This window comes from Streptomyces sp. NPDC012835 (assembly GCF_042900885.1).
Lineage (GTDB): Bacteria > Actinomycetota > Actinomycetes > Streptomycetales > Streptomycetaceae > Streptomyces.
On record NZ_JBIBBW010000002.1, the window covers coordinates 71765 to 127280 of the forward strand.

55 protein-coding genes and 1 riboswitch (2 of these 56 cut by a window edge) are annotated in these 55516 nt (G+C 72.0%); of the genes, 25 read left to right on the top strand and 30 right to left on the bottom strand.

The window, feature by feature from the left end; all coding sequences use genetic code 11:
* A protein-coding gene (locus ACFY6S_RS07835; protein ID WP_388820058.1) for an aminotransferase class I/II-fold pyridoxal phosphate-dependent enzyme crosses the window boundary here: on the bottom strand, window positions 1–889 show its 5' portion. Its footprint begins 503 nt before the window's first position; only the first 889 of its 1392 coding nucleotides appear in the window; its start codon is at window positions 887–889; the stop codon falls past the left edge of the window.
* A gap of 223 nt (window positions 890–1112) precedes the next feature.
* Between ACFY6S_RS07835 and ACFY6S_RS07840 the strand changes: the two genes are divergently transcribed.
* From ACFY6S_RS07840 to ACFY6S_RS07860, 5 genes are read left to right on the top strand one after another with little or no spacing between them, the layout of a single operon-like run.
* The gene (locus ACFY6S_RS07840; RefSeq protein ID WP_388820061.1) at window positions 1113–2186 is read left to right on the top strand and encodes a hypothetical protein; all 1074 of its coding nucleotides are present in this window, start codon (window positions 1113–1115) and stop codon (window positions 2184–2186) included.
* Between the two features lie 20 nt (window positions 2187–2206).
* A complete protein-coding gene (locus tag ACFY6S_RS07845; protein WP_388820064.1) occupies window positions 2207–3013 on the top strand; it encodes a deaminated glutathione amidase in 807 nt (268 codons plus the stop codon).
* Entirely contained in the window at window positions 3013–3969 is a 957-nt protein-coding gene (locus ACFY6S_RS07850; RefSeq protein ID WP_388820067.1) for an ABC transporter substrate-binding protein, read from the top strand. Before ACFY6S_RS07845 ends, ACFY6S_RS07850 begins: the two co-directional genes overlap by 1 nt.
* 48 nt (window positions 3970–4017) lie before the next feature.
* Complete coding sequence (locus tag ACFY6S_RS07855) at window positions 4018–5061, top strand: amino acid ABC transporter permease (RefSeq protein ID WP_388820070.1); 1044 nt, start codon at window positions 4018–4020, stop codon at window positions 5059–5061.
* Complete coding sequence (locus ACFY6S_RS07860) at window positions 5058–5891, top strand: amino acid ABC transporter ATP-binding protein (RefSeq protein WP_388820073.1); 834 nt, start codon at window positions 5058–5060, stop codon at window positions 5889–5891. The genes ACFY6S_RS07855 and ACFY6S_RS07860 overlap by 4 nt, the downstream gene beginning before the upstream one ends.
* Window positions 5892–6003: 112 nt before the next feature.
* Here the strand turns inward: ACFY6S_RS07860 and ACFY6S_RS07865 are convergent, their stop codons facing one another.
* The 7 genes from ACFY6S_RS07865 to ACFY6S_RS07895 form a co-directional block, all read right to left on the bottom strand.
* Window positions 6004–7059, bottom strand: coding sequence for an aminotransferase class V-fold PLP-dependent enzyme (locus ACFY6S_RS07865; RefSeq protein ID WP_388820076.1), 1056 nt, complete (start codon window positions 7057–7059; stop codon window positions 6004–6006).
* A 237-nt stretch (window positions 7060–7296) separates the two neighbouring features.
* A complete protein-coding gene (locus ACFY6S_RS07870) occupies window positions 7297–7521 on the bottom strand; it encodes a hypothetical protein (RefSeq protein ID WP_388820079.1) in 225 nt (74 codons plus the stop codon).
* Between the two features lie 109 nt (window positions 7522–7630).
* Entirely contained in the window at window positions 7631–7990 is a 360-nt protein-coding gene (locus ACFY6S_RS07875) for a hypothetical protein (protein ID WP_388820082.1), read from the bottom strand.
* A 142-nt stretch (window positions 7991–8132) separates the two neighbouring features.
* Window positions 8133–9287 (bottom strand): FecCD family ABC transporter permease, encoded by a 1155-nt coding sequence (locus ACFY6S_RS07880; RefSeq protein ID WP_388820085.1) that lies wholly within the window; start codon window positions 9285–9287, stop codon window positions 8133–8135.
* A complete protein-coding gene (locus ACFY6S_RS07885; RefSeq protein ID WP_388820088.1) occupies window positions 9284–10321 on the bottom strand; it encodes a FecCD family ABC transporter permease in 1038 nt (345 codons plus the stop codon). Before ACFY6S_RS07885 ends, ACFY6S_RS07880 begins: the two co-directional genes overlap by 4 nt.
* Before the next feature lie 49 nt (window positions 10322–10370).
* Window positions 10371–11429: an iron-siderophore ABC transporter substrate-binding protein gene (locus tag ACFY6S_RS07890; protein WP_388820091.1), complete on the bottom strand. Its 1059-nt coding sequence runs from the start codon at window positions 11427–11429 to the stop codon at window positions 10371–10373.
* Between the two features lie 251 nt (window positions 11430–11680).
* Window positions 11681–13213, bottom strand: coding sequence for an aldehyde dehydrogenase (NADP(+)) (locus ACFY6S_RS07895; RefSeq protein WP_388820094.1), 1533 nt, complete (start codon window positions 13211–13213; stop codon window positions 11681–11683).
* Window positions 13214–13430: 217 nt separating this feature from the next.
* Between ACFY6S_RS07895 and ACFY6S_RS07900 the strand changes: the two genes are divergently transcribed.
* The 9 genes from ACFY6S_RS07900 (at window position 13431) to ACFY6S_RS07940 (ending at window position 24840) form a co-directional block, all read left to right on the top strand.
* Window positions 13431–14201: an IclR family transcriptional regulator gene (locus tag ACFY6S_RS07900; protein WP_329069518.1), complete on the top strand. Its 771-nt coding sequence runs from the start codon at window positions 13431–13433 to the stop codon at window positions 14199–14201.
* A 92-nt stretch (window positions 14202–14293) separates the two neighbouring features.
* Window positions 14294–15742, top strand: coding sequence for a penicillin-binding transpeptidase domain-containing protein (locus tag ACFY6S_RS07905; RefSeq protein WP_388820096.1), 1449 nt, complete (start codon window positions 14294–14296; stop codon window positions 15740–15742).
* Between the two features lie 112 nt (window positions 15743–15854).
* Window positions 15855–15976: riboswitch (SAM riboswitch) on the top strand.
* Between the two features lie 157 nt (window positions 15977–16133).
* Complete coding sequence (locus tag ACFY6S_RS07910; protein ID WP_388820099.1) at window positions 16134–17276, top strand: PotD/PotF family extracellular solute-binding protein; 1143 nt, start codon at window positions 16134–16136, stop codon at window positions 17274–17276.
* 14 nt (window positions 17277–17290) lie between these two features.
* Window positions 17291–18499 carry an ABC transporter ATP-binding protein gene (locus ACFY6S_RS07915; protein WP_388820102.1) on the top strand — a complete coding sequence of 403 codons (1209 nt, stop codon included), beginning with the start codon at window positions 17291–17293 and terminating at the stop codon, window positions 18497–18499.
* Window positions 18496–19443, top strand: a complete 948-nt coding sequence (locus ACFY6S_RS07920) for an ABC transporter permease (protein WP_388820104.1) — start codon at window positions 18496–18498, stop codon at window positions 19441–19443. The genes ACFY6S_RS07915 and ACFY6S_RS07920 overlap by 4 nt, the downstream gene beginning before the upstream one ends.
* Entirely contained in the window at window positions 19436–20251 is an 816-nt protein-coding gene (locus ACFY6S_RS07925) for an ABC transporter permease (RefSeq protein WP_388820107.1), read from the top strand. Before ACFY6S_RS07920 ends, ACFY6S_RS07925 begins: the two co-directional genes overlap by 8 nt.
* Window positions 20252–20253: 2 nt before the next feature.
* Window positions 20254–22350, top strand: coding sequence for a hydantoinase/oxoprolinase family protein (locus ACFY6S_RS07930; protein ID WP_388820110.1), 2097 nt, complete (start codon window positions 20254–20256; stop codon window positions 22348–22350).
* Window positions 22351–22405: 55 nt separating this feature from the next.
* Window positions 22406–24442: a hydantoinase B/oxoprolinase family protein gene (locus tag ACFY6S_RS07935; protein WP_388820113.1), complete on the top strand. Its 2037-nt coding sequence runs from the start codon at window positions 22406–22408 to the stop codon at window positions 24440–24442.
* A complete protein-coding gene (locus tag ACFY6S_RS07940; protein ID WP_388820117.1) occupies window positions 24439–24840 on the top strand; it encodes a (2Fe-2S) ferredoxin domain-containing protein in 402 nt (133 codons plus the stop codon). The genes ACFY6S_RS07935 and ACFY6S_RS07940 overlap by 4 nt, the downstream gene beginning before the upstream one ends.
* Before the next feature lie 95 nt (window positions 24841–24935).
* Here ACFY6S_RS07940 and ACFY6S_RS07945 read toward each other — a convergent pair whose 3' ends face one another.
* Window positions 24936–26114 carry a hypothetical protein gene (locus ACFY6S_RS07945; protein ID WP_388820120.1) on the bottom strand — a complete coding sequence of 393 codons (1179 nt, stop codon included), beginning with the start codon at window positions 26112–26114 and terminating at the stop codon, window positions 24936–24938.
* Between the two features lie 79 nt (window positions 26115–26193).
* Window positions 26194–27174 carry a 5-dehydro-4-deoxyglucarate dehydratase gene (locus ACFY6S_RS07950; protein WP_388820123.1) on the bottom strand — a complete coding sequence of 327 codons (981 nt, stop codon included), beginning with the start codon at window positions 27172–27174 and terminating at the stop codon, window positions 26194–26196.
* Between the two features lie 271 nt (window positions 27175–27445).
* Between ACFY6S_RS07950 and ACFY6S_RS07955 the strand changes: the two genes are divergently transcribed.
* Both ACFY6S_RS07955 and ACFY6S_RS07960 read left to right on the top strand, forming a co-directional pair.
* Complete coding sequence (locus tag ACFY6S_RS07955; protein ID WP_388820126.1) at window positions 27446–28258, top strand: NAD-dependent epimerase/dehydratase family protein; 813 nt, start codon at window positions 27446–27448, stop codon at window positions 28256–28258.
* A 109-nt stretch (window positions 28259–28367) separates the two neighbouring features.
* Window positions 28368–29540: a TerD family protein gene (locus tag ACFY6S_RS07960; RefSeq protein ID WP_388820130.1), complete on the top strand. Its 1173-nt coding sequence runs from the start codon at window positions 28368–28370 to the stop codon at window positions 29538–29540.
* A gap of 211 nt (window positions 29541–29751) precedes the next feature.
* Here the strand turns inward: ACFY6S_RS07960 and ACFY6S_RS07965 are convergent, their stop codons facing one another.
* From ACFY6S_RS07965 to ACFY6S_RS08000, 8 genes are all read right to left on the bottom strand, one after another.
* Complete coding sequence (locus ACFY6S_RS07965) at window positions 29752–29979, bottom strand: hypothetical protein (protein WP_388820133.1); 228 nt, start codon at window positions 29977–29979, stop codon at window positions 29752–29754.
* 263 nt (window positions 29980–30242) lie between these two features.
* Window positions 30243–31763: a hypothetical protein gene (locus tag ACFY6S_RS07970; RefSeq protein WP_388820136.1), complete on the bottom strand. Its 1521-nt coding sequence runs from the start codon at window positions 31761–31763 to the stop codon at window positions 30243–30245.
* A gap of 206 nt (window positions 31764–31969) precedes the next feature.
* Complete coding sequence (locus tag ACFY6S_RS07975; protein ID WP_388820138.1) at window positions 31970–32674, bottom strand: antibiotic biosynthesis monooxygenase; 705 nt, start codon at window positions 32672–32674, stop codon at window positions 31970–31972.
* Between the two features lie 114 nt (window positions 32675–32788).
* Window positions 32789–33370: an SMI1/KNR4 family protein gene (locus ACFY6S_RS07980; RefSeq protein ID WP_388820140.1), complete on the bottom strand. Its 582-nt coding sequence runs from the start codon at window positions 33368–33370 to the stop codon at window positions 32789–32791.
* 580 nt (window positions 33371–33950) lie between these two features.
* Window positions 33951–34940, bottom strand: coding sequence for a 2,3,4,5-tetrahydropyridine-2,6-dicarboxylate N-succinyltransferase (dapD, locus tag ACFY6S_RS07985; protein ID WP_388820143.1), 990 nt, complete (start codon window positions 34938–34940; stop codon window positions 33951–33953).
* Window positions 34941–35108: 168 nt separating this feature from the next.
* Window positions 35109–35384: a hypothetical protein gene (locus ACFY6S_RS07990; protein ID WP_388820146.1), complete on the bottom strand. Its 276-nt coding sequence runs from the start codon at window positions 35382–35384 to the stop codon at window positions 35109–35111.
* Window positions 35381–36007 carry a TetR/AcrR family transcriptional regulator gene (locus tag ACFY6S_RS07995; protein ID WP_388820149.1) on the bottom strand — a complete coding sequence of 209 codons (627 nt, stop codon included), beginning with the start codon at window positions 36005–36007 and terminating at the stop codon, window positions 35381–35383. The genes ACFY6S_RS07990 and ACFY6S_RS07995 overlap by 4 nt, the downstream gene beginning before the upstream one ends.
* Window positions 36007–36327, bottom strand: coding sequence for a DMT family transporter (locus ACFY6S_RS08000; protein WP_388820152.1), 321 nt, complete (start codon window positions 36325–36327; stop codon window positions 36007–36009). Before ACFY6S_RS08000 ends, ACFY6S_RS07995 begins: the two co-directional genes overlap by 1 nt.
* A 105-nt stretch (window positions 36328–36432) precedes the next feature.
* On the opposite strand from ACFY6S_RS08000, the gene ACFY6S_RS08005 reads away from it, so the two are divergent.
* Window positions 36433–37569, top strand: a complete 1137-nt coding sequence (locus tag ACFY6S_RS08005; protein WP_388820155.1) for a hypothetical protein — start codon at window positions 36433–36435, stop codon at window positions 37567–37569.
* Window positions 37570–37704: 135 nt separating this feature from the next.
* Window positions 37705–38508, top strand: a complete 804-nt coding sequence (locus tag ACFY6S_RS08010; protein WP_388820158.1) for an ATP-binding cassette domain-containing protein — start codon at window positions 37705–37707, stop codon at window positions 38506–38508.
* 199 nt (window positions 38509–38707) lie between these two features.
* On the opposite strand, the gene ACFY6S_RS08015 is transcribed toward ACFY6S_RS08010, so the two are convergent.
* Entirely contained in the window at window positions 38708–38956 is a 249-nt protein-coding gene (locus tag ACFY6S_RS08015) for a hypothetical protein (RefSeq protein WP_388820161.1), read from the bottom strand.
* A 23-nt stretch (window positions 38957–38979) separates the two neighbouring features.
* On the opposite strand from ACFY6S_RS08015, the gene ACFY6S_RS08020 reads away from it, so the two are divergent.
* Both ACFY6S_RS08020 and ACFY6S_RS08025 read left to right on the top strand, forming a co-directional pair.
* The gene (locus ACFY6S_RS08020; protein WP_388820164.1) at window positions 38980–39801 is read left to right on the top strand and encodes a hypothetical protein; all 822 of its coding nucleotides are present in this window, start codon (window positions 38980–38982) and stop codon (window positions 39799–39801) included.
* Window positions 39798–40439 (top strand): hypothetical protein, encoded by a 642-nt coding sequence (locus ACFY6S_RS08025; protein WP_388820167.1) that lies wholly within the window; start codon window positions 39798–39800, stop codon window positions 40437–40439. The genes ACFY6S_RS08020 and ACFY6S_RS08025 overlap by 4 nt, the downstream gene beginning before the upstream one ends.
* A 201-nt stretch (window positions 40440–40640) precedes the next feature.
* Here ACFY6S_RS08025 and ACFY6S_RS08030 read toward each other — a convergent pair whose 3' ends face one another.
* The 8 genes from ACFY6S_RS08030 to ACFY6S_RS08065 form a co-directional block, all read right to left on the bottom strand.
* A complete protein-coding gene (locus ACFY6S_RS08030) occupies window positions 40641–40979 on the bottom strand; it encodes a metal-sulfur cluster assembly factor (protein ID WP_114626004.1) in 339 nt (112 codons plus the stop codon).
* On the bottom strand, window positions 40976–41452 hold the full coding sequence (sufU, locus tag ACFY6S_RS08035; protein WP_388820171.1) for a Fe-S cluster assembly sulfur transfer protein SufU: 477 nt from the start codon (window positions 41450–41452) through the stop codon (window positions 40976–40978). Before sufU ends, ACFY6S_RS08030 begins: the two co-directional genes overlap by 4 nt.
* 17 nt (window positions 41453–41469) lie before the next feature.
* The gene (locus tag ACFY6S_RS08040; RefSeq protein ID WP_388820174.1) at window positions 41470–42726 is read right to left on the bottom strand and encodes a cysteine desulfurase; all 1257 of its coding nucleotides are present in this window, start codon (window positions 42724–42726) and stop codon (window positions 41470–41472) included.
* Entirely contained in the window at window positions 42723–43487 is a 765-nt protein-coding gene (gene sufC, locus ACFY6S_RS08045; protein ID WP_388820177.1) for a Fe-S cluster assembly ATPase SufC, read from the bottom strand. Before sufC ends, ACFY6S_RS08040 begins: the two co-directional genes overlap by 4 nt.
* Window positions 43488–43494: 7 nt before the next feature.
* Entirely contained in the window at window positions 43495–43812 is a 318-nt protein-coding gene (locus ACFY6S_RS08050; RefSeq protein ID WP_114626000.1) for a bifunctional 3-phenylpropionate/cinnamic acid dioxygenase ferredoxin subunit, read from the bottom strand.
* Window positions 43812–44990, bottom strand: coding sequence for a Fe-S cluster assembly protein SufD (gene sufD, locus ACFY6S_RS08055; RefSeq protein ID WP_388820181.1), 1179 nt, complete (start codon window positions 44988–44990; stop codon window positions 43812–43814). Before sufD ends, ACFY6S_RS08050 begins: the two co-directional genes overlap by 1 nt.
* Before the next feature lie 101 nt (window positions 44991–45091).
* The gene (gene sufB, locus ACFY6S_RS08060; RefSeq protein WP_388820185.1) at window positions 45092–46513 is read right to left on the bottom strand and encodes a Fe-S cluster assembly protein SufB; all 1422 of its coding nucleotides are present in this window, start codon (window positions 46511–46513) and stop codon (window positions 45092–45094) included.
* Window positions 46510–47280 carry a helix-turn-helix transcriptional regulator gene (locus ACFY6S_RS08065; RefSeq protein ID WP_388820188.1) on the bottom strand — a complete coding sequence of 257 codons (771 nt, stop codon included), beginning with the start codon at window positions 47278–47280 and terminating at the stop codon, window positions 46510–46512. The genes sufB and ACFY6S_RS08065 overlap by 4 nt, the downstream gene beginning before the upstream one ends.
* A gap of 164 nt (window positions 47281–47444) precedes the next feature.
* Here ACFY6S_RS08065 and ACFY6S_RS08070 point away from each other — a divergent pair, with 164 nt between their 5' ends.
* The 3 genes from ACFY6S_RS08070 (at window position 47445) to ACFY6S_RS08080 (ending at window position 50269) form a co-directional block, all read left to right on the top strand.
* The gene (locus ACFY6S_RS08070; RefSeq protein ID WP_388820191.1) at window positions 47445–48395 is read left to right on the top strand and encodes an ABC transporter ATP-binding protein; all 951 of its coding nucleotides are present in this window, start codon (window positions 47445–47447) and stop codon (window positions 48393–48395) included.
* Window positions 48392–49192, top strand: coding sequence for an ABC transporter permease (locus tag ACFY6S_RS08075; protein WP_388820194.1), 801 nt, complete (start codon window positions 48392–48394; stop codon window positions 49190–49192). The genes ACFY6S_RS08070 and ACFY6S_RS08075 overlap by 4 nt, the downstream gene beginning before the upstream one ends.
* 108 nt (window positions 49193–49300) lie before the next feature.
* Window positions 49301–50269 (top strand): heme A synthase, encoded by a 969-nt coding sequence (locus ACFY6S_RS08080; RefSeq protein WP_388820197.1) that lies wholly within the window; start codon window positions 49301–49303, stop codon window positions 50267–50269.
* 41 nt (window positions 50270–50310) lie between these two features.
* On the opposite strand, the gene ACFY6S_RS08085 is transcribed toward ACFY6S_RS08080, so the two are convergent.
* The 3 genes from ACFY6S_RS08085 to ACFY6S_RS08095 form a co-directional block, all read right to left on the bottom strand.
* Complete coding sequence (locus ACFY6S_RS08085) at window positions 50311–51435, bottom strand: amidohydrolase (RefSeq protein ID WP_388820199.1); 1125 nt, start codon at window positions 51433–51435, stop codon at window positions 50311–50313.
* Window positions 51436–51562: 127 nt separating this feature from the next.
* Window positions 51563–51949 carry a hypothetical protein gene (locus ACFY6S_RS08090; protein ID WP_388820202.1) on the bottom strand — a complete coding sequence of 129 codons (387 nt, stop codon included), beginning with the start codon at window positions 51947–51949 and terminating at the stop codon, window positions 51563–51565.
* A gap of 110 nt (window positions 51950–52059) precedes the next feature.
* Window positions 52060–53013 (bottom strand): heme o synthase, encoded by a 954-nt coding sequence (locus tag ACFY6S_RS08095; RefSeq protein WP_388820205.1) that lies wholly within the window; start codon window positions 53011–53013, stop codon window positions 52060–52062.
* 309 nt (window positions 53014–53322) lie between these two features.
* Here ACFY6S_RS08095 and tkt point away from each other — a divergent pair, with 309 nt between their 5' ends.
* Entirely contained in the window at window positions 53323–55398 is a 2076-nt protein-coding gene (tkt, locus tag ACFY6S_RS08100) for a transketolase (RefSeq protein ID WP_388820207.1), read from the top strand.
* A gap of 34 nt (window positions 55399–55432) precedes the next feature.
* Window positions 55433–55516: the 5' end (the start) of a transaldolase gene (gene tal, locus ACFY6S_RS08105; RefSeq protein WP_388820211.1), read on the top strand. 1035 nt of this gene lie beyond the right edge of the window; the window shows 84 of its 1119 coding nt (coding positions 1–84); the start codon lies at window positions 55433–55435; the stop codon falls past the right edge of the window.

Below are 55516 nucleotides of genomic sequence, written 5' to 3' on the forward strand. Positions count from 1 at the left end.
GCAGGTGCCCGCCGATGCTCGCGACCGGGTCCTGGGCGAGCGGGCCGATACCGTCGTCCTCCAGGACCACCACGTTCGGGGCGGTCTCCAGGACCGCCGCCAGCGCGGCGGCGCGGCCCTCGCCGACCGTCCAGCCGCACGGCGCCTGTGCCCGTGACTGGTGCAGGAAGAGCGCGGGCCGCTGCTCCAGCGCGCGGGCGAGGGAGTCGGGGAGCGGGCCTTCGGCGTCACAGGCGACCGGCACGATCTGCGCGTCGAGCGCCTCCAGGATGTCCAGCAGCCGGGCGGCGGTCGGGTCCTCCACGGCGACCCGGTCCCCCGGCACGATCAGCGCCTGGCAGAGCAGCTGGACGCCCTCGTACCCGCCGCCCACCGCCGTCCACGCCTCGGCAGGGAACGGCCAGGTGTCCCGTACGGCGTCCAGCAGGGCGTCGGTGATGGCCGTACGCGAGTAGTCGTTGAGCCGTGGTGTACGGGCGCCGGCCAGCAGCGCGTCCGCCAGCGGCGGCAGCAGCGCGGGGTCAGGGGCGGCGACCGCGAGGTCCAGGGTGAGATGGGAGCCGAGGTCGCCGACGCGTTCGAAGCGGGCCGGGTGCGGGACGCTCGGCGGGCCGCTGACGACGCTGCCGCGCCGCCCGAGGGTGGTGATCATGCGGTGTCTGCGCAGCACCGACCAGGCGTCCGCCACCGTGCCGGGGCTGACCCCCAGTTCGACGGCGAGTCCGCGCACGGTCGGCAGGCCGCTGCCGGGCGCCAGCTCCCCGGAGCGGATGAGGTCGGTCATGGCGGCGGCGACCCCGCGCGCGCTGGGGTCGGGGATGCGTCCGGCCAGCCGCGCCGCGCCCTGCGGTCCGGCCGCCCAGTCCTTGCCCGTCGCGTTCTCCTGCATCGCCCCGCCCCTCGCCCGGCTGCCCGCCGGGTCCCCTTCCGGCCCTCGCGCGGGCCGGATCCGGACCCGCGTTCCGTAGGTTACGGCATGGAAAATTTATGTTCGGAAACAAACCAACTCTTGTTTGGCCTATCGCTGAACAATAGTGTTCCAGCCATCGCACGGCCGAATGCGGTTTATATACGAAGTGCGATGACTGTACGGAATGCTAGGAGTGTCTGCTGTGTCAACTCCCGTGATCCATCTGGGCCTTCGCGATTGGGACCATCTCGTACCGCTGGCCTCCGGCCTGGTGGACGTGGAGGGCTTCACGGTCCGCGTCGACTCGCGGGGCGTGACTCCCGACGTACTCGCGGAACCGGGACTGGACGGCGGCGAGACCTCTTTCAGCCGCTACGTCCAGGCCCGCGCGGCCGGTGACGACCGGCTGGTCGGCCTGCCCGCGTTCATCATGCGCGGCTTCCGGCACCGGTGTGTCCTGGTCCGCGCCGACAGCCCGCTGCGCTCCTTCGACCAGCTCGCCGGGGCCCGGATCGGGCTCTCCGGCTGGCCGGACTCGGGGAACACCTGGACCCGCGCCCTGCTGCGCGCCGAGGGCGTGGACCTCACCGGGATCGAGTGGCGGGTGGGGCCGCTGACGGCCGGGGAGTCGGGCAAGGACCGGCTGGGCAGCAGGCCGCTCCCGCCGAACGTCTCGGCCATGGCCGAGGGCGAATCGCTGGAGGAGGAGCTGGCCGCGCAGCGGCTGGACGCGATCCTCACCCCGTTCATGCCCCAGGAGCTGTTCAGCCGCAACAGCCGTTTCCGCCACCTCCTCGACGACCACCGGGCCGCCGAGCGCGCCTACTGGGAGTCCACCGGGTTCGTCCCGGGAATCCATCTCGTCACCCTGAAGCGGGAGACCGTCGAGGCGCACCCCGCTCTGCCCGCCGCGCTGCTCACGGCGCTGGAGCGGTCCAAGCGCCGCTGGGTCGCCCGCCGCCGGCTGCTCGCCGACACCACCCCGTGGGTGCTGCACGAACTGACCGACGCGGCACGGACCTTCGACGGCGACTGGATGCCGTACGGGTCCGAGCCCAACGCCGCGATGGTCCGGGCCTTCTGCGCCGAGCTGTCCGCGCAGGGCATCTGGCCCGAGCCGATCGACCCGGGGGTGGTCTTCCCGGACCCCGGCCTCGCGACGGTACGGATACCGGACACCGCGCCGGGCCGCGACGCCGCGTCCTCGGACCCGGCCGCCGCGACCGGACCCGTCGCCACCGTCCCGGCCGGCCCCGCCGCCGTACCCGCCAACTGATCGCACCCGGAGCCCACACCATGCGCATTGCCGTCGGACAGTTCGCCGCCACCCCCGACTGGAAGGACAACCTCGCCGCCTGCCTGGACCTCACCGCCGAGGCGGAGCGGGGCGGGGCGGATCTGCTCGTCCTCCCCGAAGGCGTCCTGGCCCGCTTCACCGAGGACCGCCACCGCATCAGGGAGGTCGCCCAGCCGCTGAACGGGCCGTTCGTCACCGCGCTGCGGGCCGCCACCGAGGGGCTGCGCACCACCGTCGTCGTCGGCATCCACGAACCGTCCGACGACGGGCGGGTGTTCAACACCCTGGTGGCGCTGCGGGACGGGAAGCTGGTCACCCGCTATCGCAAGCTCCATCTCTACGACGCCTTCGGCGACCAGGAGTCGGCGAACGTCCGCCCGGCGGACGAGCCGCCCGTGATCGTCGAAGTGGCGGGCACCAAGGTCGGCCTGATGACCTGCTACGACATCCGCTTCCCCGAGCTGGCGCGGCTGCTCGTGGACGCCGGCGCCGAGGTGCTCGCGCTGCCCGCCGCCTGGGTGCGCGGCCCGGCCAAGGAGCGGCACTGGGAGATCATGATCGCGGCGCGCGCGCTGGAGAACACCTGCTGGGTCGCGGCGAGCGGTGAGTGCGGCCCGCGCAACATCGGCAACAGCCTCATCGTGGACCCGCTGGGTACCGTCCGCGTCCGCCTCGCCGCCGCGCCCGGTCTGACCTGGACGGACGCCGATCCCGGCGTGACCGAGGCGGCCCGCAGGACCCTGCCCGTCCTCGCCAACCGGCGGTTCTCCGTCGACCCCACCGTCATCCCACTCGGAGCCCACTGATGCGACAGATGAGATTCTCCAAGAGCGCGGCCCTGGCGGTCGCCACGGCGCTGTCCTGTTCCCTCGCCCTGGCCGGCTGCGGGTCGAACCCGCCCCAGGCCGAGGGCGCCACCGGCGACAGCTCGGCGGGCGCGGCGGCGGCCGGGACGAAGCTGACCGAGGACAAGGCGCTGCACGCCCTGCTGCCGGAGAAGAACCGCACGTCGGGCAAGCTGATCTCGGTCAACGGCGGTTCCTTCCCGCCCTACGAGATCGCCGGTTCGGACGGGCACAGCCTCACCGGCGCCTCCGCCGACCTCTCCGTCGCGCTGGGACAGCTCCTCGGCGTCACGATCGAGCACGTCACGGCGGACGGTCTGCCCAGCGAGCTGACCGGGATCAAGGCGGGCCGCTACGACATGGCGATCGGCCCGGTCGGCGACTTCAAGGACCGGCAGGGTTCCAACGACTTCGTGGACTGGGTGAAGGAGTTCGTCGTCTTCGCCGTGCCCAAGGGCAATCCGCACGCCATCGAGGACCTGGACAGCACCTGCGGGCAGCGGATCGCCGTCATGGGCGGCGGTTCGGCGGAGGGCGTGATCAAGGCGCAGTCCACGAAGTGCGTCAAGGACGGCGAGGCCGCCGTCAAGATCCAGTCCTACAAGGACCAGCCCGGCTCCATCCTGGCCGTGCGCTCCGGCCGCGCCGACGCGTTCTTCTCCTCGCAGGCGCCGCTCACCTACTTCGTCTCGCAGTCCAAGGGCGACCTGGAGCTGACCGGCACCGGCCGGTCGAACGGCTTCGACGACCTGTACCAGGGCGCCGTCGTCGCCAAGGACTCGCCGCTGCGCGAGGTGCTGCTCAAGGGCATCCGGAAGCTGGTGGACAACGGCACGTACGGCCGCGTCATGCAGAAGTGGGGCCTGTCCGATAACGAGCTGGACAAGCCGGGGGTCAACCTCGGCGGCGCCGCCTGACCCTCCCGTCCCCCATCCGTCTCGCATCCGTGAGGAGGTGAGCCACCCGTGGCCACCGCACACTCCCCCACCCCCGTCACCGCGGAGAAGGACGCCCGGAAGGGCGGTCCGGCGGCCGGCGAACGGTCCGCTACGGTCCCGGCCGTGGACGTGGCCGGCGCCGCCCGGGTCCGCCACCCGCTGCGCTGGCTCTCGGTCGCTGTCCTCGCCGTGCTGGCCGCCCAGCTCGTCCACTTCCTGGTGACCAACCCCAACTTCGAATGGGACACGGTCGGTTCGTACTTCGGCGCCCAGGTCATCGGCCAGGGCATCGCCACGACCATCGAACTGACCATCGTGGCCATGCTCATCGGCATCGTCGGCGGCGTGCTGGTCGCGGTCGGCCGGATGTCGGACAACCGGGTGCTCAGTGGGGTCTGCGGGGCGTACGTCTGGTTCTTCCGCGGTATCCCGGTGCTGGTGCAGCTCGTCTTCTGGTACAACCTGTCGGCGCTGCTGCCCCGGATCTCCCTGGGGATTCCGTTCGGCCCCGAGTTCGTCAGCGGGCAGACCAACTCCCTGATCACCCCGCTGTTCGCGGCCATCCTCGGCCTGGGGCTGAACGAGGCCGCGTACATGGCGGAGATCGTGCGCGGCGGGCTGCTCGGCGTGGACCAGGGCCAGTCGGAGGCGGCCGCCGCGCTCGGCATGGGCCGGGCGCGGGTGCTGCGGCGGGTGATCCTGCCGCAGGCCATGCGGTTCATCGTGCCGCCGACCGGCAGCCAGGTCATCAACATGATGAAGGCCACCTCGCTGGTGAGCGTCATCGCCCTGGCCGATCTGCTCTACACCGTGCAGTCGATCTACAACCGCACCTTCGAGACCATCCCGCTGCTGCTGGTGGCCTGCCTCTGGTACCTGGTCATGACGTCCGTGCTCTACGTCGGCCAGTCGTTCATCGAGCGGTACTACGCCCGTGGCTCGACCCGGAACACCCCGCAGAGCTTCTGGGACTTCGCGTTCTTCCGGCGGCACGGCCGGCCGGCGCGCCCGGTGCCGGCGGCGTCGACCGTAGCGGGGGCACAGCCGCAGGAGCAGGAGGAGACCCGATGACCGAGCGCACTACGGCGACAGCCCCCTCGGCCGGTCCCACGACCGCCCCCGAGGGGACCCCGGCCGGTGGCCCGCCCCTCGTCGTGGCCCGGAACGTCCACAAGAGCTTCGGGCAGCTGGAGGTCCTGCGCGGGATCGACCTCGACGTGCGCGCGGGCGAGGTGGTGGTGCTGCTGGGCCCGTCCGGCTCGGGCAAGTCCACCTTCCTGCGCTGCGTCAACCACCTCGAACAGATCGACGCGGGCTCCATCCACGTCGGCGGCAAGCTCATCGGCCACCGCCGCTCGGGCAACCGCGTGCACCATCTGCGCCCCCGCGAGGTGACGCGGCAGCGCCGTGACATCGGCATGGTGTTCCAGCACTTCAACCTGTTCCCGCATCTGACGGTCCTCGGCAACATCATGGAGGCGCCGGTCGGTGTGCTGCGCACACCGAAGGCCGAGGCACGTGCGACGGCGCTGGAACTGCTGGAGCGGGTCGGCCTCTCCGACAAGGCGGGCGACTATCCCCGCCGGCTCTCCGGCGGCCAGCAGCAGCGCGTCGCCATCGCGCGGGCCCTGGCGATGCGCCCCGAGCTGATGCTCTTCGACGAGCCGACCAGCGCGCTCGACCCGGAGCTGGTCGGGGAGGTCCTGGCCACGATGCGGGACCTCGCGCGGGACGGGCTCACCATGCTCGTGGTGACGCACGAGGTCGGCTTCGCGCGGGAGGTCGCGGACCGGGTGGTCTTCATGGACGGCGGCCGGATCCTGGAGAACGGCACCCCCGATGAGGTCCTGGACCACCCGTCGAACCCGCGCACCCGGGCGTTCCTGAGCAGGTTCCTCTGACGGACCGGCGGACACGGACCGGCGGACACGGACAGGCGGGAGCGGGCAGCCGGGAGCGGGCGGGGACAGCGGCGGCGGGAGCGGGCCGGTGGAGGTCCGCTCCCCCGTCGCCTCACCCCGCCAGCACGTCCAGCGCCCGGTCCACGTCCGCGACGGTGTTGTAGAGGTGGAACGAGGCGCGCACGTAGCCCGCGCGCAGCGAGACGTACACCTCGGCCCGCCGGAGATCCGGATGGCGGTGCTCCAGCCCCGGTACGGAGACGATCGCGGACCCGCCGGAGACCGGGACGGGCTCCTGCCCCAGGGAGCGGAGCCCGGCCCGGAAGCGCTCGGCGAGGGCCGTGACATGGGTGTGGACCGGCTCGACACCGATCTCCTCCAGGAGCGCCAGGGACTGTTCGGCCCCGTGGTACGAGAGGAACGAGGTCGCCTCGTCGTAGCGGCTCGCGGTCGGGCTCAGCGGGGAGACCGGCCCGTAGTTGCTGCCCCAGAGCGCCTCGCCGTTGAGCCACCCCGCGTGGATCGGGGTCAGCGACTCCTGGGCCTCCTCGGAGACGGTGAGGAAGGACGTGCCGCGCGGGCAGAGCAGATATTTGAACGCGCCGGTGACCGTGTAGTCGTACGCCCCCGCGTCCAGCGGCAGCCAGCCCGCCGACTGGCTGGCGTCCAGCAGCGTACGGGCCCCGTGCGCTGCGGCGGCCTCCCGCAGCGCCGGCAGGTCCGCCAGCCTGCCGTCCGCCGACTGGACGGCGGAGAAGGCGACCAGCGCGGTCCCCGGCCGCACCTCGTCGGCCAGCCGCTCCAGGGGCACGTACCGGGGCCTGAGATCGCCCCGTACCGCGAACGGGGCGACGACGGAGCTGAACTCCCCCTCGGGCAGCAGCACTTCGGCTCCCGGCTTCAGCGAGGCGGCGATCAGCCCGACATGGACGGCGACGGCGCTGCCCAGGGCGACCCGCTCCGCCTCCACCCCCGCCAGCCGGGCGAACGAGGCCCGCGCGGCGGCCAGCGACTCGAAGCTCCCGGCGCCGTCGCCGCGCCGCCCGGTCGCGTTCGCCTCGGCGAGGGCCTGAACGGCGGCGACGGCCCGGCGCGGCAGCAGACCGCAGCTGGAGGTGTTCAGATACGTCGAATCGGGCGCGAACTCGGCGCCTCCCAGGGGTTCCATGGCTCCACCCTGGAACCCCCGGTCCACCCGGTCAATCACGCATCGCTGAAGGGAGCCCCCAAGAGATGCTTACACATGGCCCCCGGCCTGCGCGTATTCCCCGCGCTCCACTCCGGCACGGCCGGTGGCGGGCCGCCGGCCTCCCCCGGACCGGGCGGGGACGGCGGTCCTGGGCGGGACTCTCGCGACACGCCGGGCCGGTTCCGACCGTGTCCTGTTCCGCTTCCGCGGGGCCCTTCAGCGCACCTGGTGGATGTAGAGCGCGCCGCACGCGTGGCAGAGCGGGCGGCCCGCCTCCGTGCCCCACGCGTCGGCCGGCTGTGTGACCGCGTCCGGGTCCAGGTCCCGCCCGCACAGACCGGTCACCCCGTCGGCCCGGACCATGTGCCACACCTCGAACCGGGGCTCGGCGTCGCGGGGCTGGTGGCCGTCCGCGTATTCCGCGCGCATTTCGTAGTCCATGGTCCGTCTCCTGATCGGCGTCGTACGGTGCGGTCGCCGGGCCTTCCTCGCGGCCCGGCGACGCATGATTTCCGTGGGGGACGGCGCTTGAAACAGCGGCCGGGCGGTCCTACGGCCGTTCGAAGGCCGGGGTGAACAGGACGGAGCGCAGCTTGAGCCGGCTGGTCGCGGAGCCACCGGGCGCCAGGGTGTAGCGCTCGCCGTCGCAGTCCGGACCGGTGAAGAGGGTGGCCCGGGAGTCGGTGCGGTTGCGGGGCGAGTGGGCGGGCGGGAGATATTCGCCGGCCGCGCCGGGGATGGTGAGGCAGATCCAGCTCGCGGCGTCCACCAGCGCCGCGTCGTGCGGCCGGCCGTCGGGGCCCGTGTAGACGTAACCGAATTCCCCCTCGGCGGCGGAGGCGGGCCCGGCGGCGGAGGCGAGCAGGGTGAGGGCGCCGAGAGCGGCGACCAGAGCGGTGCGCGTGCGCATGTGCGATGACTCCTGGGGTCGGAAGGAGGATCAGGCTGCACGACGCGGAGCGTCACCGGCGTCCGTCCCGGCCTCCTGTCACCTGAAAGGAGTCATCCACTACCCCCGCTTCATGTGCTGATACGACCGGTGCCTCTGGGGGTCACAGGACTCCCTTGCGCCACTCGCGGAGCAGCAGATAGCCGAGATAGACCCCGCCGATGGCCATGGTGTAGATGCCGACGGGCAGGTTCTCGAACAGGGGGAGCTGCTGCGCGCAGAGATCGGCGAGGACCAGCAGCAACGCGCCGATCAGGGCGGAGAGCAGCAGATGCGGGCCCGAGCCCCGGGTGAGGCGCTTGGCGATCTGCGGCGCGGTCAGGGCGACGAAGGAGATGGGGCCCGCGACGCTGACGGCGCCCGCCGAGAGCACGATGGAGAGCAGTACGGCGAGGGTCTTCGTGGTGCGCGGTTCGGCTCCGAGGCCGCCCGCGATCTCGTCGCCCATCTCGCCGATGGAGAGCCGGCGCGCGATGAGGGCGGTGAGCGGGGCCGCCACCAGCAGGACGAGCCAGATGGTGGTGGCGTGGTCCCAGGAGCGGGCCGCCAGGCTGCCGTTGACGTAGGCGGTGAGGACGGCGGCCTTGTCGCGCTCCACGGCGTAGACGACGTACTGGATGACCGCCGTGGCGATGGCGGCGACGCCGATACCGGCGACCACCAGCCGGCCGGGGTTGCGGAAGCCGCTGCCCGTCGAGACGTACACCAGCGCCATGGCGAGCGCGGCTCCGGCGAGCGCGCCCGTCCACACCGGGACGGTGCCGGGCAGCAGCAGCGCGACGATGGCGGCGCCCGCCCCGGCGCCGGCCCCGAGACCGATCACGTCGGGGCTGCCGAGCGGGTTGCGGGTGACCGACTGGAACAGCGCGCCGGAGAGCCCGAACGCGGCGCCGGTGCCGATGCCGACGACCAGGCGGGGGCCGCGCAGGCGTTCCAGCACGAAGGCGTCCTTGCCGCGCGCGCCGCCCGTCAGGGCGCCGGGGAGGTCGGCGAGGGAGACGCCGAGCCGGCCGAGGGTGAGCGTGGCGGTCGCGGCCGCGAGGAGCAGCACCACGGTGACGAGCGCGATCACGACGGAGATCCGCCGCACGGGCAGCGCGACCGCGCCCCCGAGGGTGAGGAAGCCGCGCGGGGCGGCCGTTCGGGTCCCGCCGGGGCCGGTGCTCCCCCCGGCGCCCTTGCCGCCCCGGGCCCCGGCGGCCGGTCCGGTGCCGCCCGGTCGTTCCGTCGTCGTGCCGGACGGTGTGCGCGGCGTCATGCGTTCCCCCTCATCCTGCGTACGGCGAAGAGCAGCGCGGGTGCCCCGATGAACGCCGTCACCACCCCGACCATCAGTTCCTGCGGGCGCAGCACGACCCGGCCCACCACGTCGGCGAGCAGCAGCAGCGCCGGTCCCACGACGGCGGAGAACACGATCTGGACCCGGAAGTCGACGCCGACCAGGGCCCTCACGATGTGCGGCACCGCCAGGCCGACGAAGGCGATGGGCCCGACGGCCGCCGTGGCCGCCGCGCTCAGCAGCGTCGCCGCGATCAGGCCGCCACCGCGCAGCAGGGCCGGGTTGGCGCCGAGGGAGGTGGCGGATTCGTCGCCGAGCGCGAGCGTGTTGAGCCCGGGCCCGAGCAGCAGCGCGAGCAGCAGGCCGGCGGCGGCGAACGGCAGGACGGCGGTGAACACGTCGAAGTCCCGGCCGCCGAGGGCGCCGACGACCCAGTACCGGTAGCTGTCGAAGACATTCGGCCTGCTCAGGGTCACCGCCTGGATGAACGCCATCAGCACGGCGGAGAGCACGGCACCCGCGAGGACGAGCCGTACCAGACTCGTGCTCGCGCCCGCCGAGCCGATGGCGTGCACGAGCAGCCCGGCGAGCAACGCCCCGGGCAGCGCCCACCACATGGTGTCCGTCGTCCCGGAGGCGCCGAGGAAGGCGGTGGCGGCGACGACGCCGGCCGCCGCGCCCGCGTTGATCCCGAGCAGCCCGGGGTCGGCCAGCGGGTTGCGGGTGACGCCCTGCATGAGCGTCCCCGCGACGGCGAGACAGACCCCGGCGAGCAGCCCGAGCGCGGTCCTCGGGTAGCGGCTCTCGATGACGGTGGTCACATACGGGTCCGCCGTGCCGGACAGCGCGTCCACCACGTCGCCGAACGAGGTGGTCCTGCTGCCGAACATGACGCTCGCGAGCATCGCGAGCACGAGCACGACGAGCCCGGCGATCAGGCTGTACACCAGCCGAGCGGTCCCCGCGCGCGAGACGCGGGCACCGCTCGGCCGATCGTGTGTGGTGGTGGTCATCCGGTTACGACACGCCTTACTAGTCGAGTCAATCGCCGTGTGCGACCCGTCACTTGTCGAGGGTGGTGAGGGCCTTGTCGATCAGCGGCAGGTAGCGGTCGATGACCCACGGTACGGTCAGCGGGTTGATGATCGACGACGCGGTGACGAAGGAGTTGTCGTTGCTGGCGACCACGGATCCGCGCTTGACGGCGGGGATCGCTCCGTACAGCTTCTGCGCCTCGATCTCCTTCTTCGTCTTGGCGTCGCTGTAGAAGGTGAAGACCAGGTCGCTGTCCTTGAGCTTCTCGGCGTTTTCGAGGCCGATGAGCGCGGAGGCGGTCCCCTCGGTCTCCTTGAACGTCTTCACCACCGGGTCGGGGGTGAGGCCGAGCGACGAGACCATCTTCACGCGCTGCTCCTCCGGCAGGAACACCCCGAGGGTGCCGGGGCCGGAGGTGTAGATGTACGAGAACGAGACGTCCTTGTACTTCGGCCGGGTCGCGGCGGCGTCGGCGAGCTGCTTCTCGATCTTCGTGGTGAGCGTCTTCGCCTCGGCCGGCTCACCGAGCGCCTTGGCTATGATCTCGATCTGCTCGTCCCAGTCCGTGCTCCACGCCAGCTTGGGGTAGGCGACGGTCGGCGCGATGTCCGACAGGATGTCGTACTGCTCCTGGGTGATGCCGGACCAGGGCGCGAGGATCACATCGGGTTCCAGCTCGGTGATGGCCTCGAAGTCGATGTCCTCGCCGCCCGCGAACTGGGTGGGCAGCTTGTCACCGTTCTTCTGCACGGCCTCGTGGATCCACGGCAGGTAGCCGGTCTTGTCGCTGCCCCACTCGTAGCTCTCGATACCGACCGGGGTGTGGCCGAGCGCGATGGCGGTCTCGGCTGAGCCCTGGCCCAGGGTGACGACGCGCTCGGGCTGTTCGTCGATCTCCGCCGTTCCGAGCGCGCTCTTGATGGAGACGGGGAACGCGCCGTCGGCGCTTTTCGCCTTCGACGACGAACCGGTGGACTCCGAGCCGTCCGACGAGCAGCCACCGAGTACGAGGGTGAGAGCGGCGACCGTGGCGGTGGCCGATACGGTGACGGTCCGGCGACGCGCGCGAGTGAACCAAGCTGGCATGGAAGGTCCTTCATGTTTTCGTTGGGCGGCACGGACGGCGTCCCACCGGGGCGGATCGCACATTCTTAGGTAAGCCTAAGCTTAGCCCGATTTTACTTTCAACCGCCCGGCCCGAAACGCCACATGGGCACCACCCGCCCGGGAGGCCGGGGGAACGGACAAGAACGGAGAGGTGGGGGGGGCGACCGTTCCCGGCCGCCCCCCCCACCTCTCCGTTCGACCGCTCGACCGGAGCCGTCGCGCGGGCCCGGTCAGTTCTCCCTGCGGCCGTCCACCCGGCGCGGCAGGTCCAGCGGGTTGTCGTCGCGCAGCTCCGGCGGCAGCAGAGCGGCCGGCGTGGACTGGTACGACACGGGGCGCAGCCAGCGTTCGATCGCCGTGGTGCCGACCGAGGTGGAGGTGGAGGTGGTCGCCGGGTACGGGCCGCCGTGCTGCTGGGCGGGGGCCACGGCGACACCGGTCGGCCAGCCGTTGACCAGGACGCGGCCGGCCAGCGGGGTGAGCGCGGCGAGCAGTCCGGCGGCGCCGGGCACGGTGCCCGCGCCCTCCTCCTCGGAGATCTGAAGGGTGGCGGTGAGGTTGCCGGGGAGGCGGGAGAGCACCGAGGTGATCTCGTCGGCGGAGGTGTAGCGCGCGACGACCGTGACGGGGCCGAAGCACTCCTCCAGCAGCAGGTCGTGCGGGCCCTCGGCCGCGAGCAGGGCGGCGGGCAGGGTCAGGAAGCCCGCGCTGACGGTGTGTTCGCCGCCGGCGCCGGGGGTGATCGGGGCGTCGACGTCCGGGAGCGCGGCCCGTTCGGCGACGCCCGCGACGAAGGCGTCGCGCATCCGGTGGTCGAGCATCACGCCGGGGTCGGTCTCGCTGACGGCCGCCGTCAGGGTCTTGAGCAGCCGGTCGCCGGGCTCCCCCGCCGGGGCGAGCACGAAGCCGGGCTTGGTGCAGAACTGCCCGACGCCCATGGCCATCGAGCCCGCGAGACCGGTGCCGATCTGCTCGGCGCGCTCGGCGGCGGCGGCCTCGGTGATCACGACGGGGTTGAGGGAGCCCAGCTCGCCGTGGAAGGGGATGGGCGTGGGCCGGGCGGCCGCCGCGTCGAAGAGGGCACGGCCGCCGCGTACCGAGCCGGTGAAGCCGGCCGCGGTCACCAGCGGGTGGCCGATCAGCCCGACGCCCGCGTCGAAGCCGTGCACAAGTGTGATCACGTTCTCGTCGAGCCCGACCTCGGCCGCCGCCCTGCGCAGCAGGGAGGCGCACAGTTCCGAGGTGGCCGGGTGGTCGGGGTGCGCCTTGACGACGACCGGGCAGCCGGCCGCGAGCGCGCTCGCCGTGTCGCCGCCGGGCACGGAGAAGGCGAGCGGGAAGTTGCTCGCGGAGTAGACGGCGACGACACCGAGCGGCACCTTGTAGCGACGCAGGTCCGGCCACGGCGGGGTGCGCTCGCCGTCGGCGTGGTCGATGTACACGTCGAGGAACGCGCCCTCGTCCACGACCTCGGCGAACGCTCGCAACTGGGCGGTCGTACGGGCGAGTTCACCGGTGAGCCGGACCGGTCCGAGCGCGGTCTCGGCGTCCGCCGCCTCGATGACGTGCTCGCTCGCCCCGTCGAGGAGGTCGGCCGCCCTGCGCAGCAGCGCGGCGCGCGTGGTGCGGTCGGCGAGCGCGGCGACGGCGGCGTGGGCGCCCCGTACCGCGAGGTCCACCTCTTCGGCCGTGGCCTCGTGCGCGACCTGCTCACGTGACTTTCCCGTTCGGGGGTCGACACTCCAGACTGGTGCTGTTGCCACCGCGGCTTCCTTCCCGACTGCGCGTACCTCGGCCCGGCCACGCGTGCTCCGGGCCTCTGCCATCCACTGCTGATCCCAGGATTCGTTCGGTATTCTGAACAAGATTCCTGGTAGTGAATCTCCAGGGACTCTATTTCCGCGCGTTCCACGCGGTCAAGGTCTGTCAGGACCGGGCCCCGAGGGCGGGCGGTCGAGTGGCGAGAAGGGGCGAGTGACGATGTCGGCTGCGGAGAGCGGTGGCGCGCAGGTCAAGTCCGCTGTACGGACGGTGGAACTGCTCGAGTACTTCGCCGGGCGTCCCGGGATGCACTCCCTGGCGACCGTCCAGGAGGCGGTCGGCTATCCCAAGTCCAGCCTCTACATGCTGCTGCGCACGCTGGTCGAGCTGGGCTGGGTGGAGACGGACGCGACCGGCACCCGGTACGGGATCGGGGTGCGGGCGCTGCTGGTCGGCACCTCGTACATCGACGGGGACGAGGTCGTCGCGGCGGCCCGGCCCACCCTGGACCGGCTGTCGGACGACACCAGCGAGACCATCCACCTCGCGCGTCTCGACGGCACCAACGTGGTCTACCTCGCGACCCGCCAGTCCCAGCACTACCTGCGCCCGTTCACCCGCGTCGGCCGCCGGCTGCCCGCGCACTCCACCTCGCTCGGCAAGGCGCTGCTCGCGACGCACAGCGACGAGCAGGTGCGCGCGCTGCTGCCCGAGACCCTGCCGCCGCTGACCGAGCACACCATCACGGACCGCGAGAAGCTCATCGAGGAGCTGCGCTCCATCCGGGAGCAGGGGTACGCGGTGGACCGCGAGGAGAACACCCTGGGGCTGCGCTGCTTCGGCATCGCGGTCCCCTACCGCACCCCGGCGCGCGACGCGATCAGCTGCTCGGTCCCGGTGGCCAGGCTCACCCCGGGGCACGAGCAGATGATCAAGGACGCGCTGTTCGACGCCCGCGACCGGCTGACGCTCGCCACCCGCCGCCTCTGACACCACCGCCCGCCGGCGTTCCGGATGAGGAAATCCTGAGAAGCCCGGCGCGGGGGAACGCCCGCCCCCGCGCCGCTCGTCCCTTCTTCGGGATGAACAAGACGATCAGACACACAGCGGTCATCTGCCTGGCGCTGGTGCTCGCCCTCATGGTGCGGGCGTCCTGGGTGCAGGTGTACGAGGCGAAGGCCCTCGCGGACGACACGTACAACCGGCGGAACATCATCGCCCAGTACGCGCAGCCGCAGGGCGACATCGTCGTGGCCGGTTCGCCGGTCACCGGCTCCGCGAAGACGGACAGCGGCGACCTGGCGTACAAGCGGACCTACACCGACGGCGCGCTCTACGCGCCCGTCACCGGCTACAGCTCGCAGGCGTACGGCTCCACCCAGCTGGAGGGCATCTACAAGGACGTGCTCGACGGGACGGACACCCGGCTGAAGAACCCGCTCGGCGCGCTCACCCGCGAACAGACCGAGCCCGGCTCCGTCCTGACGACGATCGACCCCTCGGTCCAGCGGGCCGGATACGCGGCGCTGGGCGACAACAAGGGCGCGGCCGTCGCGATCGACCCGAAGACCGGCCGGGTGCTCGCGGTGGTGAGCACCCCCTCGTACGACCCGACGAAGATCAGCGGGACGACGGACGGCGCCGCGTGGCAGCGGCTGACCGGCGACGCCGACAAGCCGATGGTCAACCGCGCGCTGCGCCAGCCGCTGCCGCCCGGTTCGACGTTCAAGCTGGTCGTCGCGGCGGCGGCGCTGGAGGACGGGCTGTACGGCTCGGTCGACGAGAGGACGGACAGCCCCACCCCCTACACACTGCCGCACACCAGCACGGTCCTGCGCAACGAGAACGCCTCGGCGCCGTGCGAGAACGCCACCATCCGTACCGCCCTGCGCTACTCCTGCAACACCGTCTTCGCGAAGATGGCCGATCAGCTGGGGCAGTCGAAGATCCGGGCGACGGCGGAGAAGTTCGGCTTCAACGACACCGAGCAGGACGTGCCGGTGCGCGCCTCGCGGAGCGTGTATCCGACGGGCATGGACGACGCCCAGACGGCACTGACGGGTATCGGCCAGTTCGACGTGACCGCCACCCCGCTCCAGATGGCGATGGTCTCGGCGGCGCTGGCGAACGACGGGCTGCTCGCCGCGCCGCACATGGTGTCGAAGGTCGTGGACGGCGGCGGCGGCACGGTGCGGTCGTACCAGGACGGGGACACCACCCGGATCGTCTCCTCGGCCACGGCCGCACAGCTGCGCAGCGCGATGGTGACGGTGGTGGAGGACGGTACGGGGACCAACGCGCGGATCGCGGGCGCCGAGGTGGGCGGCAAGACGGGCACCGCCCAGCACGGCGTGGCCAACGACGGGACGCCGTACGCCTGGTTCACCTCGTACGCGAAGGACGCGTCCGGTGACAAGGAGGTGGCGGTCGCGGTCGTGGTGGAGGACTCGGGCGCGGCGCGCTCGGAGGTCAGCGGCAACGGACTGGCCGCGCCGATCGCTCAGAAGATGATGGCGGCGGCTCTGAAATAACCGATCCCACCCATTTTCTCCACACAACTTGGCACAACCATCCCCCGACCTGGATCACTTCGTGTGATCCAGGTCATCTTTGGGTTGGCCGAAATCAGTGTTACTTTTTCGGCGTCACGAGTCTCAGCGACAAGCCCCGGCTTGCTGAGCGGCAACCCTCCTTCTGCGGTGGGGTGCCCCGGGTGATGACACGGCTCCGCACGCACACCGATGTGCCGGGAGCAAGCGCGGACCTGTCGGCCAGGTCCTGGACCTGATGACGGGAGTACGAGATGACACCGCGAGCAGCGCTTTCCGCCCCTCGCGTCCCTCGTGCCTCATGGCTCCCGATCCGGCTTCGGCATGCGCGGCCGTCGCCGTTCTCACTCACCGCACGGAGGAGTTCTCCCTCATGAGATCTGTCCTGCCCCGCCCCGCCCGCGCCCGCAGGCGCGGATATCTGCTGGCCCTCGCCTCGGCCGGCACCGCCACCGTCCTGACCGCCGTGGCCGGCTGCGGGGTCGACACGGGCGGCGGCTCCTCCTCCGGCAGCGGTTCGTCGGACGGCAAGGGCGAGCAGATCACCGTCACCGCGTTCGCGGGGGCATGGGGCGACCTGTTCAAGAAGTCCTTCGTCGAGCCGTTCGAGAAGGACACCGGTATCAAGGTGAACCTCGTCTACGGCGCCGACTCCGACTGGGTCACCAAGTTGCGCGCCGCGGGCGGCAGGAACGCGCCGTTCGACGTCGTGGCCCTCACCCCCGGCTCGCTGCACCAGGCGGTCGGCGGCGGGCTCCTCCAGCCGCTGAAGACAGGCGACCTGAGCAACTGGAAGCAGCTCGACCCGGTGCTCACCCAGCAGTCGACCGTCGACGGATCGTCGTACGGCGTGCCGCTGACCACCGGCTCCAACGGGCTGCTCTACCGCACCGACAAGATCAAGCAGGCGCCCCAGGACTGGACCGACATCTTCGACAAGAAGTACTGCGGTCATGTCGCGCTGCCGCCGCTGACGTACAACGCGGGTCTGGAGTTCTTCTCCGCGCTGGTCTCCCAGGACGGCGGCAAGCTGTCCGACCCCGCCGATGTCGACAAGGGGTTCGAGAAGCTCGCCCAGCTGAAGAACTGCGTCTCCTCCTACCCGGCGGACGCGGGCAGTGTCTCCACGGTCCTGCAGAACGGCGACGCCTGGATCGTCCCGTTCTGGGACGGCCGCGCCTTCGCCATGGAGCAGGAGGGGCAGCCGATCGGCTTCACCTATCCAGCCTCCGGCGCGGTCGGCGCGCTGACCTCGTACTACGTGCCGAAGGGCTCGACGCACACGGCGGCGGCCTACAAGTTCCTGGACCACCTCTCCTCCGCCGAGCACCAGAAGCCGTTCGCCGAGGGCACCTTCTACGGCGCGGGCAACGACACCATCGACTACGCCCCCGACTTCAAGGCCAAGGTGAAGTACGGCGAGGACGTCTACAAGAAGTTCACCTGGGTCGACTACAAGACCGCCACTCCGAAGCTCAACGAGTGGCAGCAGCGCTGGAACCAGATCTTCAAGTGAGCGAGAACCCCACAGTGACCACCAGCGACCGTGCGGCGGCCGGCGAACCGCCGGCCCCGCGGAACCCGACCGCCCCGACCACCCCGCACATCGAGATCGACTCCCTCGCCGCCGGGTACGAGGGCCAGCGGGTGCTCGACGTCGACCGGCTGTCCATCCGGCGCGGCGAGTTCCTGTCGATCCTCGGCCCGAGCGGCTGCGGCAAGACGACGCTGCTCAACAGCCTGGCCGGATTCGTACGCCCCACCGGGGGCCGGATCACGCTGGACGGCGTGGATCTCACCGATGTCCCGACCCACCGGCGGGGCCTCGGCCTGGTCTTCCAGAACTACGCGCTCTTCCCGCACATGACCGTCGCCGACAATGTCGCGTACGGCCTGAAGGTGCGGCGGGTGGAGCGCGCCGAGCGGGACGAACGGGTCACCGAGGCGCTGCGCCTCGTCGGTCTGGAGCAGTACGCGGGCCGCCGGCCCCGACAGCTCTCGGGCGGCCAGCAGCAACGCGTCGCCGTGGCGCGGGCGCTGGCCACCCGGCCGGCCGTGCTGCTGCTCGACGAGCCGCTGTCGAACCTGGACGCGAAGCTGCGCCGGGAGATGCGGGTGGAGCTGCGGGAGCTTCAGCAGCGGCTCGGCATCACGATGGTCTTCGTCACGCACGACCAGGAGGAGGCCATGTCGCTGTCCGACCGGATCGCCGTGATGAACGGCGGCCGGGTCGAGCAGCTCGGCTCGCCCACCGAGGTCTACCGGACCCCGGCGACCCGCTTCGTCGCCGAGTTCATCGGCGCGGCCAACATCCTGGAGGGCGTGGGCGCCGCCGACGGATCGCTCGTCGTGGGCGGGGCCCGGCTCGACTCGGGCCTGGCCTCGCTGCGGCACGGCGTGCCGGTCACCCTCGCCGTACGGCCCGAGCGGGTCGTGGTGGCGCCCGCCGGTGACGCGGATAAGGAAACGGACACGGACACCGACGCGACGGCGGGCCCGGACGCGTTCCCCGGCGCAAGCGCCCGTCGCGGCTCCGGGATCGTCGGCTACCGGGCCTTCACCGGTGAGGCGTGGCAGGCGCAGATCGTCGTCGCGGAAGGCGTCGCGATCAACGCCCGCACGGCGCAGGAACCGCCGGCCGTGGGCGCCCCGGTGTCCTTCGGCTGGGCCCCCGACGACGTCATCCGCCTCGGCGACCTCCCCGAGGACGCGCCGCTGCTCCGGAAGCCGGCCGCATGAGCGCGCCCACGACCGCCCCCGCCGGGAAGACCGCAGGGGAGAGCGGCGGGAAGGGCGGCGGGAAGGGCCCGGCCCGGTCCGGCCGCAAGCGCTACGGGGTGCGCGGGCTGCTGCCCGTCACCCCCGTCGTGGTGTTCCTGCTGGCCCTGTTCGTGGTGCCGCTGGTGCGGGTGTTCGCGCTCAGCCTCCACCCGGTGGACGCGAACGGCTATCCCCTCGACGGCTACTCCTTCGTGCAGTACCGCAGGGTCTTCACCGAGTCGTTCTTCTCCGAGGCCCTGTGGCACAGCCTGGGCACCGCGCTGCTGGTGACCGCCCTGTGCGTACTGCTCGGCTTCCCCGCCGCCTACGCCCTGTCCCGGGCCCGCAAGGGAGTGGTGCGCACCCTGCTGTTCGTGGCGGTCGTCTCACCACTGCTGACCAGTGTCGTGGTGCGCAGCTACGGCTGGGTGGTGCTGTTCTCCGCGAACGGCGCGGTGAACCGCGTCCTGGTCGGGCTCGGTCTGCTGGATCAGCCCGCGCGCCTGCTGACCAGCTATGTCGTGGTGGTCGTCTCGGTCGTGCACGTCATGCTGCCGTTCGCGATCCTGCCGCTGACCACCGCGCTGGGCGGGATCGACGACAATCTGCGCCGCGCCTCGCGGAGCCTGGGCGCCGGCCCTGTCCGTACCTTCTGGAAGGTCACGGTGCCGCTCAGCCTTCCCGGCATCGCGGTCGGCGCCACCGTGGTCTTCCCGCTGGCCATGGGCATCTACATCACGCCGCTGCTGGTCGGCGGGGCCAACCAGCCGCTGGCGGGACTGCGGGTCTACTCGCAGATCACCAGCGTCTTCGACTATCCGGTGGCGGCGGCGCTCAGCCTCACTCTGCTGCTGCTCACCCTGCTGGGCGTCTCCGCGCTCGGTACCGGCTTCCGCTTCTGGGAACGGAGACTCCATGGCTGACACCTCGCGCGGGCCGCGCGCGCTGCGCCGCGCCGGGCGGATCGCCGCCGGACTGCCCGCCGCCGCCGTCTTCGCCTTCCTGCTGGCGCCGCTCGCCGTGCTGGCGCTCAGCTCGCTCAACTCCACCAGTTCGCTGAGCTTCCCGCCGAAGGGGCTGTCCCTGCGCTGGTACGGCGAGGTGCTCTCGTCCCCCGACTGGCTGGTCTCGTTCCGGCTCAGCGGCGTGCTGGTGCTGCTGGTGGTCCTCACCACCGTCACCATCGGCACGCTCGCCGCTTACGGGCTGGTGCGCGGCGACTTCCCCGGGCGCGGGGTGCTCTCCGGGCTGGCGCTGGCGCCGCTGATGGTGCCCGAGATCATCATCGCGCTGGGGCTGCTCTACTACTTCCAGGGCCTCGGCCTGGTCAACACCCTGCCCGGACTGTGGCTGGCGCACTCCCTGGTGGCGCTGCCCTTCGTGATCCGTACGGTGATGGTCAGCGCGCAGGCCCTCGATCCGACCCTGGAGCGGGCCGCGGCCACCCTCGGCGCCGGCCGGGTCCGTACGTTCCTCACGGTCACCCTGCCGCTGCTGCGGCCGGGCATCCTCGCGGGCGCGGTCTTCGCCGCCGTCACCTCGCTGGGCGAGGTCGCGGTCTCCGCGCTGGTGTCCGGGTCGAACACCACCACCGTGCCGGTACGGATCTTCTCCGCCGTGCAGTTCCAGCTCGATCCGTCCGTGGCCGCCGTCTCCACCCTGCTGATGCTCGCCAGCGTGCTGGTCCTGGTGGCGGTCGACCGGTTCACCAACTTCTCCGAGGTGCTCTGACCATGCCCACTGACCCCACCGCCGCGACCCCGCGCGCCCGTGTCGGGATCGACGTGGGCGGTACGTTCACGGACTTCGTCCTCGCGCTGCCCGGCGACCCGCGCGGGCTGCTGCACCACAAGGAGCCGAGCACACCCGACGACCCGGCCCGCGCGGTCGCCGACGGCATCGCCGCCGTACTCGACCGGGCGGGGCTGCACGCCGCCGACCTGGCGTCGGTCACGCACGGCACCACGATCGGGCTGAACGCGATCATCCAGCGGCGCGGCGCCCGGATCGCCCTGGTCGTCACCGAGGGGTACCGGGACATCCTGGAGATCGGGCGCAGCCGGATGCCGTCCTCCTTCGATCTGCACGCCGCGAAGGAGGAACCGCTCGTCCCCCGGGACCGGATCGTGGAGATCCCCGCCCGGCTCGGACCCGACGGGCGCGCGGTCCGCACCCCCAGCGACGCCGAACTGGCGCGCGTGGCCGAGGAGCTGGCCGCCACCGGGGCCGAGGCCGCCGCCGTACTCGTGCTGCACGGGCACACCGATCCGGCGTTCGAGGCGGAGGTGACGCGGCGGCTCGGCGCGCTGCTGCCGGCGATGCCGCTGACGTCGTCGGCGGCGATCTGGCCGGAGGTGCGCGAGTTCGAGCGGGCGCTGGTCACCTGCCTCAACGTCTACATCCAGCCGCTGATGCGGCGTTACTTCGACCGGCTCGAAACGCTGCTCGACGGGCTCGGCGTGACCGCTCCCGTCTATATCGCCGCCTCCAACGGCGGCTCGCTCAGCCTGCGTTCGGCGGTCGAGCGGCCCATCGAGACCGTGCTGTCGGGTCCGGCGGCTGGGGTCACGGCCGCCACCCGCCTGGGCCGGGCCGCCGGGATCTCCCGCCTCGTCACCTTCGACATGGGCGGCACCAGCAGCGACATCGCGGTGGCCGTCGACGGCGAGCCGGAGTTCGCCACCCACACCACCATCGGCGGGCTGCCGCTGATCCTGCCCGTGGTCGCGGTGAGCGCCATCGGCGCGGGCGGCGGCTCGGTCGTACGGGCGGACGAGCACGGGGTGCTGAAGGTCGGCCCCGAGAGCGCGGGAGCGGCGCCGGGGCCGGTCGCCTACGGCCGGGGCGGCACCCGCCCGACCGTCACCGACTGCTATCTGCACACCGGGATCATCGACCCGGCGACCTTCCTCGGCGGCCGGATGACCCTGGACGCGCCCGCCGCCGCCCGCGCCCTGGGCGAGGTGGCCGAGGGGCTCGGCTTCGGCTCCGAGGCAGCCGACGGCGACACGGGTACGGGAGCGGACCGCGCGGCCGACGGCGCGCTGCGCGTCGCCACCGCCGGGATGGCCGTGGAACTCCAGAAGACGCTGGCCGGACGCGGCCTGGACCCGGCCGAGTTCACCCTCGTACCGTTCGGCGGCGCGGGCCCCACCCACGCCGCCGTGCTGGCCGAGGAGGTCGGCATCCGCGAGATCGTCGTCCCGCCGACCGCCGCCACCTTCTGCGCGCTCGGCGCGGTGGGCGCCGACCTGCGCCGGGACTTCGCGCGCAGTCTGCGCCGCGAGCTGGACGACACCTCGGTCGCCGCCCTGCGCACCGTCCTGGCCGGTCTGGAGGAACAGGCCCGAGGCTGGCTCGCCGGGCAGGGGCCGGCCGCCGGTACGCCCGAGCTGATCCCGGCCGCCGACATGAGTTACCGGGGGCAGGCGTACGAACTGCGGGTGCCGCTCCCCTCGCCGCTCACGCAGGACGCGCTGCGCGAGGCGTTCCACACCGAGCACGAGCGGCTCTACGGCTTCCGCGACACCGACGCCGCCATCGGCCTGGGCACCGCGCGCCTCGCCATCAGTTCGGCGGGGCCCGAGATCGTACCGGCGGCGGCGCCGGTCACCGCGCGCACGGAGCCGCCCGCCCCGACCGGGCACCGTACGGTCCTGCTCGCCGGACGACGGGTCACCGCCGAGGTGCACCGGCGCGACGCGCTGCGCCCCGGGCAGGCCCTGACGGGGCCGGCCGTGGTCGAGCAGGACGACACCACCGTGCTGGTGCCGCCGAGGTGGACGGCCGGGGTCGACGCGCTCGGCAACCTCCGCCTCACCCACTCCTGAACAGCACCCACCCGCACGCCCGCAACGGCACGCAACGGCAAGGACGCACCCGCCCATGAAGCTCGACCCGGTCACCCTGGAGATCATCGGCAACAAGCTCGGCGCGCTGACCGAGGAGATGTGCCTCACCCTCCAGCGCACCAGCCGCTCCCTGTACGTCAAGGAGACCGCCGACTTCTGCTGCGCGCTCGCCGGGCCCGACGGCCGCTTCACCGCGTACCCGCGCGGCATCGGCGTCTCCGGCTTCGTCGGCCTCGACGTGCGCACCGCCGTCGAGCGGGTGGGGCCGCTGGAGCCGGGCGACGTCATCATCACCAACGACCCGTACACCTCGGGCGGTCTCGCCACCCATCTGCCGGACATCCAGCTCATCGAGCCGTACTTCCACGAGGGCGCGATCGCGGGCTACGGCTGGGCGTTCATCCACTGCTCCGACATCGGCGGGCGGGTGCCCAGCAGCCTCGCGCCGACCAACCACGAGATCTACCAGGAGGGCCTGCGGATACCGCCGGTCAAGCTGGTGAGGGCCGGTGAGCCCAGCCGCGACATCGCCGCCCTGCTCGCCGCGAACAGCCGCACGCCCGAGGCCAACGACGGCGATCTGCGCGCCATGCTCGCCGCGCTGCGCACCGGCCGTGAGCGGCTGGCCCGGGTGATCGAGCGGCACGGCGCGGCCGAGGTCGCCGCCGCCCACACGGACCTGGTGGAGTACACCGCGCGGAAGGCGCGGGCGGCGCTCGCCGGGCTGCGCGACGGCACCTACCGGTTCACCGACTATCTGGACGACGACGCCGTCTCCCCCGTACCGGTCCGTATCTCCGTCGCCGCCACCCTCGACCGGGGCGCGCTGCACCTCGACTTCACCGGTACCGACCCGCAGGTCGCGGCGGCCTTCAACATCGCCAGCCACGGGCGGGCGCACGCCTGGATCACCACCCGGGTGCTGGCGCTGATCTGCACCCTCGACCCGGCGATCCCGCTCAACGGCGGCCTGATCAGGCCGGTGACCGTCACCGCCCCCGAGGGGTCGGTCGTCAACGCCTCGGCGCCCGCCGCCGTGGGCATCCGGCACGCCACCGCGTCGCGGGTCAACGACGCGCTCGCCGGGGCGCTCGGCCTGGCGGCGCCCGAGGTGATGCCCGCCGCGAGCAGCGGCCTCGTCGTCCCCGTCGTCGTCGCCGAGAACACGGCGGGCGGCGGACAGAACGTCCAGGTGCTGGAGCCCATGGTCGGCGGCACCGGTGCGCGGGAGGGCGCGGACGGGGTGGACGGGCGCGACAGCGGCATCTCCAACCTGGCCAACAACCCGGTGGAGACCGTCGAGACGGAGATCGGCGCGGAGATCGTCCGCTACGCGCTGCGCCCCGACTCCGGCGGCCCGGGCCGCTGGCGCGGCGGCTGCGGCCTCGAACTCGTCTTCCGGATCCTCGGCGACGACTCCCGGCTGCTCGCCCGCGGCCTGGAGCGGATGCGCTTCCGCCCGTGGGGCGCGGCGGGCGGCGGCCCCGGCGTCCCCGCCGAACTGGTCGTCAACGAGGGCCGGGACGACGAGCGGCGCCACGGGAAGATCGACATGGTGCCCCTGCGCAAGGGCGACACGGTCACCCTGCGCACCTCGGGCGCGGGCGGCTACGGCGACCCGTGGACCCGCGACCCGGTGGCCGTGCTCGCCGACGTACGCCGCGCGCTGGTCACCGAGCGGGCCGCCGCGCGCGACTACGGCGTGGCCATCACCACCGGCGCCGACGGCAGGCCCGCGCTCGACACCCCCGCCACGGCGGAACTGCGCCGCACCCCGCCGACCGCTCCGCACAGCGCGGGCCCCGAACGGGCCGCCTGGGACGCGGTGCACTCGACGGAGGCCGCCGACCGGCTGGTCGCGGCCCTCTTCGGACTGCCGGCCGCGGGACGGTACGCCCGCCGGGCGGCGATCCACACGGCGGTACTGGACGAACTGCCCGAGGGTTTCCCGTCGGCGGCGGCCCCCGCCTCGGCGGCCCAACTGACGGCGGCCCGCGCGGTGCTGGAGCGGCTGACAGGGGAGCTGGAGGCGGAGGGGCGTCACCCCGGCGCGGGTAGCCTGCCGTCATGAGTCGTCGCTCCCCGTCCCACCGCGCCCCGGGAGCTCCCCGGCCCACTGTCACGGTCTGCCGAGGCTGCTGCTGCGGCACCCCGAAGATCCCCGGCATCGATCACCCGGCCCAACTCGCGCGACTGCGCCGGTCGCTGGACGATGTCGCCCGGGTCCGCCCGGTGCCCTGCCTGGACGCCTGCGAACACGCCAATGTCATCGTCGTCCAGCCGTCCGCCGCCGGGCGGGCGGCCGGTGGCCGGCCCGTCTGGCTGGGCCTGGTCAACGATCCCGACGCCACCGCCGACATCACGGCGTGGATACGGGCGGGCGGCCCCGGTCTCGCCGAGCCGCCCCCCATCCTCGATCTGTACGTCTTCCGCCCGTCCCGGCGCGCCAGGGAGGAACTGGACGGCTGAGGCGCCGTGCCGGACCGCCTCCGGGCGGCGGGAGACGGCCGATCGACCCGGTCGACGGAGCCCGGGCAGCCGGGCCCGCCCGCCCGGCCCCCGTCCTAACCGGCCAACTGCGCCAGCGCGTCCCGGACGGCCGCCAGGTCGGTGTCCGAGGCCAGGCCCGCGTGGTACAGCCGCAGTTCGGTCGCGCCGAGCGCCTTCGCCCGTGCCGCGTCCGTGGCGAGGACGTCGGGATCGCCGCCCATCCCCTTGACGACGCCGAGGTTGGCGGCGAGTACGGACGCCGCACGCCTGTGGTCCGCGAAGGGGCCGAGCATCGCCTCGGCCGCGCCTCCGGCGTAGGGCAGGACGACACCGTCAGCGACGCCCAGGATGTGCGCCGGGTCCACTCCGGCGTTGGCCCCGGTGCGGTACGGGGCGGGGTCGGCGTGCAGCAGCACCTGGAAGCCGGGCGGCGCCTCGGCCCGTACCGCGGCGACCGCCGACTCCTGGAGCCTGCGGGCCGCCCCGCCGCGCCAGTCGGCGGCGAGCGCGGCGAGGTCCGCTCCGATGAGCTTCTCGACAGCCGTCCATCCGGCCTCGGCTGAGCCGGTGGCCCAGCCGGGCGCCAGCGCACGCCGTACCGCGTCGGCCAGTCGGTCCGGGTCCCCGCCGAGCCCGGCGTATCCCTCCCGGCAGACGGAACAGAAGCAGAGCGACATCAGGTAACGCGCCGCGTCACCGAGCGCGACGCCGCCGGTCTTGTCGTGGGCGTGCAGGTGCGCGAACCCGTACCAGCCGCAGGATTCCAGCTCCACTCCCCGCGCTCCGGGGCGTACCGCCGCCTCGGCCGCCAGCTCCACGAGGTACGCGGCGACGGCGGGCCGGGCGACGCAGGGGGCCCAGGGGTAGCGGTCGCCGTACGCGTTGACCACGGAGGTGTCCGGGTGCTCGGCTCCGAGGCGGGAGCTGTGCGCGAGGACGACCCAGCTGTGCACGTCGAGACCGGCGGCGGCCAGCGCCTCGGCCGCCTCGCCGTACGCGTCGCCCGGTGCCCAGTCGCCCGCCGGGTGGGGGCGCATGGGGTGGTGCGCCCAGCGCGCGGGGTCCGGCGGGTAGAGGACGGCGGCGTACTCGGCGGTGACGACGCGGTGGCGCGGATGGCGCGGGGTCAGCGCGCGGGTGGAGTGGTAGGCGGCGGCGAGGGTGACCTGCCGCACGCCGAGGTCAGCGACCCGGGCGGCGGCGCCGGGGTCCCCCACCACGTCCCAGGGGTAGAGAAACACCGAGGTCTTCACGCGCCGGTCTCCTTGCCGTTCGGGGGTACATGCGGATCTCCGCCGCTCGGGGGTACATGCGGATCTCCGCCGTCCGGGGTCATGTGCCGGCGCTCGCGGGGTCCCGTCCGTCGCCGGCGGGCGGCGACGCGAGCAGGGCGCGGCCCCGTTCGACGATCCCGGCGAGCTCCTCGATGTGCGCCGGGTCCGGCTCGCTCAGCGGCGGCCGCACCTCGCCCACGTCGAGCCCGCCCATTCTGACGCCCGCCTTGACGAGCGAGACGGCGTATCCCTTGCCCTTGGACCGCAGTTCGACCAGCGGGCGGTAGAAGCCGTCCAGCAGCCGGTTGACGGTCGTGTCGTCGCCGGTGGTCAGGGCCCGGTGGAAGGCGAGGGCGATCTCGGGGACGAAGCAGAAGACGGCCGAGGAGTAGAGGGTGATCCCGAGCCCCCGGTAGGCGAGAGCGGTGAGTTCGGCCGTGGGCAGGCCGTTGAAGAAGAGGAAGTCCCGGCCGGGCCGCTCGGTGCGTACGGCGCTGACGATGCGCTGCGTCAGTTCCAGGTCGCCGTGGCCGTCCTTGAGACCGGCGATGGACTCGACGCCGGCGAGCGCGACGACGGTCTCCGGGGTGAGGACGGCGTTGTCGCGCTGGTAGACGATGGTCTCCAGCGAGGTGGCGGTGGCCAGCGTGGTGTAGTGGCGCAGCAGCCCCCGCTGGTCGGCGACGACGAGGTACGGCGGCATGGCGAGCAGCCCGTCGGCGCCGGCCTCCTCGGCGGCCCGTGCGTAGCGGACCGCGAGCGCCGTGCCGTAGCCCGCGCCCGCGACGACGGGGACCCGGCCCGCGGTCTCCTCGACGGCGGCGGCGACGCAGTCGCGGAACTCCTCGGGGGTCAGGGCGTGGAACTCGCCGGTGCCGCAGCACGCGAAGACAGCGGCGGCTCCCGCCTCGACCCCGCGTCGTACGTGCGCGCGGAAGGCGGCCGTGTCCAGGCCGCCGTCCCGTCCGTAGGCGGTGACGGGGAAGAACAGCGGCCCGGCCACCCGGGTGAGCCGGGCGGCGAGCGGGGCTGAGGTCACGGGCGCTCCCTGGCCGTGCGGCGAGCGGCTGACCACTCGTGCACGATGGTGATCGATGTCCATATCCCTGAACATCGCACGCTAAGGCAGCGTCTCGGGGCCGGTCAAGACGCGAAACCGCGACTCCCGGACCGATTCTCCCCTGTCACGGGGTACTTGACGAGGGTTCGCCTCTCTCCTTACCTTGTCCACGCATGTGAATGACAGCTGCGCATATGAGCCGCGTTCGGGCGGATACGGGCGCGGATCCGAGCCGCCGAGGAGACACCCCATGCCCGCACCCCGCACCGTCCTGCTGACCGGCGCCGCCGGGGGCCTCGGCACCCTGATGCGGGGGCTGTTGCCCGCGTACGGCTACGAGCTGCGACTCCTCGACGCCGTCCCCGTCGAGGGCGAGCCGGACGCCGTCACCGCCGATCTCGCGGACCGCGACGCGCTGCGCGAGGCCGTACGGGGGGTCGACGGGATCATCCACCTGGCGGGCATCTCGCTGGAAGCCTCCTTCGACAAGATCCTGCGTGCCAACATCGAGGGCACGTACAACCTCTACGAGGCGGCCCGCGCCGAAGGGGTGCGCCGGACGGTCTTCGCGTCCAGCAACCACGCCGTCGGCTTCACCCCCCGCCCGGAGGGCGGCGATCCGCTCATCCCGGTCGGGACCCCGCACCGTCCCGACACGTTCTACGGGCTCTCGAAGTGCTTCGGCGAGGACCTGTCCCAGTTCTACTGGGACAAGTACGGCCAGGAGACCGTCTCCGTGCGCATCGGCTCCTGCTTCCTGGAGCCCACCTCGGTCCGCATGCTCTCGATCTGGCTGAGCCCCGGGGATTGCGCCCGCCTCTTCCACGCCGCGCTCACCGCGCCGGACGTGGGCCACAGCATCGTGTACGGCTCCTCGGCCAACACCCGGCTCTGGTGGGACCTGACGAGTGCGCGGGCGCTGGGGTACGAACCCCGGGACGACTCCGAGCAGTACGCGGAGAAACTCCTCGCGGCCCAGGGCGAACTGGACCCGTCCCGCCACCCGGACCACGCGTACCTGGGCGGCTCGTTCGTCACCGACCCGCCGCGATGGCCGCACTGACCGGGGGAAGGACCGGGGAAAACCCGGGGAAGGACCGGGGAAAAGCCGGGAGGGGGAAGACGCGGCCGGGTAAGGGAACGGCAAAGCCGGGCTGTTCGTTACACGCGGCATGACAGCAATGACCCCAGGCTCGAACATCCCCCTCCCCACCGCCCATGTGGCGGTGGACGTCGCCGCACCCGTGCGGCTCGACGTGTCGGGCCTGCTGCTCACCGGTGACGGCAAGGTGCGCTCGGACGACGACTTCATCTTCTACAACCAGCCGGCGGGCCCCGGCGTGAGCTACCGCTCGGGAGGCGGCGGCGCGCCCGACGCGATCGTCATCGACACGGCGGCCCTCCCGGCCGGCATCGAGAAGATCGTCGTCACGGCGAGCCCGGACGAGGCGGGCCAGAGCTTCCAGGGCGTCGAGCCCACCGCCACCATCCGTGACGCCGCCACCGGCGCCGCGCTGGCCACCTTCACCCCGCCCCGCCTCGGCACCGAGACCGCCCTGGTGATCGTGGAGGTCTATCTGCGCAACGGCGCCTGGAAGGCCCGGGCGGTCGGCCAGGGATACGCGAACGGACTGGCGGGCATCGCCACCGACTTCGGCGTCTCGGTCGAGGAGCCCGCCCCCGCCCCGGCGGCCGTCCCGCAGGCCCCGGCGCCCTCACTCGCCCCGCCGGTCGCCCCGCCCGCGCCGGCGGCCGCGCCCGGCAGTGGCAAGATCAATCTGGACAAGGGCCGCGTCAGCCTCCGGAAGAACGAGACGGTGTCGCTGGTCAAGGCGGGCCGCCCGCTGCTCAGCCAGGTCAAGATGGGCCTCGGCTGGGAGCCCGCGTTCCGCGGCGGCGACATCGACCTCGACGCCTCCGTCATCGCCTACGGCCCCGGGCGCGACCACGTGGACAGCTGCTACTTCGGCAAGCTGTCCATCCTCAACGGAGCGATCAAGCACTCGGGTGACAATCTCACCGGCGAGGGCGCGGGCGACGACGAGGTGATCGTGGTCGACCTCGGCCGGATCCCCCCGGAGGCGACCGGGCTGGTCTTCACGGTCAATTCCTTCTCGGGCCAGAAGTTCACCGAGGTCGCCAAGGCGTACTGCCGGCTGGTCGACGCGGCCACCGACGAGGAGCTGGTGCGCTTCGATCTGACCGGCACCGAGCCGCAGACCGGCGTCATGATGGCGAAGCTGATCCGTCAGTTCTCCGGCGAGTGGGAGATGACGGCCATGGGCGAGTTCGTCAAGTCCCGGACGGTACGGGGGATGGTGAAGCCCGCGGCGAAGAGCCTGTGACGCGGCGCAGTCCGCGAAGGAGTACGAGGCGTCCGTGACGGGGAGCGAGCCCGTGACGCGGCAGAGGCCGTGACGGAGGCGATCGCCCGACCGGGCGACGGGGCCGCACACGGCGCGATGCCCCTGGGCCGCCACGGGTCCTGACGGTCCGCGGTGTGAATCCCAGGGGCTCGGCCTACCGGGGCAGCACGCCCTGGCTCCGGGGCGGGCTTCAGAGCTTGGTCAGTTTGGAGAAGGGGCTCAGGATCCTCCCCTGGCGCCCCGCGAAATCGATGAGCACGGCGTGTTCGCCCTCGACTCCGACGACTCTCCCCAACCCGAACTGATCATGGGAGACACGGTCTCCCACATCGAACTGCTCGGGCGGGGGTGAGGCCGGGGCCTGGCGGTTGAAGGGACTGGACGGCAGGTGGCGCCGGGATCCGGCTGACTTTGTCATTACTTTGAGTATGCGCCCAATGAGGGCTGCCGCGCCATGCCCGATCAACCAAGAGCCGCCCCGTCACCCCTTCCACGGGGGCCTACGAGTGAATTCTTTACCCTCGCCCCGGCCGCCCCACCGGCCCCCCGGGCTCCGGCCCGGCCCCCGGAAGCCCGTCCCTCCGCGGCTCCCGGCGGCCGGCCGGCCGCCCCCTCTCCGTGCCCCGCGCGACCTCGGCGCCCGCGCGCGACCGCGCCTTCGTTCCCCTGCGCGACCTCGCCTCAGCGTCCCGCGCGCGACCTCGCCTTGAACGCCGCCTTCCGGGCGTCCTTGGACGCCGTACGGTCCCGGTGGAGCCGCCCCATCGCCTCCAGCACCTCGGCCGTGGCCGGGTGGTCCACGCGCCAGGCCGCCTCGAAGAAACCGCTGTGCTGCCCGACCAGGCCCTCCACCAGGTCCTGGAGTTCGTCCGGTTCGCCCTCCGCGTCCAGCTGCGCCGCGATGGTGTCGATGGCCAGCCAGAAGATCATCGACTCGGGCGGCGGCGGCACGTCCGCCGCGCCCAGCTCGGCCAGCCAGACCCGGGCCAGACCGCCCAGCTCCGCGTCGTCCAGCACCTCCCGTACCGCCGGCTCGGCCTCCGCGCCCACGAGCGAGAGCGCCTGCTGGCAGTGGAGGCGGCGCAGCGGCGCGCCGGGGTCGGTGCCGCGGGCGGCGGCCAGCAGGTCCCGCGCGGCGTCGGCGGGAGCGCGGCGGGCCAGCCACTGTTCGGTCTCGGCGCGGGCCGACAGCTCGGGGAAGCCCGCGACGCCGTCGAGGAGCGCGTGCGCGTCCTTGTCCGCGAGATCGCCGACGGCGGGCGCGTCGACGCCCGCCTCCAGCATCCGGGCCCTGATCCCGTAGAGGCCCAGCGGTGTCAGCCGGACCATCCCGTACCGCGAGATGTCCTCCTCGTCGGCGGAGAGGGAGCGGTCGCCGCCCTCCGGGCCGCCCGCGGCCGGCTCCTCCCCGTCCTCGGTCATCAGCGCCTCGTCGACGGGTACGTACGAGACGAGCCCGATCGGTTCCAGCAGCCTGAACTGGTCGTCCAGCCGCATCATCGCCTCGGAGACCTGCTCCAGGACGTCGTCGGTGGGCTCCCCCATGTCATCGGGAACGATCATCGAAGCGGCGAGAACGGGCAGCGGTACGGGCCCCTCGGCCACCCCGCCGCTCTCGGCGACGGTCAGCAGGTAGAGGTTGCCGAGCACGCCTTCCAGGAACTCCGCCTCCTCCTCCGGGTCCCAGTCGAGCGACTCGAAGTCGATCTCGCCGTCCTCACCGATGACGGCGGCCAGATCGTCCAGGACCGGCGCCGTCGCGTCGGCGAAGACGACGTCCAGGGCGTCCAGCCAGAGGGAGAGGATGTCCCGGGGGCCGCCCGAGGTGACCAGCGCCAGCTGCTCTCCCTCGGCGACGCGTCCGGTGCCGTCCTCCTCGTCGGAGCGGCCGTGGGCCTCCTCGTCCGGGTCCTCGACCGCGACCAGCCCGGTGTCGACCGCGACCCGCCACGCCTCGCTCGCGTACGCCTCGCCGTCGCCCTCCGACAGCCCGTCCGCCGTGTCGCCGAGTCCGAGGACCTCCGCCGCGGCGGGCAGCTGTTCGTCGACGAGTTCGCCCCCGGCTCCGACCCGGGTGCCGGGACCGGCCCAGCGGGCGAGGCGGACCGCCCTGGCGAGCAGCGGAGCGGCCAGCGCGTCCCGCGCCAGTTCGGCCTCCGAGGTCAGTCGCACCGGCGGCAGGGTGGGGCGGTCTCCGGGCATCTGGAGGGTCTCCTTGTGACGTACGAAGGGCAAGGCGGCCCCCAGCGTAGACGTTTTTGGCCCCTCCCTTCCGGTTCATGTCCTTGACAAGAGCCTCATACCGGTATTCCTCGGCCGGTTGGCCGGAATGCGGTCCCGCACCCGGCGACCGGGCCCCCTGTCCGCCGCCTCCCGCCCGCGCGCGAGCCCGCGCGTGCGCCCGCGCCTCAGCCTTCGCCGAGGCAGAACGCGGGGGTGTACCGCTTCACCGAGCTCCCCTTCAGACCCGGGTGGTTCCGCACCCGCGCCCACTGCTCCGTCGGCCCGCCGACTCCCTCCCCCGGTGCGCAGAGCGCGGCGACATGCGCCTCCGCGCTCTCCCACTCAGCGTAGTTGAGTACGCGCGTCCCGTCCGTGCTGAGATGGAAGTGCGCGGAGATCCCACCGGGGGGCAGGCCCGAATCGGTGGCCAGTGCCTCCAGGACGGCGTCGACCCACCGCGTCCGGTTGGCGGGGTCGGAGTCGTCGAACTCCACCTCCACGATCACGATGCAGCCGGGCACCCGGGTGTCGCCCGGCGTCCTCGGCGCGCTCCGGTACGGCTCGTACCGGCCCAGTCCGAGACGCTCGATGTCCGGCACCGCCGCGTCGATCTCCGCCACGCGCTCGTCGCGCGACGCGCGGGCGAACCTCCGGTGCACCTCCGCGTCGCTCCACTGCGTGTAGTTGAGCAGGGTCTCGCCGTCCTCCCCGACGGCCACGCTGTACGAGAGCAGCCCGGCGTCCGGCCACGCGTGGGCGCGCCAGACCCGGGAGACGGCCTCGACGGCGGCCCGCTGGCGCGCGGGCGTCATCAGGCGCCAGGTGCTGACCATGACCGCCCCGACGCCGGATCTGGCGGGATCGGGGACGGTGGTGAGCTGAACGGACATGATGGCGTACCTCCTGAGGTGCGCGCACCCCCGTGGTGCGCCGACCCTCACCATGCTCAAAGATGAAGCACGGTTGAGGTCAACCGCTCCGGGCACACCCGGCGGAGCCGCCCCTCAGACCACCACGTCGAACCAGGGCCTGCGCGTGGTCGCCCAGTGCGCCACCCAGCCCGCGAAACCCTCCCCCTCCGTGCGGTGCCCGAACGTGGCACCGAAGGGCGCCGCGCCCACATCGCTGATGTTCCAGATACGCCCCCGGTGCGCGCCGGTGACGACCAGGTGCCAGTACATGCCGCTGCCGTCGGTGCCCAGCACCACGCTCCCGTGGTTGGACACCTCGTCGATGAGCGGCTCTATCTCCTCGTACGGCCGGGGGTCGTCTTCCCACACCCATGCCTCGGTGAGCGGAAAAGGCTTCGCCAGCACGCGCTGCGTCTGGTCGCACCCCCAGTCGGCGGGCAGCGCCGCCACGGGTATCAGTCCGTCGACATCGGCCGGCCCCTCCGGGCAGCCGTCGCATATCTCCGCGACCAGCGTGCGGTAGGGCTCGGGCAGCACGATGCCGTGCTCGTGCTCGAAGTCGCGCACGCCCTCCCAGCCCAGCGGTGGCAGACAGTGCTCCGGCGGGAAGGCCGCGCGCAGCGCGTCGAGTTCACTCCGGAACACATCGCCGTGGTCGGCGTATTCGCTGTTCATGCTTCTCCATGCCCCCATGTCCTCTATTGGACCAGCACCCACTGACAGTCCCGCCCCGGCTTCCCCGCCTACCCCGAAGTTCCCGCGGCACACGGGCGGTTCCGTGCTCTGTCGTCCGCCGGGCCCGATCGCTCGCCGGCGGCGAATCGCCACGCGGCCCCCGGCCGCACGGTCACCACCGAGCCGTACGATACGACCGCTCGCCACCCGCGCGTAGGCGCGCCGACGCCGATCTCGCCCGCCGTGCCGTAGGAACATCTTCCCGCATACCGAACAGGCGCCCGATCTTCATCGTGTCGAACCGCCCGAAGCGGCCACCGAAACCTGTCCGGAAACCGACGGCGGCCGACAGGCCGGCGGGGACGCCACCGGCCCACGAACGACCGCGGCCCGCCGACCGGGTGACGGTCGACGGGCTGCTGGGGACGGGCGGGCTGCTGGGGACGGGCGGGCCGCCGAGGACGGGCGGCGGACCCGCGGCGGTGAGCGCGGCGACGCGGACGGAACCCGGCCCCGGCCCTGCGCCTGGACCCGGACGTGGACCCGGACGTGGACAGCGCCACCGCCCGCCCGCGCGTGATCAGTTGTGGCTGTGCAGCATGTCGTTGAGGCCGCCCCAGACCGCGTTGTTCGGGCGCGCCTCGACGGCGCCGGAGACCGAGTTGCGGCGGAAGAGGATGTTGCTCGCACCGGACATCTCGCGCGCCTTGACGATCTGGCCGTCCGGCAGCGTGACCCGCGTCCCCGCCGTGACGTACAGCCCCGCCTCGACCACGCACTCGTCGCCCAGCGCGATCCCCACCCCGGCCTCGGCGCCGATCAGGCAGCGCTCGCCGATGACGATGCGCTGTGTGCCGCCGCCCGAGAGGGTGCCCATGGTGGAAGCGCCGCCGCCGATGTCGGAGCCGTCACCGACGACGACGCCGGCGGAGATGCGGCCCTCGACCATGGAGGTGCCGAGCGTGCCCGCGTTGAAGTTGACGAAGCCCTCGTGCATCACGGTCGTGCCCTCGGCGAGGTGCGCGCCGAGCCGCACGCGGTCGGCGTCGGCGATACGGACGCCCTTGGGCGCCACGTAGTCCGTCATCCGGGGGAACTTGTCGACCGACGTCACCTGAAGGTGCAGCCCCTCGGCGCGGGCGTTGAGCCGTACGGTCTCCAGCCCGTCCACCGGGACCGGCCCGAGCGAGGTCCAGGCGACGTTGGCGAGCAGGCCGAAGAGACCGTCGAGGCTCTGGCCGTGCGGCTTGACCAGGCGGTGGCTGAGCAGGTGGAGGCGCAGGTACGCGTCGTGCGCGTCCAGCGGCTTGTCGTCGAGGGAGGTGATGACCGTACGGACGGCGACGACCTCCACCCCACGTCGCGCGTCGGCGCCGACGGCTTTGGCCGCGCCCTCGCCCAGCAGCTCCACGGCCCGCTCGGTGGTCAGCCGCTCGGTCCCGGCCGGGCCGGGCTCGGCGGAGAGCGCGGGCGACGGGTACCAGGTGTCGAGGACGGTGCCGTCCTCGGTCAGGGTGGCGAGGCCGGCGGCGACGGCGCCGGTGGTGCGGGGAGAAGTCTTCTCGGTCATGCTCAGAACCTAACGTTCCCGGCGCCGCGCGGGCCAACCGGTCTCAGGTGCCGGGCGGGTACCGAACGGTCAGGCGCCGCGCGGTCCGCACCCCGCGCGGGCCCGGCGGCGCCCCGCCTCGTACGGCCCGACGGCGCGCGGCACACGGGCCCGGCGCGCGGCCGGTTGTCAGCTCAGCCGGTTGTCGTCGGACCCGCCGACCACATGATCGACGTCGTCCTCCGCGCGCGGCAGCGGACCGTGCCCCTCCGAATGGTGGTTCACCCAGCCGCAGACCCCGCAGCTGTAGCGCCCGTCGAGACCGGCGATCAGCGTGCCGCACTGCCTGCACTCGCCGTACGTGATCTCGGGCCCGGGGGGCGGTACGGAGCCGGTGCGCGCGGCGGGCCCGGTCGGGGGTACGGGCCCGGCGGGCGGGACGGACGGGGGCGGCGGGACGCTCATCCCGTCAATCTACCGCCGGAGGCGGACGCGTCATCCGCCTCCACCCGCGCCCCCGCCCCCACACCGCTCCCCGCACCCGCACCGGCCCCCGACGCCACCCGCGCCAGCATCTCGCGGGCGTACGCCTCGTCGTACACCGAGCCCGTCAGCAGCACCTGGAGACAGATACCGTCCAGCAGCGCCACCAGCGCCCGCGCGGTGACCGGGTCGGTATGGGGGCCGAGCGCCTCGGTGACCCCGGAACACCACTCGGCCGCCACCGGGCGCAGCGCGGGCCTACGCAGGGCGGCGAGATACAGCTCGTACTCCAGCTCCACACCGGTACGGTCGCCGGCCAGCCACTCCCCGGTGAGCCGCGCCAGCTCCCCGGGCACGTCGCACCGGGGGTCGGCGAAGACGCCGCTCTCCCGTACGGCCGCCGCGAAGCCCTCGTTGGCCTGCCGCAACGCGGCGATCAGCAGCTCGTCCAGCGAGGCGAAGTGGTAGGTGGTCGAACCGAGCGGCACATCGGCCTCGCTGGCGACGGTGCGGTGGCTCAGCCCGGCGATACCGCGGCGCCCGACCACCCGGATCGCCGCGTCGATGATGCGCTGGCGCCGCTCGGGGTCGTAACGACGGGTCATCAGTGGGCTCCTCCGAGGTTGAGGACGACGACGCCCACGATCACCAGGGCGAGGCCCGTCAGTTTGACCGGATTCGCCGACTCGTTCATGAAGATCATGCCGATGGCGGCGATGAGCGCCGTACCGGAACCGGCCCAGATCGCGTACGCGGTGCCCACGGAAAGCGACTTCAGGGTCTGGGCGAGCAGGCCGAACGCCAGCAGATAGCCCGCCACCGTCAGCAGCGACGGCCACAGCCTGGTGAAGCCCTCGCTGTACTTCATGGCCGTCGTGCCGGCCACCTCCGCCGCTATGGCCGCGGCCAGCAGTCCGTATCCCATGTGTACGAGTGTACGCATCGCTGCGTACGGCCGTACACAAACTCATCGAATCGGCGCCGTATACGGTGTGTTGTTCAGATAAAGAGACAACTCGGGGGAAGCGCGATGACGCAGGACGGCGCAGGTCAGGGCGGCACGGGACAGGGAGAAGCAGGACGGGGTGGAGGCGAGCCGTTCGGCAACGGCCCCCACAGCGGCGGCGGTTGGGGCGGCTGGGCACCGCCGCCACCGCCCAGGCCCGGCGTGATCCCGCTGGGCCCGCTGCGCACGAGCGACATACTCGGCGGCGCCTTCTCCACCTTCGGCCGGTACTGGAAGCAGTTGCTCGGAACGGCGCTGGTGGCCTACGGGCCCGCCGTGCTGGCGATGGCGACGGCGTTGGTGGGCATGTTCTTCACCCTCGGCGGCGATCTTGTGCACGTCTTCGGCGAGCCCTCGCACCCCGAGGACCTCTGGTCACGCGTGGGCCCGGCGATGATCTGGTTCTTCGGTGTCTGGGTCATCGGGGTCGCGCTGATGGCGGCCGCCACCGCGCTGATCCACGCCGCGTGCCCGGCGATCGTCCAGGAAGCCGTCCTGGGGCGGCCGACGACCTTCGGTACGGTCCTGCGCAGGGCGTGGGCCCGGTTCTTCCCGACACTCGGCACCCTCGCACTGACCACGCTCATCGCCCTCGCGCCGCTCGTGCTGGTCGGCCTGGTCTACGGCGGCGTGCTGCTCGCCTTCGTCACGACCGACGCCGGTTCCCGCCAACTGGTCTGGCTGATCCCGCTCGGCCTTCTGGCTCTCCTCACCGCCCTCTCCCTGGCCGTCTGGCTCTGGGTCCGCCTCAGCCTGGCCCCCGCGGCGGTCGTCATCGAATCCCGGTCCCCGATCGCGGCCCTGCGCCGCTCGAAGGAGCTGGTGCGCGGGGCGTGGTGGCGGATCTTCGGGGTCTCGATGCTGGCCGGAATCCTCGCCGGGATGGTGGGGGGAATCCTTCAGCAGGTGGTCAGCGTGCTGGGCATGGTCTCGGGCGGGCTGGACCTCTCCGGCGACGGCAGCACCCCGGACCCCGCTCAATTCCTCCCGTTCTTCGGCGGCTTCATGGCGCTCGGCCTGGTGGCCGCGCTGATCAGCCAGATCCTGACGACGGTCTTCCCGCAACTCGTCCTGAACCTGCTCTACGTGGACCAACGCATCCGCAACGAGAACCTGGGCCCGGTCCTGGCGTCAGCGGCGAACGAGACGCCGGCGCCGTAGTTTCGGCCAATTGATCGCCACATCGGGCGATATGCGCGTCGGCGCAAGGGGCGCGGGGGACAATGGCGGGCACGGGGAAAAGCGCCGAGAGCCTGTTCGGCCACCACGACACCTCCCCACGCGACATCCGTTCCTGTGGCTGACACACACCACCGGCCGGCGGAGGACGAGAGCAAGGGAATGGCCATGCGGGTGGTCGAGGCCCACGCACTGGAACAGCGCCGTGGAAAGCGGAAGATCCTGCACGGCCTCTCCTTCGGTATCGGAGAGGGAACGACCGGCTTGCTGGGGCCCAACGGCGCGGGCAAGACCACCTTGCTGGAAACCCTCTGCACACTGCTGCGGCCGACCGCCGGGTCGCTGACGGTCCTCGGGCTGTCGGCGGCCCGGCGAGCCGACCGCGCCCGACTGCGGGCCTCCATTGGATTCCTGCCGCAGAATTTCGGCTACCAGCCGTCGTTCAGCGTGCGCGACCACATCGAATACGCGGCGTGGAGCAAAGGGCTCGGCGCGCGGGAAGTCCGCGCGGCGGCCCGCGCGGCCATCGCGTCGGTCGGCCTGGAGAAGGAGACCGGCAAGCCGCTCAAGGCGCTCTCCGGCGGAATGCTCAGGCGGGCGGGCATCGCCGCGTCCCTCGTGCACCACCCCCGGCTGCTGATCCTGGACGAGCCGACCGTGGGCCTCGACCCGGGCCAGCGCACCGGCTTCCGTGAACTGCTGCGCACGGTGGGCGAGTCCTGCGTGGTGGTACTGAGCACCCATCTGACCGAGGACATCGCGGCCGTGTGCGACCGCGTCATCGTGCTGGACGGGGGCCGGATCGCGCACGAGGGCACGACGGCGTCGCTGGCACGGCTCGCGGGCGGGCGGATCGCCGGGCCGGGGACGGCGCCCGAGCTGGAGCGCGGTTACCACACCGTGGTGGGCCCCCGTGATTGAGGCGACGAACGAGCCTCCGGCGGCGCGGAGTCCACACCCCGCGCCGCCGGACGACACACGCCCCCCGACGGGCAGCCGAGGCTTCTGGACCATCGCTCTGCGGATCGAACTGATCCGCTCCCCCGCCGTGTGGCTGGTGCCGGTCCTGCTGGGCGTCGGCGTCGGCGTCACCTGGCATGCGCTGCCCCCCGGGCATCGCCTACTGGCCGAGCACCCTTACCGCGGCGAACGCCTCCGTCGCGCTGACCGGCCCGGTGCTCGGCGCCTTCGCCGCCTTCACCGGGGCACGTGAACAGCGCCTCGGTCTGGGCGCGGGACGCCGGCTGTCCACCCGTACCAGCTGGCTGTTCGGCGCCGCCGAGCTGCTCGCGCTGGCCCTGTGGAGCCTCACGGTCCAGGCCGGAGTGGTCCTGACCGTGGTGATCCGCACCGCCTTGTCCTCCCCCACCGGCGACTTCAGCCCCCTCCCTGGTGGTCGCGGCGGGAGCGGCGGGCCTGCTGTGCCACCTGGTCCTCGGCTATCTCGCGGGGCGTCTGCTGCCGTACCGACTGCTTCCCCCGCTGGTGGCGGTCGCGCTGTACGCGATCGACATGCTGGGGTCGGGCCGTTACGGCAGACCGGACCACCTCCTCTTTCCCGTCCTCATCGACGAGCCCGGTGTCTTCGACACCTGGCAGCCCGGCCTGTACGAGCGCCAGTCGCTCTGGCTGCTCGGCGTGGCCGCGCTCCTCGCGCTCACCGCCCTCGCCCTGGCCGGCCCGACCCTGACGCTGTACGTCGCGGGCGCGGCGGCGCTGGCGGTCACGGTCACCGGAGCCGTGGCGACCACGTCCTTGGGAGGCCGGTACTTCGCCCGCTCCAGCCCGGCCTTCACCTACTCCTGCCAGACCCGGGACATCACCGTCTGTGTCCACCCGGCCTTCGCCGGGGCGCTGCCCGACCTCACCCGCACGTTCGCCCCGGTGGCCCGGCTGCTGGCCGGTACCCTGGCGTCCTTCGACCGCCTGGAGCAGCGCCCGAGAGGCGTCGGCGGCGCTCCCTCCCCCGGCGCCCGCGCGATCCACCTGGACGATCTCGCCCCGGGCCGCACGGCCGCCACCCGCCAGGAGTTCTTCGAGGAACTCCTTGACGCCGACCGCTGCACGACGGCGGACCCGGAAGCGGTGGCGCGTACGGACGAGGCGGCAGCCCTCCTCGAACGCACCCCCGAGGCGCTGCCGGGCCGGCGGCAGGCGGACCACTTCGAGGCGTTCACCACCTGCGCCCTGCGAAAGAGCGATCTCCCCCGATGAAACACCTCGCCGAATGGCGCTTCCTCCCCCTCTTCGCCCGCGCCCGCAGCATGGGCCGCACGGCAGCCGCGGCGGGACTGCTCCTCATCGCGCTGGCCGCTGCCGGTGACCGCACCGTACGCACGGGGATCGACAGCCCGGTCACGCTCCCGCTGGCCGTGCTGGGGCCCGCCGCGATCGCGGTGGTGATCGGAGCCGGCACCCACGAGGCCATGCCCCACCTGGACCGCCTGTCCAACGGCCGGGTGGTCCGCATGCGCGCGCGATACGCCGTACTGGCCCTGTCCGTGGCATGCGCCGGTACGTGGCTGATGACCCCGGCCGCCACCGGGGCCCCGGATGTCCTGGCCCAGGGCCCGGAGGTGGCGGTACGCAACCTGACCGCGCTGACCGGCCTCACCCTGGCCTGCGCGACCGTTCTCGGCGCGGAACTGTCCTGGCCCCCGGCGGTCCTGCTCCTGGGCGCCGCGCTCTTCCTCGGCCGAACGGGCTCGGCGGCGCCGCTCTGGTCCTGGCTCACCGCGCCCCCCGGCGACCCGGCCGCCCTGACCACCGCGTGCGCGCTCACGGGCCTGGGCATCGGCCTCCACGTGCCGTACGGGGACGGCGGCCTGCACGCCGTCGCTCTCAGAACCTGACGACGGCGGCCTGCACGCCGTCGTCCTCAGAACCTGACCACGGCGGCCTGCGCGCCGTCGCTCTCAGAGCCTGGCGCGGGGCGACAGGACCGCGCGGGACCCACCGCGGCCGACAGAGCCGTCGTGCCCCGCATACGTGAGGGGCCCTGTCGACCGGTCCGGTCGACAGGGCCCCTCACGTACGTGCCCACAGAGCACCGCTCAGACGTTGAAGCCCAGCGCGCGCAGCTGCTCGCGGCCGTCGTCGGTGATCTTGTCCGGGCCCCACGGGGGCATCCAGACCCAGTTGATCTTCAGCTCGTTGACGATGCCGTCCGTCGCCGACTTCGCCTGGTCCTCGATCACATCGGTCAGCGGACAGGCCGCCGACGTCAGGGTCATGTCCAGGGTGGCGATGTTCGCGTCGTCGATGTGGATGCCGTAGATCAGCCCGAGGTTGACGACATCGATCCCCAGCTCGGGGTCGACCACGTCGTACAGCGCCTCGCGGACCTCCTCCTCGGAGGCCGGCTTCATCGTCACGGTGTCGTTCTCGCTCATGCCGTCTCCTTCAGAGGGTCGTCGCCCGAGTCGTCTCCCAGGGCCTGGGCCGTGGCGTCCTTCCAGGCCATCCAGGACAGCAGGGCGCACTTGACCCGGGCCGGGTACTTCGAGACGCCGGCGAACGCGACCGCGTCCTCCAGCACCTCCTCCATCGCGTCGTCCGGCTCCAGCTGGCCCTTGGACTGCATCAGCTCCAGGAAGGCGCCCTGGATCCTCCGCGCCTCGGCCAGCTCCTTGCCGACCAGCAGATCGTTGAGCACGGACGCGCTGGCCTGGCTGATGGAGCAGCCCTGGCCCTCGTACGAGACGTCCGCGATCCGCGAGCCCTCGTACCGCACCCGCAGGGTGATCTCGTCACCGCAGGTCGGGTTCACATGGTGCACCTCGGCGTCGCCGTCCCGCAGACCGCGCCCGTGCGGGTGCTTGTAGTGGTCCAGGATGACGTCCTGGTACATCGAATCCAGCTTCACGGCTCAGTCCTCGACCCTCATCCGAAGAAGTTACGGACGTGCTCCAGCCCGTCGACCAGAGCGTCCACCTCGGCCGGAGTGGAGTACAGATAGAACGACGCTCGCGTGGTCGCCGGAATTCCGTACCGCAGGCAGACCGGACGGGCGCAGTGGTGGCCGACCCGGACCGCGATGCCCTGCTCGTCGAGGACCTGGCCCACGTCGTGCGGGTGGATGTCGCCGAGGGTGAAGGAGATCGCGGCGCCCCGGTCCTCCGCCGTCACCGGGCCGATGATGCGCAGGTCGGGGACTTCCCGCAGCCGCCTGACGGCGTACTCGGTGATCGCGTGCTCATGCGCGGCGATCTTGTCCATGCCGATGGCCGAGAGGTAGTCCACGGCCGCGCCGAGGCCGACGGCCTGGGCGATCGGGGGCGTACCGGCCTCGAACTTGTGCGGCGCGGGGGCGTACGTCGAGGAGTTCATCGACACGGTCTCGATCATCTCCCCGCCGCCCAGGAACGGCGGCAGGTCCTCCAGCAGCTCCTGGCGGCCCCAGAGCACGCCGATGCCGGTCGGACCGCACATCTTGTGGCCGGTGAAGGCCACGAAGTCCGCCTGGAGCGCCTGGACGTCCACCGGCATGTGCGGGGCGGCCTGCGAGGCGTCGATCAGCACCAGCGCGCCGACCTCCTGCGCCCGGCGGACGATCGCCTCGACCGGGTTGACCGTGCCCAGGATGTTGGAGACCAGCACGAAGGAGACGATCTTCGTCTTCTCGGTGATGACCTCGTTGATGTCGGACAGGTCGAGGCGGCCGTCGTCGGTGAGGCCGAACCACTTCAGCTTCGCGCCGGTGCGCTGCGAGAGCAGCTGCCACGGCACGATGTTGGAGTGGTGCTCCATCTCCGTGATGACGATCTCGGTCTCGTGGTCCACCCGGTAGGGCTCGTCGGCGAAGCCGAGCATGTTGGCCACGAGGTTGAGCGACTCGGAGGCGTTCTTGGTGAAGATCACCTCGTTGCGGCTCGGCGCGTTGATGAAGGCGGCGACCTTGTCGCGGGCGCCCTCGTACAGCGCCGTGGCCTCCTCGGCGAGCACGTGCACACCGCGGTGCACGTTGGCGTTGTGCCGCTCGTAGTACTCGTTGAGGGCGTCGAGCACCTGGCGCGGCTTCTGGGAGGTCGCGGCGTTGTCCAGGTACACGACCTTCTTCCCGTCGTGGACCGTACGGTCCAACAAGGGGAAGTCCTTGCGGATCGCCTCGGTGTCGAGAAGGCCCGGCAGCTGCGTCACGCGGTGACGCCTCCCTTCACGTACGCCTCGTAGCCCTCGTTCTCCAGCTTGTCGGCCAGCTCCGCGCCACCGGACTCGGCGATGCGGCCCTGGGCGAAGACGTGCACGAAGTCGGGCTTGATGTAGCGGAGGATCCGCGTGTAGTGCGTGATCAGCAGGGTGCCGACCTCGCCGGTCTCGCGGACGCGGTTGACGCCCTCGGAGACGACGCGCAGGGCGTCGACGTCGAGGCCGGAGTCGGTCTCGTCGAGGATGGCGACCTTGGGCTTGAGCAGTTCGAGCTGGAGGATCTCGTGGCGCTTCTTCTCGCCGCCGGAGAAGCCCTCGTTCAGGCTGCGCTCGGCGAAGGACGGGTCCATCTGGAGGCGCTCCATCGTCTCGCGCACCTCCTTCACCCAGGTGCGCAGCTTGGGGGCCTCGCCGCGCACGGCGGTGGCCGAGGTGCGCAGGAAGTTGGAGACGGAGACGCCGGGGACCTCGACGGGGTACTGCATCGCCAGGAAGAGACCGGCGCGGGCGCGCTCGTCGACGGTCATCTCCAGGACGTTCTCGCCGTCCAGGGTCACGGTGCCACCGGTGATGGTGTACTTCGGGTGCCCGGCGAGGGAGTAGGCGAGGGTCGACTTGCCGGAGCCGTTGGGGCCCATGATGGCGTGCGTCTCGCCCTGCTTCACGGTGAGGTCGACACCGCGCAGGATCTCCTTCGTGGCGTTGTCCGCCTCGACAGTGACGTGCAGGTCGTGGATTTCAAGCGTTGCCATGGGTGACTCAGGACTCCTGGGTGACGGAGACGAGCACATCGTCCCCTTGGATCTTTACGGGGTATACGGGGACGGGGCGCGTCGCGGGAAGGCCGGACGGCTTGCCGGTACGGAGGTCGAAGCTGGAACCGTGCAGCCAGCACTCGATCATGCAGTCCTCGACCTCGCCCTCCGAGAGCGACACGTTCGCGTGCGAGCAGATGTCGTTGATCGCGAACACCTCGCCCTCGGTACGGACGACGGAGACGGGCGTGCCGTCGAGTTCCACCCGCTTCGGGGTGTCCTCCTCCAGCTCGCTCAGCCCGCAGGCACGGACGAAGGTCATCAGACCGTGCCCTCCAGCTCCGCCTCGATCTTGGTCATCAGGCGCTCCTCGACGTCCGGCAGCCCGATCTGCTGGATCAGCTCGGCAAAGAAGCCGCGGACCACCAGTCGGCGGGCCTCGGTCTCCGGGATGCCGCGGGCCATCAGATAGAACAGCTGCTCGTCGTCGAAGCGACCGGTGGCCGACGCGTGACCGGCGCCGGCGATCTCGCCCGTCTCGATCTCCAGGTTCGGTACGGAGTCGACGCGGGCGCCGTCCGTGAGGACCAGGTTGCGGTTCATCTCGTACGTGTCGGTGCCCTCGGCCTGGACGCGGATGACGACGTCACCGATCCACACCGCGTGCGCGTCGGCGCCCTGGAGCGCGCCCTTGTACATGGCGTTCGACTTGCAGTGCGGCGCGTTGTGGTCGATCAGGAGGCGGTGCTCCTGGTGCTGGCCCCGGTCGGTGAAGTAGAGGCCGAACAGCTCGGCCTCGCCGCCGGGTCCGGCGTACCGCACGCGCGGGTGGAGCCGGACGACATCGCCGCCCAGGGTGACGACGATCGACTTGAAGGAGGCGTCGCGGCCGACCAGCGCGTTGTGCTGGGCGACGTGGACGGCCTTGTCGTCCCAGTCCTGGACGGAGACGACGGTCAGCTTGGCGCCGTCGCCCACGAGGTAGTCGACGTTGCCGGCGAACACCGCGTCGCCGGTGTGGTCGATGACCACGACCGCCTCGGCGAAGGCTCCGATTTCGATGATCTGCTGGCCGTAGGAGACACCGCCCTCGCCGTGGACGGTGATCCTGATCGGCTCGGTGACGACGGCCTCCTTGGGCACCGAGATGAGCGAGGCCCGCTCGAAGGAGGTGTACGCCTGGGCGGCGACCCGGTCCACGGGCTCGCCGGCCCGGCCGACCCGCGCGTCGTCGCGGCCCACGGTCTCGACGGTGACGCCCTCGGGGGCGCTCACCTCGACGCTGACACCGTCGGTCGCGACGGCCGTGCCGTCGTGCAGCCCGCGCAGGCGCTCCAGCGGCGTGAACCGCCACTCCTCCTCGCGGCCGTGCGGGACGGGGAAGTCCGCGACGTCGAAGGACGGGGGCGCGCTCATGCGCGTGGCGACGGTCGACTCGGCGGCCACCGCGATCGAACCGGCGGTGGTGGAACCCACCGGAATGTTCTGAGCCTCAGCCATGGCTGTCGTCGTGCTCTCTCTCTGCCTCTGCGTAGGGAATGCGGGCGCGGTCGCCGCCGGGATTCACCCGGCGGCGCGTCGGTCGGTGCTGGTCGGCGTGGTCAGCCGACCGACCCCTCCATCTGGAGCTCGATCAGCCGGTTCAGCTCCAGCGCGTACTCCATGGGCAGCTCCTTGGCGATCGGCTCGACGAAGCCGCGCACGATCATCGCCATCGCCTCGAACTCCGACATACCGCGGCTCATCAGGTAGAAGAGCTGGTCCTCGGAGACCTTGGAGACGGTCGCCTCGTGGCCCATGGACACGTCGTCCTCGCGGACGTCCACGTACGGGTAGGTGTCGGAGCGCGAGATGGTGTCGACCAGCAGCGCGTCACAGAGCACGTTGGACTTGGAGCCCTCGGCGCCCTCGCCGATCTCGATGAGACCGCGGTACGAGGTACGGCCGCCGCCGCGCGCCACCGACTTGGAGACGATGTTGGACGAGGTGTGCGGGGCCATGTGGACCATTTTGGCGCCGGCGTCCTGGTGCTGGCCCTCGCCCGCGAAGGCGATGGACAGGGTCTCGCCCTTGGCGTGCTCGCCCATCAGGTAGACGGCGGGGTACTTCATGGTGACCTTGGAGCCGATGTTGCCGTCGACCCACTCCATCGTCGCGCCCTCGTAGGCCACGGCGCGCTTGGTCACCAGGTTGTAGACGTTGTTCGACCAGTTCTGGATGGTCGTGTAGCGGCAGCGGCCGCCCTTCTTGACGATGATCTCGACCACGGCGCTGTGCAGCGAGTCCGAGGAGTAGATCGGGGCGGTGCAGCCCTCGACGTAGTGGACGTAGGCGTCCTCGTCGACGATGATCAGCGTCCGCTCGAACTGCCCCATGTTCTCCGTGTTGATACGGAAGTACGCCTGGAGCGGGATGTCGACGTGCACGCCCTTCGGCACGTAGATGAACGAACCGCCGGACCACACGGCCGTGTTGAGCGAGGCGAACTTGTTGTCGCCGACCGGGATCACCGTGCCGAAGTACTCCTGGAACAGCTCCGGGTGCTCCTTCAGCGCGGTGTCGGTGTCCTGGAAGATGACACCCTTCTCCTCCAGGTCCTCACGGATCTGGTGGTAGACCACCTCGGACTCGTACTGCGCGGCGACACCGGCGACCAGGCGCTGCTTCTCCGCCTCCGGGATGCCGAGCTTGTCGTAGGTGTTCTTGATGTCCTCGGGCAGCTCCTCCCACGAAGCGGCCTGCTTCTCGGTGGAACGCACGAAGTACTTGATGTTGTCGAAGTCGATGCCCGACAGGTCCGAGCCCCAGTTGGGCATGGGCTTCTTGTCGAACAGCCGCAGGCCCTTGAGCCGCAGCTTCAGCATCCACTCCGGCTCGTTCTTCTTCTCCGAGATGTCGCGGACGACGGCCTCGGAGAGGCCGCGCTTGGCCGCGGCGCCTGCGGCGTCGGAGTCGGCCCAGCCGAATTCGTACGTGCCCAGACCCTCCAGCTCAGGGTGGGCAGTCTCCGTGGGGAGCGTCATGCGGGGTTCCTCCCGGCTGTGCTTTCAGAAGCGTGATGGGTGGTCTGTGAGGGTGGTGGAGTCTGTGGTGGCTGTGGAGTGGCGCGGGGGATGAATGTCGTGCAGACACCGTCACCGTGGGCGATGGTGGCCAGTCTCTGCACATGCGTCCCGAGCAGCTGGGAGAAGAATTCCGTCTCCGCCTCGCACAGCTGGGGGAACTGCTCGGCGACATGCGCGACCGGGCAGTGGTGCTGGCAGAGCTGTTCGCCCTGCCGGTTCGGCGCGCCGCGAGCCGTAGCAGCGTACCCGTCCGCGCTCAGGGCCTCGGCGAGCGCCTTCGTGCGCTCCTCGGGACCGGCGGCCTCGACGGCCGAGCGGTAGCCCTCGGCCTGGCCGGCGATCCGGGCCCGGGCGAAGGCGGCCACGGCGGCCTCGCCCCGCTCCCCGCCGCCGGCCGCCGCGGCGATCCATCGCAGGGCGTCGGCGGCGAGCTGGTCGTAGGACTGGTCGAAGGCGTCCCGGCCGCAGTCGGTCAGGGCGAACACCTTCGCGGGCCTGCCGCGTCCTCGTGAGCCGTAGACTCGCTGGTCGCGCGGCTCCACCACGGAATCGGCGACCAGGGCGTCCAGATGGCGGCGGACGGCGGCCTGGGTGAGCCCGAGGCGCCCGGCCAGCTCGGAGACGGTGGACGGGCCGTGGTCCAGGATGGAGCGCGCGACCCGGTTGCGAGTGGAGTGCTCACCGGTCGCGAGTTCCTCTTGGGAAGCCTCGCCAACGTATTTCACAACGCCATTGTTGCGTAATTCCTCCGGCAGCGGCAACCGCCGTCCCGCACGGCCGACGGTGCCCTTCATCACTAAGGGTTACCTAATAATGCGGCGGAAGCGGTCCCGGGGCCGGTGTCCGGGCCCCGGCGGGGGCCGCCGGGGCAGGCCCTAGACTTCCGGGCATGCAACAGGTCTCCCCGGCTGGCTCCCAGCCCGACAGTCTCGTAGAGGTACGGGGGCTGGTGAAGCGGTACGGGACCAGGACCGCGGTCGACGGCCTCGACCTGGTGGTGCGCGCCGGCACGGTCACCGCCGTGCTGGGCCCCAACGGCGCGGGCAAGACCACCACCGTGGAAACCTGCGAGGGGTACCGCCGTCCGGATGCCGGGACCGTACGCGTCCTCGGCCTCGACCCCGTCGCGGACGCCGCCCGGCTGCGCCCGCGCATCGGCGTGATGCTCCAGTCCGGGGGCGTGTACTCCGGCGCGCGCGCCGACGAGATGCTGCGCCACATGGCCCGGCTGCACGCGAACCCGCTCGACGTGGACACCTTGATCGAGCGCCTCGGCCTGGGCGGCTGCGGCCGTACCACCTACCGACGGCTCTCCGGCGGCCAGCAGCAGCGGCTGGCGCTGGCGCTGGCCGTGGTCGGCCGGCCCGAACTGGTCTTCCTGGACGAGCCGACCGCCGGGCTCGACCCGCAGGCCCGCCGCTCCACCTGGGAGCTGGTCGGCGAGCTGCGCGCCGACGGCGTCGGCACCGTACTGACCACGCACTTCATGGACGAGGCCGAGACGCTGGCCGACGATGTCGTGATCATCGACGCGGGCCGGGTCATCGCCCAGGGCAGCCCCGAGGAGCTGTGCCGGGGCGGCGCGGAGAACACCCTGCGCTTCACCGGCCGCCCCGCGCTCGATCTCGGCTCCCTGCTGAAGGCCCTGCCCGACGGCACCGGCGCCGCCGAGCTGTCGCCCGGCGTGTACCGGATCAGCGGCGAGGTCGATCCGCAGCTGCTGGCCACGGTGGCCTCCTGGTGCGCGCAGCACGGGGTGATGGCGGACGGGATCTCCATCGAGCGGCGCACGCTGGAGGATGTCTTCCTCGAACTGACCGGCAAGGAGCTGCGTCCATGAGCACAGGGACCCACGGCGCGGCGACCCGCGCGGGCGCCGGTACGTACGCCCCGGCGCCCGGAGCTGCCCCGCTGCTGCGGATGATCGCGGCGCAGACGGCGTTCGAGACGAAGCTGCTGCTGCGCAACGGTGAACAGCTGCTGCTGACGGTGATCATCCCGTCGCTGCTGCTGGTGCTCTTCTCGACGGTGGACATCGTCGACACCGGTTCGGGCGCGGCGGTCGACTTCCTCGCTCCCGGCATCCTCGCGCTGGCCGTGATGTCCACGGCCTTCACCGGTCAGGCCATCGCGACCGGCTTCGAGCGGCGGTACGGGGTGCTCAAGCGGCTGGCGGTGTCGCCGCTGCCGCGCTGGGCGCTGATGACCGCGAAGTCCTTCTCCGTGCTGGTCACGGAGGTGCTCCAGATCGTGCTGCTCGCGGTGATCGCCCTGGCGCTCGGCTGGTCGCCGCACGGCAATCCGTTCGCCGTCGCGCTGCTGCTCGTGCTGGGCACGGCGGCGTTCTCCGGGATCGGGCTGCTGATGGCGGGCACGCTCAGGGCGGAGGCGACCCTGGCCGCCGCGAACCTGGTCTTCCTGCTGCTGCTGATGGGCGGCGGAGTGGTCGTGCCCCTGGACAAGTTCCCGGACGCGGCGGCCTCGGTCCTCGGTCTGCTGCCGATCTCGGCGCTCTCCGACGGGCTGCGGGACGTCCTCCAGCACGGCGCGGCGATGCCGTGGAGCGACCTGGGAATCCTCGCCGTGTGGGCGGTCCTCGGGCTGGGAGCGGCCGGCCGCTTCTTCCGCTGGGAGTAGCGCGAGCGCCGGGAGCGGCCGGGAAGGACGGCGGTCCGGGGCGCCTCCCACGAGGCGAAACGTGCCTTACGCACCCCTCGTGAAATCCTGCACAAGCTCCGTCCTACCATGGTGGCCGTGTTGAACCCTCTCGCGTACATCGCTCAGCGCTGGACACCCTCACCCCGCACTCTGCGACGCGCCGCGCTCAGCGCCGTCGTGATGAGCGTGGCCATCATCGTGACCGGCGGCGCGGTGCGGCTGACCGGCTCAGGGCTCGGCTGCGACACCTGGCCCAAGTGCACGGACGACAGCCTCATCGCCACCCCGGAGCAGGGTCTACACGGCGCGATCGAGTTCGGCAACCGCATGCTGACGTACGTCCTGTGCGCGGCCGTGGGCTGGGCGATCATCGCGGCGCGCTCCGTGAAGCCCCGGCGCCCCGGACTGAGCCGGCTCGCCTGGGCGCAGTTCTGGCTCGTGATGGGCAACGGCGTCATCGGCGGCATCACGGTGCTGACCGGCCTCAACCCGTGGACCGTGGCGGGTCACTTCCTCCTCGCCAGCACCCTGCTCACCGTCACCACCCTCACCTGGCTGCGCACCCACGAGGGCGACGGCACCCCCCGCCCGCGCGTCCCGCGTCCGGTGCGCAAGCTGTCCTGGGCGCTGATCGGTTCCTCGGTGGTGCTGATCGCGGCGGGTACGACGGTGACGGGTTCGGGGCGGCACGCGGGCGACAGCAGCGACGTACCGAGGATGCCGTTCGACTATGTGACCGTCGCCCATGTGCACGCGGTGTTCGCCTGGGTCGTCTGCGCGCTGGCGGTGGCGATGTGGCTGACGCTGCGCGTGGTGGACGCCCCGCTCGACATCCGCGGGCGTGCCCGGGATCTGCTGCTGGTGCTGCTCGCACAGGGCGCCATCGGTTACGTCCAGTACTTCACCGACACCCCGGAGATCCTGGTCGGTGTCCACATGCTCGGCTCGTGCCTGGTGTGGATCGCCGTGCTGCGGGTCGCGCTGAGCACCCGGGAGCGCCCGCACACCGCGGCGGAGATCCCGGCCCAGTCGGACCCGGCGCTGTCGAAGGTCTGAGCGGCCCGGCCCCCACCGGCCGCCCCGTCCGTGCCGGCCGCTCAGCCCGCCGGAAGTCCGTACACCCGGCGGGCGTTGCCCCCGGCGATCAGGCCGGCGACCCGCAGGGCGTCATCGGGCGCCCAGGCGCCGTCGGCGACCCAGCCGCCGAGGACCCTGTCCAGCGCCTCCCGGAAGGTCCGGACGGCCACCACGTGCAGTTCGGGCAGTCCGCGCGAGCCGCTGGAGAACATCAGCTTCCCGAAGGGCGCCACGTCCAGCATCTGGGCGAGTACGGCGGCGGCCCCCGCCCCGGTACGGGTGAGGGCGGCTCCCAGATCGGCGTACACATGAGGGAAGACGCTCGCCAGATGCGCCGCCTGCCGGTGGTACGGGTAGCAGCCGAGCAGGACGAGATCCGCGCCGAGCCCGGCGGTGGCCGCCGCGAAAGCGGTGAGCGGCACCGGGTCGGCGCTGGCGGCGCCGGTCCCGGCGAGTCCCCGGCCGCCGTCCCCGCCGGGGAGCAGTTGCAGCGGCAGCCCGGTACCGATGGCGGTCCAGAGCAGATGGCGCACGAGTAACGGGTCGGTGAGCCGATCGCCCGCCCGGCGACCGGACAGCCACCGCACGGCCGCGCCCCTGACCGCGCCGGGCCCCGGCGGCTCCGGCGCGAGCACGGAGCCGTGGGCCGTGGCGCTCCCCGAGCTGAAGGCGACGGCGGTCGCGGCGGCGTGGTGCACGGACTCGGCCAGGCCCGCCAGAAAGGTGCCCGCACCGCCCGAGACATCCGCGACGCGCTCCGCGAGCCGCTCCAGCCGGACGACCTCGTGGCCGCCCGCCACGCCCACGGCGGCCGTCTCACCGGGCCCCGCCAGATCGCCGGGCGGCCCGGTGTCCACCAGATAGGCGGAGATGCCGGTGGAGCGCAGCAGCCTGCGCCCGGTTTCGAGCGCGCCGAGTTCCCGGCGGCGCGCCAGATACAGGGCGGGCGGGCAGTGCGGTTCCAGGCCGAGCAGCGGCGGGCACCAGCGCCGTACCGCGAACCCGGTCTGGGTGTCGAAGAAGGTGGTGCCGGCGGCGGGCTGCCCCACCGACCCGCCGAGCTGGGTCTCGAACGTGCCGAGGCCCAGCTCCGTACGGAGGACACCGTGGCAGTACTGGTCCACCAGGGACGCTGTTTCGATCATCGGGATTCCCGTCGTGGACCGTGCACCATGGACCGGCGGGCGGACGGCCGTGCCCGCCCGGGACGCTCCGGCCCTCCTCCTACCGTCCTAACGGGTGAACCCCGTCCGGGTGGCGCCCCAGGGCCGGTCAGGCGCTCGCGCCTCCGCCGAGCTGGAGCCCGGCCATCCGGCTCCATTCGTAGGGTCCCGTGCGGACCCTAGCCGCGAACTCGCCGTCGAAGGACTCGTGGAGGGTGAGCCCCGCCCGCTCGGCGGCGCCGCGCGCCACCTCGTGGGTGGGAGCGACGAGGTCGCCCCACGCGCCGTCCTGGCCGACGAGCACGATCCGGGTGCCCGCCTGTCCGATGTACGCGAGCTGCCCCTCGGCGCCGCCGTGCTCCCGGGCGAAGGCTTCGATCTGTCGGGCGAGCCGGGCGGCCCCCCGGTGCGCGCGGGCCTCGTGCCGGGCGAGCGCCCGGTCGTCGTCGCTCCGGCCGTCGCGGTCGTTCTCGTCAACCTGCTGGGTCTCTGCCATGGCGAAGATGCTACCGACGGGTAGGGAGAACGGGTAGGAAGAAAAGAGGACGGGCGGGGTACGTGGTGAAGACCACGTACCCCGCCCGTGCCGGGCAGACGCTCAGCCGGTCAGCGCAGGAAGGGATCGACCGCGACGGCCACGAAGAGCAGCGACACATAGGTGATGGACCAGTGGAACAGCCGCATCTCCTTGAGCTTGGCGCCCTCCTTGCCCGCCTTGGCGCGGGAGTGCAGGCTGTGCGCCTCCCACAGCCAGAAGCCGCCGGCCAGCAGCGCCACCGTCGTGTAGAACCAGCCGGTGTAGCCCAGCGGGGTCAGCAGCAGCGAGACGCCGACCATCACCCAGCTGTAGAGAACGATCTGCCGCGCCACCACCCGGTTGGTCGCCACGACCGGGAGCATCGGCACGCCGACCCTGGCGTAGTCGTCCTTGACCTTCATCGACAGCGGCCAGTAGTGCGGCGGCGTCCAGAAGAACATCACGAGAAAGAGGATCACGGCCGCCCAGGACATCGAATCCGTGACGGAGGACCAGCCGATGAGCACCGGCAGGCAGCCCGCGATACCGCCCCACACGATGTTCTGTGAAGTGCGCCTCTTGAGAATCATCGTGTAGACGACGACATAGAAAAGCAGTGCGCCCAGTGCCAGCCAGGCGGAGAACCAATTGACCAGGAATCCGAGCCAGAGAGTGGAGACCACCGCGAGGGTGAGCCCGAAGACCAATCCCTCGCGCGGCGACACCATTCCGGTGACCAGGGGACGCTGCGACGTACGGTCCATCAGGGCGTCGATATCGCGGTCGATATACATGTTCAGCGCGTTGGCACCGCCGGCGGAGAGATAACCGCCGATGCAGGTGGCGAGGACCAGCCAGAGGTCGGGCACGCCCTGCTGAGCCAGGAACATCACCGGAACAGTGGTGATGAGAAGTAGTTCGATGATCCGCGGCTTGGTCAGCGCCACGAACGCCTTGACGCGGGCCCCGAACGGCCGATGGCCACCCGAGCTCGGAGTCAGGACGACCCCTGCGGGTCGGGACTCGACGGCCGTCACGCACACCCCTGACAGAGAAATCCCAGCAAGCCACCGGCATTAAGTCCCGGTAAAGACCTGCGCGTACCACGCCACTCTAGACGTTGCCCGCATGCCGATCCTCGCGGGGGTCGGGTGACGGGACTCGTGTTGAACGCCCCGCGGACACGGCCCGTACACCCGGGCGAGGGCCTGCCGAGAGGCGAAGTCCGCACACGCACCGCACCCTGGAAACGCGCTCGGAAAGATGCCAGATGCTGCGGGTAGGCTCGACAGTGAACCGGTGCGCCCAAAGACACCGGGATTCGAACATGTGGAGAGGAGCCCTGACTCAGGGTGAGCACCAAGCCGACCACCACAGACCTCGAGTGGACCGAAACGGACCGCCGGGCCGTTGACACCGCCCGCGTCCTGGCCATGGATTCCGTACAGAAGGTCGGCAACGGCCATCCGGGTACGGCCATGAGCCTCGCGCCCGCCGCGTATCTGCTCTTCCAGAAGCTCATGCGGCACGACCCCGCCGACCCGCAGTGGACGGGCCGCGACCGGTTCATCCTCTCGGCGGGCCACTCGTCGCTGACCCTCTACATCCAGCTCTACCTGGCCGGCTACGGCCTGGAGCTGTCCGACCTGGAGTCCTTCCGCACCTGGGGTTCGAAGACCCCCGGCCACCCGGAGCACGGGCACACCGCCGGTGTGGAGACGACCACGGGCCCGCTCGGGCAGGGAATCGCCAACGCCGTGGGCATGGCCATGGCCGGCCGTTACGAGCGTGGCATGTACGACCCGGACGCCGCTCCCGGCACGTCCCCGTTCGACCACACCATCTATGTGATCGCCGGTGACGGCTGCCTCCAGGAGGGCATCTCCGCTGAGGCGTCCTCGCTGGCCGGGCACCAGAAGCTCGGCAACCTCGTCCTGCTCTGGGACGACAATCACATCTCCATCGAGGGCGACACCGAGACCGCGGTCTCCGAGGACACCCTCAAGCGGTACGAGGCGTACGGCTGGCACGTCCAGCGCGTGGCGCAGTCGCCCGACGGCGACCTCGACCCGCAGGGGCTGTACGAGGCGCTGAAGGCGGCCAAGGCCGAGACCGAACGCCCCTCGTTCATCGCGGCCCGCTCGATCATCGCCTGGCCCGCCCCGCACGCCCAGAACACCGAGGCCGCGCACGGCTCGGCGCTCGGCGACGAGGAGGTCGCGGCGACGAAGAAGGTCCTCGGCTTCGACCCCGAGAAGTCCTTCGCCGTCTCCGACGAGGTCATCGCGCACACCCGCGAGGCCCTCGACCGCGGCCGTGAGGCGCGCGGCGAGTGGGACAAGACGTTCGCCGCGTGGCGCACCGCCAACCCGGAGCGCGCGCAGACGTTCGACCGGGTGCGCGCGGGTGAACTGCCCGCCGGCTGGGAGGACAAGCTCCCCGCCTTCGAGACCGGCAAGGCCCTCGCCACGCGCGCGGCGTCCGGCAAGGTCCTCCAGGCGCTGGGTGAGGTCATCCCCGAGCTGTGGGGCGGCTCGGCCGACCTCGCCGGCTCGAACAACACCACCATCGACAAGACCTCGTCGTTCCTCCCGGTGGGCAACTCGCTGCCGGGCGCGTCCCCGTACGGCCGCACGGTGCACTACGGCATCCGCGAGCACGCCATGGGCTCGACGATGAACGGCATCGCGCTGCACGGCAACACCCGTATCTACGGCGGCACCTTCCTGGTGTTCTCCGACTACATGCGCCCGCCCGTCCGGCTCGCCGCGCTGATGCAGGTCCCCGTCACCTATGTGTGGACGCACGACTCGATCGGCGTCGGCGAGGACGGTCCGACCCACCAGCCGGTCGAGCAGCTCGCCGCGCTGCGCGCCATCCCGGGCCTCAACATCGTCCGCCCGGCCGACGCCAACGAGACGGCGATCGCCTGGCGCGAGATCCTCAAGCGCCACGACAAGGGCGCTCCGCACGGTCTGGCGCTCACCCGCCAGGGTGTGCCGACGTACGAGGCCAACGACGATGCCGCCAAGGGCGGTTACGTGCTGTTCGAGGCCGAGGGCGGCGCGCCGCAGGTCGTGCTGATCGGTACCGGTTCCGAGGTTCAGCTGGCCGTGGAGGCGCGCGAGCAGCTCCAGGCCGCGGGCATCCCGACGCGTGTCGTGTCGATGCCGTCGGTGGAGTGGTTCGACGAGCAGGACCAGGCGTACAGGGACAGCGTGCTGCCCCCGTCCGTGAAGGCGCGCGTGGCGGTCGAGGCGGGCATCGCCCTGACCTGGCACCGTTTCGTGGGCGACGCCGGGCGCGTCGTCTCGCTGGAGCACTTCGGGGCCTCGGCCGACGCGAAGATCCTCTTCCGCGAGTTCGGACTCACCGCCGACGCGGTCGCCGCCGCCGCCCGGGAATCTCTTGAGGCCGCGGCGCGCTGACGCCCATATACGAACAGTAGGAGATGCAAACCTCATGACAGACGCACTCAAGCGCCTCTCCGACGAAGGCGTCGCGATCTGGCTCGACGACCTCTCGCGCCAGCGGATCACGTCCGGC

What these genes read in the sequence shown, in the direction of transcription:
- ACFY6S_RS07905 (WP_388820096.1), top strand. Translation starts at nt 14,294, where the DNA reads ATGAACAAGACGATCAGACACACAGCGGTCATCTGCCTGGCGCTGGTG.
- ACFY6S_RS07900 (WP_329069518.1), top strand. Translation starts at nt 13,431, where the DNA reads ATGTCGGCTGCGGAGAGCGGTGGCGCGCAGGTCAAGTCCGCTGTACGG.
- ACFY6S_RS07850 (WP_388820067.1), top strand. Translation starts at nt 3,013, where the DNA reads ATGCGACAGATGAGATTCTCCAAGAGCGCGGCCCTGGCGGTCGCCACG.
- ACFY6S_RS08050 (WP_114626000.1), bottom strand. Translation starts at nt 43,812, where the DNA reads ATGACCTTCGTCCGTGCCTGCGGGCTGAGCGAGCTGGAGGAGGACACC.
- sufB (WP_388820185.1), bottom strand. Translation starts at nt 46,513, where the DNA reads ATGACGCTCCCCACGGAGACTGCCCACCCTGAGCTGGAGGGTCTGGGC.
- ACFY6S_RS07860 (WP_388820073.1), top strand. Translation starts at nt 5,058, where the DNA reads ATGACCGAGCGCACTACGGCGACAGCCCCCTCGGCCGGTCCCACGACC.
- ACFY6S_RS07965 (WP_388820133.1), bottom strand. Translation starts at nt 29,979, where the DNA reads ATGACAAAGTCAGCCGGATCCCGGCGCCACCTGCCGTCCAGTCCCTTC.
- ACFY6S_RS08090 (WP_388820202.1), bottom strand. Translation starts at nt 51,949, where the DNA reads ATGGCAGAGACCCAGCAGGTTGACGAGAACGACCGCGACGGCCGGAGC.
- ACFY6S_RS07980 (WP_388820140.1), bottom strand. Translation starts at nt 33,370, where the DNA reads ATGAACAGCGAATACGCCGACCACGGCGATGTGTTCCGGAGTGAACTC.
- ACFY6S_RS07990 (WP_388820146.1), bottom strand. Translation starts at nt 35,384, where the DNA reads ATGAGCGTCCCGCCGCCCCCGTCCGTCCCGCCCGCCGGGCCCGTACCC.
- ACFY6S_RS07875 (WP_388820082.1), bottom strand. Translation starts at nt 7,990, where the DNA reads ATGCGCACGCGCACCGCTCTGGTCGCCGCTCTCGGCGCCCTCACCCTG.
- ACFY6S_RS07890 (WP_388820091.1), bottom strand. Translation starts at nt 11,429, where the DNA reads ATGCCAGCTTGGTTCACTCGCGCGCGTCGCCGGACCGTCACCGTATCG.
- ACFY6S_RS07995 (WP_388820149.1), bottom strand. Translation starts at nt 36,007, where the DNA reads ATGACCCGTCGTTACGACCCCGAGCGGCGCCAGCGCATCATCGACGCG.
- ACFY6S_RS07885 (WP_388820088.1), bottom strand. Translation starts at nt 10,321, where the DNA reads ATGACCACCACCACACACGATCGGCCGAGCGGTGCCCGCGTCTCGCGC.
- ACFY6S_RS07940 (WP_388820117.1), top strand. Translation starts at nt 24,439, where the DNA reads ATGAGTCGTCGCTCCCCGTCCCACCGCGCCCCGGGAGCTCCCCGGCCC.
- ACFY6S_RS07925 (WP_388820107.1), top strand. Translation starts at nt 19,436, where the DNA reads ATGGCTGACACCTCGCGCGGGCCGCGCGCGCTGCGCCGCGCCGGGCGG.
- ACFY6S_RS08070 (WP_388820191.1), top strand. Translation starts at nt 47,445, where the DNA reads ATGCAACAGGTCTCCCCGGCTGGCTCCCAGCCCGACAGTCTCGTAGAG.
- ACFY6S_RS08080 (WP_388820197.1), top strand. Translation starts at nt 49,301, where the DNA reads ATGGTGGCCGTGTTGAACCCTCTCGCGTACATCGCTCAGCGCTGGACA.
- ACFY6S_RS08030 (WP_114626004.1), bottom strand. Translation starts at nt 40,979, where the DNA reads ATGAGCGAGAACGACACCGTGACGATGAAGCCGGCCTCCGAGGAGGAG.
- ACFY6S_RS07955 (WP_388820126.1), top strand. Translation starts at nt 27,446, where the DNA reads ATGCCCGCACCCCGCACCGTCCTGCTGACCGGCGCCGCCGGGGGCCTC.
- ACFY6S_RS07960 (WP_388820130.1), top strand. Translation starts at nt 28,368, where the DNA reads ATGACAGCAATGACCCCAGGCTCGAACATCCCCCTCCCCACCGCCCAT.
- ACFY6S_RS08075 (WP_388820194.1), top strand. Translation starts at nt 48,392, where the DNA reads ATGAGCACAGGGACCCACGGCGCGGCGACCCGCGCGGGCGCCGGTACG.
- ACFY6S_RS07845 (WP_388820064.1), top strand. Translation starts at nt 2,207, where the DNA reads ATGCGCATTGCCGTCGGACAGTTCGCCGCCACCCCCGACTGGAAGGAC.
- ACFY6S_RS07910 (WP_388820099.1), top strand. Translation starts at nt 16,134, where the DNA reads ATGAGATCTGTCCTGCCCCGCCCCGCCCGCGCCCGCAGGCGCGGATAT.
- ACFY6S_RS07865 (WP_388820076.1), bottom strand. Translation starts at nt 7,059, where the DNA reads ATGGAACCCCTGGGAGGCGCCGAGTTCGCGCCCGATTCGACGTATCTG.
- ACFY6S_RS07930 (WP_388820110.1), top strand. Translation starts at nt 20,254, where the DNA reads ATGCCCACTGACCCCACCGCCGCGACCCCGCGCGCCCGTGTCGGGATC.
- ACFY6S_RS07935 (WP_388820113.1), top strand. Translation starts at nt 22,406, where the DNA reads ATGAAGCTCGACCCGGTCACCCTGGAGATCATCGGCAACAAGCTCGGC.
- ACFY6S_RS08000 (WP_388820152.1), bottom strand. Translation starts at nt 36,327, where the DNA reads ATGGGATACGGACTGCTGGCCGCGGCCATAGCGGCGGAGGTGGCCGGC.
- sufC (WP_388820177.1), bottom strand. Translation starts at nt 43,487, where the DNA reads ATGGCAACGCTTGAAATCCACGACCTGCACGTCACTGTCGAGGCGGAC.
- ACFY6S_RS07975 (WP_388820138.1), bottom strand. Translation starts at nt 32,674, where the DNA reads ATGTCCGTTCAGCTCACCACCGTCCCCGATCCCGCCAGATCCGGCGTC.
- ACFY6S_RS08005 (WP_388820155.1), top strand. Translation starts at nt 36,433, where the DNA reads ATGACGCAGGACGGCGCAGGTCAGGGCGGCACGGGACAGGGAGAAGCA.
- dapD (WP_388820143.1), bottom strand. Translation starts at nt 34,940, where the DNA reads ATGACCGAGAAGACTTCTCCCCGCACCACCGGCGCCGTCGCCGCCGGC.
- ACFY6S_RS07880 (WP_388820085.1), bottom strand. Translation starts at nt 9,287, where the DNA reads ATGACGCCGCGCACACCGTCCGGCACGACGACGGAACGACCGGGCGGC.
- ACFY6S_RS07870 (WP_388820079.1), bottom strand. Translation starts at nt 7,521, where the DNA reads ATGGACTACGAAATGCGCGCGGAATACGCGGACGGCCACCAGCCCCGC.
- ACFY6S_RS08085 (WP_388820199.1), bottom strand. Translation starts at nt 51,435, where the DNA reads ATGATCGAAACAGCGTCCCTGGTGGACCAGTACTGCCACGGTGTCCTC.
- sufD (WP_388820181.1), bottom strand. Translation starts at nt 44,990, where the DNA reads ATGGCTGAGGCTCAGAACATTCCGGTGGGTTCCACCACCGCCGGTTCG.
- ACFY6S_RS08025 (WP_388820167.1), top strand. Translation starts at nt 39,798, where the DNA reads ATGAAACACCTCGCCGAATGGCGCTTCCTCCCCCTCTTCGCCCGCGCC.
- ACFY6S_RS07970 (WP_388820136.1), bottom strand. Translation starts at nt 31,763, where the DNA reads ATGCCCGGAGACCGCCCCACCCTGCCGCCGGTGCGACTGACCTCGGAG.
- ACFY6S_RS07920 (WP_388820104.1), top strand. Translation starts at nt 18,496, where the DNA reads ATGAGCGCGCCCACGACCGCCCCCGCCGGGAAGACCGCAGGGGAGAGC.